This is a genomic window from Carbonatibacter coralli (genome assembly GCF_039592655.1).
In the GTDB taxonomy this organism is placed as follows: Bacteria; Pseudomonadota; Alphaproteobacteria; order Kiloniellales; family Kiloniellaceae; genus Carbonatibacter; species Carbonatibacter coralli.
This window is the reverse complement of the sequence record NZ_JBBUTJ010000003.1, coordinates 285,741-342,281: the sequence shown is the minus strand read 5'-3', so window position 1 is coordinate 342,281 and position 56,541 is coordinate 285,741. Positions and strand designations below refer to the sequence as shown.

Sequence of the window (56,541 nt, the reverse complement as noted above, 5' to 3'; positions counted from 1 at the left end):
GGGGAAGTTGGCAACGGCGGCAATCTGAATGCCCGTTCCGGCCAGTTCCTTTACAGCCAGCGGGACATGAGGGGCATAGACGCAGACGGCAGCAGTGGCTTGCGGCTGTTTGGCGCGATTGCAAAGGGCGATGATGTCGTTTTGTGTTTCATCCCCGTTCAGGCTGGTGAGATCCAGGCAGGAAATGGCCAGACGGGTGAGAGTGTTTTTGTCTTTTTCGCTCATGACAGGCTCTCCAGATACTGGATAAGGATGCGCTGGAAGTTCTGCGCGGCGCGATCTGCGTTATCCATGGTTTGTTCGTGAGACAGCGGTTCGTCATTCATACCCGCTGCATAGTTGGTGACGATTGATACGCCGGCAATTTTCATTCCGAGGAAGCGTCCGTAGATGACTTCCGGAACTGTCGACATCCCCACGGCATCTGCACCGAGAACGCGCGCCATGTTGATTTCGGCCGGTGTTTCGAAACTCGGGCCGGAGAACCACATATAGACCCCTTCTGTCAGGGGAATATCCAGTTCAAAGGCCGAGCGTTTCAGGCCGGAACGGATCGTCTCGTCATAGGCAGTTGTCATGTCGATGAAGCGTTCGGAGCCGCTTTCACCAATCAGGGGATTCAGGCCGCTGTAGTTGATATGGTCCTTGATCAGGATCAGCTCACCGGGGCCTGTCTCTTCCAGGAGGCTGCCGGCAGCATTTGTCAGAAACAGGGTTTTGACACCCAGTTCCCTGAGGGCCAGCAGGGCGGTTTTCATGCCATCGGGACGGCCGCTTTCGTAGTAGTGACTGCGGCCCTGCATCATGAAGACAGCCTGACCGCCGAGTGTTCCGAGATGCAGTGTTCCTGCGTGTCCCTCGACAGAGGGGCGCGGGAAACCGGGCAGATCGCTGTAGGAGATGGCAACGGCATCCCTGAGGGCTTCAACCAGCGGGCCAAGCCCCGAACCCAGAACAATGGCCTTGGTGGCTGTAAAGCCCGGGGCCCGTTCACGGATGATATCAGCAGCTGCGAGTGCTGTTTCCTTGATTTCTTGTGTGTTTTTCAATGACATTGAATTCTCTGATCTGTCGTTGTCTTGCTGTCTGATCACTATGCGGGTTCTGATCCGCCATTTTAACGGGGTACTGTGTCACAGGTGTTTTTGTTCCGTGACAGCTTTGTAAGAAGCGTCTGTGTGGACGCTTATTTGTCCAGATTGTCCGGGCCGAAAGAGTCAGGAAGCAGGGTTTCCAGATCATAACTCTTTCTGATGCTGTCCGGACCACAGACATGAATTCTGACATCCGGCGCGGCAAACTCCCGAATGCGCTGGCGACAGCCTCCACAGGGGGTGACAAGGGCATCGCCGTGTCCCATGACATAGATCTCGCTGATCTGGCGATCTCCGCCCATAATCATGGCAGAAATGGCAGAGGCTTCCGCACAACACCCTTGCGGGTAGGCCGCGTTTTCCACATTGCAGCCCTCATAGACCGTTCCGTTTTCGGAGACGATCACGGCGCCAACCTGAAAGTTGGAGTAGGGGGCATAGGCCTTTTCCATGGCCTGCCTTGCACGTTTCAGCAGTTCAGCTGTTTCCGGTTTGTTGCTGTTCATCTTCAGCGCTCCTTCACATAGGGGACGCCAATTGCCTTTGGCGCAACGGCCTTGCCGATGAAGCCTGCCAGCAGAACGACGGTCAGGACATAAGGCAGGGCCTGAACAAGCTGAACCGGAAGCTGGACGTCAAGTCCCGGAATGATGACGCCCTGCAGGCGAACCGCAAGGGCATCCAGAAAACCGAAAAGCAGACAGGCCAGCAATGCGGTTTTGGGGCGCCATTTCCCGAAGATCATGGCAGCGAGGGCAATGTAGCCCTGACCGGCTGTCATCTCGCGAACGAACTGGGCGTTCTGGGCCGTTGAAAGATAGGCCCCGGCGATGCCGCAGAGAATGCCTGCGCAGATCACCGCGCGATAGCGCAGGAAGGAGACAGAGATACCGGCAGTGTCAACGGCCTGGGGGTTTTCCCCGACAGCGCGCAGACGCAGACCGAACCGCGTGCGGTACAGCACCCACCAGGTCAGGGGGACCATGGCATAGGCGATGTAAACCAGCAGGGAATGCCCACTGACGACTTCCGCGTAGAACTGACCGAGAACCGGGATCTGTCCCAGAAGCTCGGAACCGATGAAATCAATGGGGGCAAAACGGGCATCACCGGAGAGATTTGGCGTTTGTCCGCCCTGTCTGAACCAGGCAATGCCCAGTGTGACAGTCAGGCCGGATGCAAGAATGTTGATCGCCAGACCGCTGACAACCTGGTTGCCACGGTGCGTGATACAGGCAAAGCCGTGGATCAGTGCCATCATGACGGAAATGCCGATTGCTGCAAAGAGCCCGACGAATGCAGAACCTGTCAGTGCCGCGACTGTTGCAGCTGCAAAGGCCCCGGCAAGCATCTTGCCTTCCAGGCCAATGTCAATGATCCCGGAGCGTTCCGAGAAGATCCCGGCCATGGCGCATAGCACCAGGGGCGTTGCAACACGCAGGGTTGAGTCGAGCGTCGAGAAAACGAGGAGCAGTGTATCATCCATGGTTCTTACTCCGCTGCCTGTGCTGTTGTGTTCCCGGGGCGTGTGAGTGCTGCGAACAGCCTTTCAATCCACGGCTTGGTCATGTAGGTGAGGGCGCCACTGAACAGGATGACAAGCCCCTGAATGGCGACAACCAGATCGCGCGTGACAGTCGGAACCTCAAAGGCCAGTTCCGCACCACCCTGATAGAGGGCACCGAACAGCAGGCTGGCCATGACAATCCCGACAGGATGAGCGCGTCCCATCAGGGCAACGGCAATGCCGGTAAAGCCTGCACCGGCGGTGAACTCCAGCAGGATGCGGTTGTGAACGCCCATGACTTCATTGATGCCGACAAAACCGGCGAGACCACCGGAAATGGCCATGGTCATGATGATTGTTTTCTTCGGGTCAATGCCGCTGTAGATCGTTGCGCTTTCATTGAAACCCAGCATGCGGATGGCATAACCCCAGCGGGTATGCCAGATCAGAACCCAGACAAAAATACAGGCAAAAAGCGCCAGAACGATGGAGAGATTCAGCGGGGAATAGGCCGCTTCAATGCCAAACCATCCCAGAACGTAGTGCATGTAGGGAACGCGTGCGGCTTCCTCGAAGCTGCGTGTTTCCGGTGACATGGAACCCGGTGCGATCAGCAGTTCAACCAGCAGGAAGTTCATCAGGACAAAGGCGATGAAGTTGAACATGATGGTAGTGATGACAATGTGGCTGCCGCGATAGGCTTGCAGACGTGCAGGGATATAGGCCCAGCCTGCACCGAAGAGGGCTGCCGCAACAATGGCAAGCGGGATCAGGGCCCAGAAGTTCAGCCACTGATCCAGAGCCAGAACCAGAAGGCCCACACCCAGCCCGCCGATGTAGGCCTGTCCCTCACCGCCGATATTGAAAAGGCTGGCGTGAAAGGCGACAGCGACAGCCAGTCCGGTAAAGATGAAGTTGGTGGTGTAGTAGAGTGTATACCCCAGGGCCTCGTCATAACCGAAGGCACCCTGGATCATGATCTCGACTGCCTGAACCGGATCTTCCCCGATTGCGAGGATGACAAGGGCCGAAGCCAGCAGGGCGAGAACGATGTTGATGGCCGGGATAACGGCAACATCAATCCATACGGGCAGGGCAGGTTTGCTTTGTGCAGAACTCATTTCCTAAGCCTCCTGCAGATCTTTAGCTTGTTCTTCAGGGGTCTCGCTGACTTTGGCATTGCCCATCATCAGCCCCAGTTTCTGGGTTGTGGCATTGCGTCCCTCGATCTCCCCGACAATCTGTCCGTCAAACATGACCAGAATCCTGTCACTCAGGGACATGATTTCTTCCAGCTCGACAGAAACCAGCAGGATGGCGTGGCCTTCATCGCGCATGCGGATCAGGTTCTTGTGAATAAACTCGATTGCACCGATGTCGACCCCGCGGGTTGGCTGTCCGACCAGCAGAACAGAGGGGCGGCGCTCCATTTCGCGGGCAAGGACCAGCTTTTGCTGGTTGCCACCGGAAAAGTTCGCGGATTTCAGGGACGGATCGGCAGGGCGCACATCGTAGGCTTCCATCAGCTCCAGACAATGAGCTTCGACCTTCTTGTTGTCCATCAGGATCGTGCCGTTGTAGGCCTTGTCATCATGGAAGCCCATAATGGCCGCTTCCTGTGCCTTGAACGCCTTGACCATGCCGGACTTCAACCGGTCTTCAGGGACGTGGCCGATGCTTTTGTTTCTGAAATCCTTTGCATCGGGAACGGTGGAGCTGTCAACTTTTGTTCCATCCGGGAGGGTCAGCGCGCCTTCCTGCAAGGGAACCATGCCACTCAGGATTTCCATCAGTTCTGTCTGACCGTTGCCCGAAACGCCGGCAATACCGACGATCTCACCGGAGCGAAGATCAAGATTGATGTCCTTGAGGCGCTGAACACCCTTGTCATCAAAATAATTGATGTTACGGGCCTGCATCAGAGCATCTCCTGCTTGGCGTTCGTCCTTTTCGGTTTTCAGTAGGACCTTGCGCCCGACCATCAACTCTGCCAGCTCTTCCTTGCTGGTGTCAGAGGTGCGGCGCTCAGCAACCATGGTGCCCTGGCGCATGACAGAAACATAGTCCGTGATCGCCATGATTTCCTGAAGCTTGTGCGTGATCAGAATCACACTGACTCCCCGGTTTCTCAGGGTGGCCAAAATTTTAAAGAGCTGATCTGCTTCCTGTGGTGTCAGAACGCCGGTTGGTTCATCCAGAATAAGGATCTCTGCACCGCGGTAGAGGGCCTTGAGGATTTCGACGCGTTGCTGCAATCCGACGGACAGCTCGCTTGTGACGATGTCGGGGTCCACATTCAGACCGAATTCATCAGCGAGGCGCTGGAGTTCCTGACGGGCCCTGTCCCGGCTTTCGTTCAGACGGGCACCGCTTTCGGCACCGAGCATGATGTTCTCAAGAACAGTGAAACGGTCAACCAGCATGAAGTGCTGGTGTACCATTCCGATACCGGATTCAATGGCCTGACGGGAGTTCTGGATTTTCAGAGGCTTGCCACCCAGCTGGATTTTACCGCTGTCTGCTTCGTAAAAACCGTAGAGAATGGACATCAGTGTTGACTTGCCGGCACCATTTTCACCGACGATACCGTGGATTGTTCCCTTGCGGACGGCAAGATTGACATCCCGATTTGCCTGAACAGGTCCAAAGGCCTTGTTGATATTGGTCAGTTCAATGGCGAGAGCAGTCGCCTGGTCTTGAGTATGCTGTGTCGGAGCAGACATAGGCTGTGATCACTGTAAGAATGAAAAAAGAAAAACGAAGGGAATACCTTCGCATGAAATTTTATATCCGGAAACAAAAAGCAGGCTGCGCGACAATCACGCAGCCTGCATCATCTGTTCGGGTCTGTTACTGAACAGGACAGCTGTTGTCAGACATGTAGTCATGCACCTGAATGTCACCGGAAACGATTGCCGCGCGCGCAGCGTCAACTTCCTGTTTCATGGCTTCGGTGATCAGGCCCTGGTTGTTCTCGTCCAGTGCCCAGGCCACGCCGTTTTCCGCGAGTCCCAGCTCGACCAGACCCGGCTTCCATGTGCCGGACAGGGCTTCCTTGAAGGAGTTGTAGGCTGCAACATCCAGTTCCTTGGTCATGGAGGTCAGCATTGTGCCCGGTTGCAGGTGGTTCTGGTTGGAATCAACACCGATTGCCAGCTTTCCGGCATCCTTGGCAGCCTGATAGACGCCCAGACCGGTTCCGCCGGCTGCGGCGAAGACAACTTCGGCACCACGGTCAAACTGGGATTTGGCCAGCTCGCTGCCCTTGCCCGGATCGTTCCAGGCCGCAGGGGTTGTGCCTGTCATGTTCTGGATCACCTCGGCATTGGCATTTGCGTGTTTGGCACCCTGTGCATATCCGCAGGCAAAACGGCGGATGAGGGGAATGTCCATGCCACCGACGAAGCCGACAGCGCCATCTTCAGCAGCCATTGCAGCAAGCACACCGACGAGGAAGGACCCTTCGTGCTCCTTGAAGACGATGGACTGGACGTTTGGCAGATCAACGACAGCATCAATGATTGTGAAGCGCAGGTCGGGGAATTCCTTGGCGACCTTTGTAAGGGCCTGCTCCTGGGCAAAGCCTACACCGATGATCGGGTCGGCACCACGCTGTGCCATTTTACGAAGAGCCTGTTCACGCTGGGATGGGTTGGTGACTTCGAACTCGCGGTATGAAATACCTGTTTCTTCCTTGAAACGTTCAACGCCGTTGTAGACGCCTTCGTTAAAGGACTTGTCGAATTTTCCGCCCATGTCAAAGACAACGGCAGGCTTGATATCGGCTGCATGTGCAAGGCTTGTACCCAGTGCCACCATGGAAACGGCAGCAAGCTTCAGCAGGCTTTTCATTATGATCCCCTTACGGTGATTGAACCATTTTTCTTATATATTCATATGAGTTATCGGAAAAACGGTGCCTTTATCCCTGTTTCGATTAACCGAAACGATGTCGCTATAATCGGTTCCTTAAGAATCCGTGCGAACATTTATACAAAAAAATATTCGGCAAAAAAAGGGAATAAGGCCCAAGCGGCAAAAGAGGCAAAACAGCAGGAAACTGCAATTTGGCCCGCGGGTAGATCCGGCTTTGCCGCCTTTCGGGGCTGAAGGGCCTTGATAAAGTGTCGTGAATGCGGGCAAAAGCTGCAGAAAGATCTGCTTTTAGCAATAATTGATTAAACTTCATGGCTTATCATCGTCGCAAAACAAAACTCTAACCGGAGCCATTGTCGATATGAGTTTAGAGCCAAAAGGTGAATTTTCCGCAGAACGTGTCCAGCGGTTGCGTCGGGGTTTGACTGCGGATGCCAAGGTATCCAATCTGCAGCTGTTTGAAGCGATTAACGAGCTTCGCAGTGAAATGCATGCCATGAAATCCTCCATTGCGAATGTTCGTACGCAGTCAGCCGAACCGTCTTCTGCACCGGCTGTCGAGGGTGAACACAACGGCCCTCCAGAGCATCATGCAGAGGATGTACGCCTTGAGATTGCCCAGATGGTTCGCATGATCGGCAAGACCAAGCGGGAGATTGCCCAGATCAAGCACCCGAGTGTCGAGGAAGAGGACGACCGGGTCACCAAGGCGACGAACGAGCTTGATGCCATTCTGATGGCGACGGAGACGGCAACCCACTCCATTCTGGATGCCAGCGAGAAAATCGAGCAGACTGTCGATGAGCTGTCCAAGATCATGCACGACGATCCGGATGTGCAGGCCGCCTGTGAAAAGATCGCAGGGCATGTGATCACGGTTCTTGAGGCGTCCAACTTCCAGGACATTACCGGTCAGCGGATGACCAAGGTGATCAACACGCTCCGTTTCATCGAAGACCGTATTATGGCGATGATCAACATTTGGGGTGTGGATGCCTTTATCGACATGCCTGTTGATATTGATGATGGGCGCAGCGATGACGAGAAGCTGATGAACGGCCCGGCCGGTATGAACGAGGGCAGCATCACACAGGATGATATTGACGCCCTGTTTGACTGATTTTTTTCGGACTGATGCACTTTATTGTGTAGCTGGTTTTGAAGAACGGCCCCGATGCTTTACCGGGGCCGTTCTTGTGTTTTGCGAGGAAAAGGGCAGGCAAACAGGGTAAAATTATGTGGTAAAAAAATACCGTTAATATAAGTTGTTGTTTTTGTTTATTTATTTTTAATGGTGCTGTGTAAAAGCGTTTGACAAAGCCTTTGGGCTCCACTAGATACCCTCATCAAACGCGATTGTCTGTGCACTCTGTGGTGCTATCTGGCAAGGACGCGTTCCCCAATCGATGAAACAGCTTGCAGTGGTTCATACAATGAAAACCTTTTCTGCCAAGCCCGCAGACATTGAAAAAAAATGGTTCGTAATTGACGCAGAAGGCCTGGTGCTGGGTCGCCTGGCTGCCGAAGTTGCGAAAATCCTGCGCGGCAAACACAAACCAACTTACACACCTCACATGGATTGTGGTGACAATGTCATCATCATCAATGCAGAGAAAGTTGCCATGACCGGCAACAAGCACTCTGACAAGATCTACTACTGGCACACTGGCCACCCTGGTGGTATCAAGCAGCGCACAGCTGGTCAGATCCTGGAAGGCCGCTTCCCTGAGCGTGTTATTCAAAAAGCGATCGAGCGCATGATCCCGAAAGGTCCGCTCGGCTATCAGCAAATGAAAAACCTTCGCGTATACGCTGGCGCAGAGCACGGTCACGATGCTCAGCAGCCGGAAGTTCTGGATCTCAAGTCCAAGAACTCCAAAAACACAAGGAGCCTGTAATCAATGGCTGAAACTCTGAATGATCTTGGTGATCTGGCTGCTGTTTCTGCAGAAGCTGCAGTTGTAGCTGAGCCAAAAATTGATGCTCAGGGCCGTTCCTACGCGACTGGTCGTCGTAAAGACGCTGTTGCTCGCGTCTGGATCAAGCCGGGCTCCGGTAAAGTCACAGTAAACGGCCGCGAGCAGGAAGACTACTTCGGTCGTCCGGTTCTGCGTCTGGTTATTGCCCAGGCTTTTGAAGCTGCAGACCGCGTTGGCCAGTTCGACGTTGTTGCCACTGTTAAAGGTGGTGGTCTGTCCGGTCAGGCTGGTGCGATCCGTCACGGTATCTCCCGCGCTCTGACATCCTACGAACCAGCACTGCGTCCTGCTCTGAAAGCCCGTGGCTTCCTGACACGTGACGCCCGTGTTGTTGAGCGTAAGAAATACGGTAAGGCGAAAGCGCGTCGTAGCTTCCAGTTCTCCAAGCGTTAATTCTTACGCTTTCGGAACACGCCGAATTCAAAAAAGCCGCTTCCTTTGGGGAGCGGCTTTTTGTATGGCTAAAGGAGTGGTCTTATTTCTTGCGGAGGTTTCGGTGCCATGATTGCCTGGGAAACGGTTGTTGCCTTCTTTGCTGCTGCTGTATTGCTTGCCCTGACACCGGGGCCGGACAATATCTTTGTACTGACGCAATCCGCCCTGAAGGGTCGGGCAGCAGGGATCAGGGTGACTCTGGGTCTCAGCACCGGACTGATTGTGCATACCCTGGCTGTCGCTCTGGGCGTTGCGGCGATTTTCCAGACCTCTGCGCTGGCCTTTTCCCTCCTGAAATATCTCGGGGCGGCCTATTTGCTCTATCTGGCCTATGGTGCTTTCAGAGCCTCGTTTGAAAGGATGCAGCAAACCGCGGAGCCGGACGAGACCCTGCCTGAAAGCCGGGGCAATCTCTACCTGCGCGGTATTGTCATGAATGTGACAAACCCCAAGGTTTCCATCTTTTTCCTCGCCTTTTTGCCCCAGTTTGTTGATGTGAACTCGGGGGCCATTCCCTTGCAGATTGCACAGCTGGGAGGTCTTTTCATGCTTGCAACCCTGCTGGTGTTCGGAGGTCTGGCTTTGCTGGCAGGCTCGGTCGGGGAGCGGGTTGTTTCATCGCAAAGAGGACAGCGGGTGATGAACAGAATTGCGGCGTGTGTCTTTGCTGGTCTGGCGCTCAAGCTTGCAACAGCCGAGCGTTAGGGAGGCGGGCTTGGAAATCTCCATTCGCAGCGCAAATGATGATGATCTTCCGGCAATTCAGGCCATAGCGGAGGAAGCCTATGCTGTCTATGTCCCGGCGATTGGCAAGAAGCCTGCCCCGATGGTTGCCGATTATGCCCGGCATTTGCAGCAGGACACCTGCTTCGTTGCTGAAGATCAGGATCGCTCCGTGCTGGGGTATGCGGTTGTCTTCTTTCTGGATGGAGCAGGGGAGGACAAAGGCTATTGGCTGGACAGCATTGCTGTTGCACCCGAAGCGGCAGGGCAGGGACTTGGTTCGCGGTTGATTGACAGAGTGGAAGCGTTCCTTCTCTCTGCTGGAGCCAGATCCTATCAGCTTTACACCAATCGCTTCATGACAGCGAATGTGGGCTGGTATCAGCGTCTGGGGTTTGAAATCACAGACGAGCGTGAAGAGCAGGGGTATCAGCGGATCTATTTCAGAAAAAAGTTGGTCTGAAGCGGGTGCCTTTCCGGAGCCGGACCTTTTCTAGAACTGGAATCCGCCTGAAATGAAAAGGCGCGGACGATCCGGGCGATCATCCAGATCATCCCGAACCAGTGGAGCGTTCAGGGACAGATCGAACCAGGGGCCGGCGTCATGGTTGAAGCGCAGGCCCAGACCGGTTGAAGCCAGACTGTCATCATCCTGGTCGTTGTGGTTCCAGACACGGCCTCCATCCAGATAGGCAAAAGGCTGGAGTGTGATGCTGCTGTCCAGTGTATAGGTCCTGCTGATCTCGAAACTGGCTGCAAGGGCCTGATCACCTGCCAGGGCCGAGCTTTGATAGGCCTGCCCGAACTGTACGCCGCCCAGTGTAAACTCCTCGGTTGAAAGGAGGGAATGTGGAGCGTACTGCACGGCCAGCCTGATTGTGCCAACCAGCTGGTTTATCAGAAGCTGATTGTGGGTAAAGGAAGCATTGACCTTGAAAAAGTCGGGACGCCCGCCCTCACGGGACAGATCAGGATCGTTTCTGTGGGAGGCGTCAAAGAGATTGAGACCCTTGCTGATGCTGCCTGTAAAGCGTGAAAGGCGACCCGGGCCTGCAATTTCATAACGGCCACTGGCGCTGACGGACCAGACACGATCTTCGAGAATGCGTTCATGCAGCAGCTTTGTCGACTGATTGGAATAGTTCAGGCGAACAGAGCCATAGAGGTTTTCTGTCCTGCTTCTGATAAAGGGATAGTCCAGTGAGACAGAGGCGTTTCTCGAGCTTCCGATGACATCAAGCTCATCCAGTTCATCTCCTTCCTCCGATTGCAGTCCCGATGCATGGACTGTGAGAGAGAGGCCGTCGTTGCCAATCAGCTCCCTGTGGGTCAGACCGAGGTGCAATATCTCTCCTTCACTGCGAACGGGTGCTATGGTGGAGAGATTGAAACGGGTTTGTTCCGAGCGACCTGTCAGGGAATTCAGTGTCAGAATACTGTGGAGTCTTCCGCGCCCGAGTGTCTGGCTGCCGCGGTTGTTTGCGGTTATGACGCCTGAAAACTCATCCTGTTCGATCAGAAGATGCAAATTTGCTGCGCCAACCGTTTCCTTTGAGGGCCTGATCACGGATCTGACCCGGATACCGGGCATGTCGTCGATCAGCAGGAGGCCGCGTTCAATGTCATCAATATGCAGGGGACGGCTTTCTGTAATCCTTTGGGCGTAGGCGAGAATACGGTCCTGATCCGGACCGCCCAGAACTGTTTCATCGATCGGTTCGAGGATAATGTCGTCAATAAAGCCTTCAACAATCCGCAGGGAGAGGGAAGCGCCTGTTGCGCTTTCTTGCAAAACCGGAGCAATCGCCGTGAGGAAGTAGCCTCTGTTGCGGTAATCAGCGGTGAGTTCCGAGACGAAGCTGTCGATTTCCCCGAGTGTGAGAGTGCGACCAACAAGTTTGTCGATGCGATTTTTGAGATCGCTTGCAGGGAAAACCGTATTGCCATCAATGGAAATTTCTTTCAGGAAAACCGGCGTTTGATTGTCGGAGGTTCCCTTGTCTTCATCCTGTTTTTTTTCAAACTCCAGCCTGGGTTGCTCATCCAGCGGGATGTCCGGTTTTTCCAGTTCTTTCAAGAGATTGGAAGGGGTTTGCAAGGATTGGGAATAACAGGGAAAGGCTGTCAGGGAGAGAAGGGACAGGGTAAGCGTGCTGCCAAGGGGAACAAGGATTTTTTGAAAAGGGATTTGATACAACATAAACAAACTCCAACCCCTGTTCTCCGGGCAGTGATTTGAGAGAACAGGGGTAAAAACTTTTGAATTAACGGGTGCTTTGAACGTCAACAGTGGCCGAGCAATCCTGTTGGACGTTCGCAGGGGAGGCGCTGTTATCTTCAGCAGAGCTGTCGCTTGATGAGGAGTTCAGACAACTGGCCACATGAGACAGGGAAGCTCTGGCCCGAATGGTCGAGTAGTCGAGATCCTGTTCGTCTGCTTCCTCTGCTTCCATGGCGATGTCCTCGGTTTCCGGGACTGGCTGTTCCATGAGAATGAGAATCATGCTGTCGGTGTCGGTTGGACTGTCCGGCTCTGAGACAGGATCAGGGTCGGGCACAGGATCAGGGTCGGGCACAGGATCGGGGTCGGGCACAGGATCGGGATCAGGCACAGGATCGGCAACAGCCGGGATATCCGCTGCTGTCGGCAGGCCCGTCAGAAAACCGTTTTCAAGGTTTGTCGCTGCTGTTGCAATCTGGGTGTCGGAAGTTTCAACTTCAGCAGTGACAGTCCCGCCCAGTTCAGGGAAGGCAGTGGCGTCCTGAAGATAGGCTGCTGTCGATTCAGAGAGTCCCTGGCCCAGAAGATTTTTTGTGTCTCCACCATGGCGGATGTGAGAGGGTACTTCGATCTGAACGCCACTGACAACGCCTCCTCCATATGGCTCAGGAGAGGTATTAAAAATACCTGATCCGTGTGCATCAACATTGAAGCCACCCTGATAGAAGTGATCAAGATTGGCTTCAGGCGGAACGAAACCTACACTGTCAGGCTTTGGAAGATTGTCCGGAAGAGGTGTATAAAAAACATCGATTCCGTCGTTGTCTCCGTCAAAGTCGACATTATCTGTTGCTGTTTTCAACTGATGGACGAAGGATTTATCACCCATGATCAGATCAAACAGGAGTTGATATTTATCCTGTTCGGTCATCCCGGGGCTAATTTGAGAAGTATATTGGTGGTAAACGGAGGATTCTGAAGCCAGTTGCCAGGCTGATTTGGGGGATGCGACATAATCCGGGTGACCTGGAGCCAAACCCAGTGCCTTGGAATTCAGGATCCGGATGTCTTTGTGGTCCAGCGCTCCGAACCCAAGCAGGATTTCTACCGCGTGATCCGGGTCAAAATTGTCGATATGAACATCCATAGGACTACCCAGGCCTCCGACGACCTGTGGATCGGCTTTTGAGTTAAAACCATGGATGTCAAGCAGATAACCTGCGCCGTGTGTTTGTTCGATACTGTCCGTCGCCTGATCAATCAGGATATGCCAGCTTTTATAGGCATCGGCTCCCAGATTGTAGGTGCCGCCCTCGTAGGATGTCCAACTGGTGAGGTTCATGGCTTCATCCTTTTCGTCGACCTTCAGGTAGGACCTGTTGACGTCGACATGTCCGCGCAGGATATTGAATTTGAACATATAGGGCTTTGCGTTAACCGGCATACCGGTTTGTCCTGCCACGGCGTCGAAGGCGGCCTGTGCGATGATATGGGTGAAGGTATCCCGCGCTTTACTGGGAAAAATCTTTGGTCCCAGTTTTTCGTCGGCATCAAGATCAGATTCCGACATGTAGTGTCCGGGGGCGTAGGCTCCGTCGTGCCCGGACAGGAGAACAAAGGGAACATTGCCTTCGTAGGCTTCGACAAAGGCTGTGATGACAATATTGCTGTCTTCGTCACCGGGGTTGACGACCTGCTGTGACTGGGCGCCCACCAGAACCGATGTTGCCACGGGGGACTGGGTGATTGGCCCTGCGCCGTTTGTGCCGTCAAGAGGCTGTACAGAGCCACTGATCGTTGGGTTGAATTTATCGTTGCTGCCAATGCCCAGTGTGCCGCTGTTTGCGGTGCCGCTTGCGTTCAGTTCCGAGCCGTTTTCCAGATGAATGTACTGACCGGAGATTGCGATTTTGCCGCCATCTGTGGCTGCGTCGGTTCCTTGAACGGACAGGAGGCCACTGATCTTGATCTCGTTTGCAATTTTCTCGTCACCATACTGGAGTCCGTTCAGGGCATCGTCGGCAAAACCGTTTTGTGAACTGCCTGCATGGACAATGATGCGCCCGCCGTTTCCTGCCCGAATGGTGCCATCCAGATCAATTACAGCTTCATTCTCGGTCAGGGGAGAGAGATTGATGGCCGAGTTGATCACCTGTTTGGCAAAGGCTGCGGTAATGAAGACCTGACCACCTTCGGCTTCGACAAGGGAGCTTTTCGAGTTGTAAATTCCAAGTGGAAGCTCTGTGCCGTTCAGGGAGGCCTTGGCACCAGTCAGGTTCATGTCTGCCATTTCTATTGAAATGAGACCATCTCCGTTCAGATCGAGAACGGTTGATTCGCCTGAAAGAAGATTGACGGTCCCCATATTGGCTCTGATGATTCCCATATTTGCCACGCCGGGAGCCACAAGGGCAATCAGTCCTCCGTCTGCTGCGGTAATCTCGCCGGCATTGACAATGGCTGCTGTGTCATTTGCACCTGCATTGAACTGAAGGTTTGAAAGGTCATCGAGGGATGCATCGTCAAGATCAAGTGTGCTGGCAACCAGTCCTCCAACGTCGACCGTTGAGCCGGGGCCGAACAGAATGCCGTTCTGGTTCAGCAGCATGATCCTGCCGTTGGCCTGAAGGGAGCCGAAGATCAGGCTCGGATCACCTCCGGTGACCCTGTTGACGGTCAGTGCGTTTGTGTCCGGTTGAACGAAGGTAACGGTTTCGGTGGCATCAATGTTGAAGCTGTCCCAGTGGATGACCCCCTTGTCATTGTTTTGTGTAATTGTCATCTGCTCTGTGGCAGGTGTGGTGATTGCAATGTCTCCGCTTTGAACAGAACCGCCCTGGGGAAGAGCCCACGCTGCCTGTGAAAGCATCAGGGCCATCAATGAGGTTCCACTCATAAGGCGCAATGAAAGGGGAGCAGAAGGGGTGGCGCGCATGGTTGCTTCTCCGAACACTTGATGGGGCCGGGCAGCCATTTGTCATGGAGGCCGGACAGCCATTCGTCGAAGCGGTTTTTCGAAAGGTTCAGATTTTTTTGAAAAAAATTATTCCGGTGCGTCGAGGTCACTTGTGGAGAGCAGGACTCTCATGTGCTCGACGACATCCTGTGATGTTTTCAGGGATGTTGAAATGTAAAGCACGGGTTCCATGATCTTGTGATGAAAAATCAGATGTTCCGGCTGTCCCTTGTGATGTTGCATTGTATAGTGGGCCAGGGTTTCATCTGTGAGCCAGTAGTCCACCCGCCCTGTTTGCAGGGCTTTCATGCAGCTGAAGGAGCTGGTTGTCATAACGACGTTCTTGTAGGGACGCTTTGAAATCCAGTTGTCCATCGGGGTTTTGGCTTCAACGCAAATGCGATCGTTGAACAGATGGTCTTCGTCGCCTTCAGCGTGCCTGTGCTCATTCATGTAGGAAATGAAGCCAATCCGCGTTTTTCTGGCAGGGGCAACCCAGTGGTAGAGCTTTTCGCGTTCGGGAGAACGAGCCATGGCAACGATAAAGGTGCCGGGATTGTTTTCCAGCTCCTTGAGCACCCTTTGCCAGGGCATGAACTCGACCTCGATGTAGGTGTTGTTTCTCTCCGCGCTTTCCATGATCGGGGAAAGAATAATTCCTTTGGGCTTCTCGTTTTCCGTAAAAGTGTACGGGGGAAGTTCGGTTGCAAGTATCTTTATTGAATAGTTCGTGCCTGAAGCCTGGGCGCTGAGGGCTTGCATGAAAAGAAATGTCAGAAAAATGAGGCGTAAAGCTTTCATTATCTCTCTGTTTTTTGTTTTCTTATGGGAATTATCTTCTCATCAAAGTCAAACTCTTTTCAAGTGTTTTGTTTTTTAATGAAATTGTTCGGAAATATTTTTTCTTCCTGTTTTTTGAACCTTCGGGTTTTACTGAACGACAGCATGTCAGTTCCCGGAAACTTATCCTTTGTAAGGGGTTGGAAATGGATTTTCTTTTTATTGAACTGGGCGGGTTTCTGCTCATCCCCATTGTTTTGATTCTTCTGCCGTCGATGATTGTCATTACAGGACAACAGAATGTGAAGATCATCGAGACTTTCGGCAAGTATACAAGCACGCGCTCCGCAGGCCTCTCCTTCAAGCTGCCCTATCCGATCCAGACTGCGACAGGGAACTTTTCCCTGCAGATTATGGAGATCGCTGAAACGGTCGGGGTCAAGTCTTCAGACAATGCCTTTGTCGATGTACCAATTCGCGTTCAGTTTGCGGTCAATCCCGATCGTGCAAAGGAAGCCTATTACAAGCTCTCTTTGCCTGAGGAGCAGATCCGTTCCTACATCGTCAACCAGGTGCGTTCCACTGCATCCGGATTGTCCTTTGAGGACCTTTTCAAATCCCAGGCTGCGTTTCAGGGGGATGTTCAGGAGACATTGACAGAAAAGATGGATGATTTCGGTTTCTGGATCATCAACGTTCTGGTGGACGATCCGCAACCGTCTCCGGAGTTGCGTCAGGCCTTTGACAGGGTCCTTGCGGCACAGCGTGAAAAGGAAGCGGCTGTTGCAGAGGGTGAGGCTGCACGTTTGCTGTCTGTCGCCAAGGCCCGGGCCGAAGGGGAAGCCTTGCAGATCAAGGCTGATGCCTATGCCAGTTTCCGCAAGATCGTCGCTGAGGGAAATTCCGAGGCCATTGAGGCTTTCCGCGGGAAAACCGGCTTGTCTGCCGAGGCTGCACTGGAATTTTTTGTCAGCATCAACGAAATGGAAGCCATGCGTGATGCCGCAGCAGAGGGAGGAAATGTTGTGTTTGTCTCCTCTTCGGCCAAGACGTCCGGTGACAAGGCCCTGATGGGACTTTTGGCGCAAAACAAAGGGTGATTTGAAATGACGGACCAACTGGAAGGAGCGGGAAAACGCGACAGAACAGGGCTGGTGAAAAGAGATTTTCTGCGTATAGTCTTGATCTCGTTTCCCTTTCAACTCGTTGCCGCCTGGCTTTTCTACGAGACAGGACAAGGGCAGCCCGATGACGGGATTGGAGCGATCAGTTACAGCTTTCTGCTGGAAATTGTACTTCCCCTGGTTTGGGAAATGGTTGTTTCATTCTATTGCCTTGCTGTCCTGGTTGGAAGAGCTTTCAAAGGCGCCATCTGGCATCTTGTTGCTGTGGTGGTTGTTCTCAACTGTTGGGCAACGCTCCTTTTTTTCGAAGCTTTTTTAATGTAGCTTTTTGTACCAGCAGGATGATTTTATCATGTCCAGAGATTTCGTGATTTTGGCTTTTATAACCCTGCCTTTCCTGCTGGTCTCAATCTGGCTTGCTGTTCAGATGAATGACAGCCGCAACGGATTTGAAGGAGCTGCCTGGTTCCTTGTGCTTCTGGCCGTTGCGGGGGGCTGGGGGCTGATTGTCAGTGGTTACAGCGGCTGGGTGTTACTGCGTGACGGTATCGGGTTGAAAACGCTTCCATACGCTGCTTTTCTGTGCGGTTATCTGGTTCTGGCCGGTTATCTCTATTATGACTATTTTAGTGAGGCAGCTCCGGACAGACAGTCTGGTGTCTTTTCAGATGCCTTTGTCGAAGCAGTCAGTTTTGAGGCGCGTCTCAAACTGATTGAGCGCCACCGAAGTGAACTTGAAAATCCGCATGTCGCCCTTGTCGAGCAACTGGCCTATGTCCTGTCTCCGCACGGAGAGCAGGGAGGTGATGTTTCCTTGATGGATGAAAAGGAGCGTCTGGCGTTGTTGCAGGCTCTTGTGGATTACGGGCTTCTGCCATCACCTGTCGTTTTGAACATCATGGCTGTCAGCAATGCTGATCCGGAGGCCGCGAAACTGCTGATTGCAAAGCGACGGGAAATGCAGGGCTGGGAAGGTGAAGATGTCTTTCCGTCTGTTCGAAAGCGGCTGGCACATGCGGATCTTGCGCAGCTGGTGCCCCAGTATTCCTTTGATCTGGCTCTGAACAATACGCCCTATTGTGATGAGGAACCGGATGAGGCCGGACTGCGGAGCCTGACAGTGGCGCAGCATCTGTGGAATGAGGGCAGGAACGAACTGGCACCTCTTTCAGAGGAGCAGCAGGACAGGCTGTTCAGACAGGGATGCAAACCCTGACGCTGCCGCTACCTATGCAAAGAGGTCGTTTTGTTCCGGTTGAGGCAGGCAGCCTTCGATCTGCAGGAGCTTTTCCTTGGTACCCAATCCACCAGCGTATCCGGTCAGAGAGCCGTTCTTTCCAATGACGCGATGACAGGGGACGAGAATGGAAATGGCATTGGCCCCGTTGGCTGTTCCGACAGCCCGTGTTGCATTGGCATCTCCGAGCCTGTTGGCCAGATCCAGATAACTCCAGGTTTCGCCGAACGGGATCAGCAGCAGCTGTTCCCAGACCCTTTTCTGAAAAGCAGTGCCGGCAAAGGCGAGCGGGACCGAAAAGGCAGTTCGCTCACCGGAAAAGTATTCCGAGAGCTGCTGGATGGTTTGTTCGATAACAGGAGAGTTGCCTTCGACCAGCTCCGTGTTGAAATAGCGCTTGAGGCGGCTGTTGACCTGTTCGTGGGTTTTCTTGTGTCGCCAGTTGCACAGACACAGCCTGTCCCCGATCGACCCCATAATCAGTTCACCTGCGGGTGTGTCGTGGTAATGGATCTGAATGGCGGTCATGGGATGTCTCTCTGATCAATGGGAACAGCATTTGAAAAAGATAGGGCCTGTCGGGTTCCGCGCAAGAAAAAAGCTCTCAACTTTTCGGGAGAGAGCTTTTTGGGAACCTGAAAGGGGCAGGAACGGGATCAGGCGGCTTTTTCATCCCCTGATGCAGGCGTGTCTTCAGAGCCGATATCCGTGCGGACACCTTCAATAAAGCGGTTGGTTTCCTGGGACAGCAGATTGCTGTTCTTGGACAGCTCGTCAATGGCCATCTGCATTTCCTCTGTGGCACCGCCTGTCGAGTTGGCGTCTGTGGAGACCGTGTTGATGGCACTGACAACGGAGCGGATTTTTTCGGCGGCATGATTGGCGGCCTTGGAAACCTCGCTTGTTGCTGAAGCCTGTTCCTCAACAGCCCCGGCAATCTGTGTCATGGTTGAGTTGGTGTTTTCGACCGCTGTGTTGATGGTGTTCACAGCTTCTGTGGAACTCTCGATTTCGCTGAGCATTGTGCCCACGTGTGTGCTGATTTCCTCGGTCGCCTTTTGCGTTTGCGAGGCCAGGGATTTCACTTCGTTGGCAACGACAGCAAAGCCCTTGCCTGCTTCACCGGCGCGTGCGGCCTCAATGGTGGCGTTCAGCGCCAGCAGGTTGGTTTGGTTGGCGATGTCTGCAATCAGCTCGACAATGCTTTTGATCTTCGCACTGGCGGCATTCAGAGCTGCAACCTTTTCGCCTGCATCCGTTGCCTTCAGTGCGGCCTCGTTGGTGAGCTGCGAGGTCTCGCGAACCTGTGCGGACATCTCCACAATGGCCCGGTTGATTTCACTCACAGCGGCTGTGACAGACTCAATTTCCTCACCGGCTTCATTGGCGGAGTGCTGCACGTCTGTCGAGTTGGTGGCCGTGCGTGTCGCGATGGAACTGACCTCGCCGGATGTGGCCGAGAGTTCTGTCGCCGAAGAGGAGAGGGCATCAATGACGGACCCCACGGTCGTTTCGAAATTGTCAGCCAGGGAGGACAGGGCTTCTGCCTGTTCCTTCTTGGTCTGAAGGCGGAACTCTTCCTGCTCCTCGCGGTAGGCATTGGCGGCACGGGTTTCCTGTTTGAACTTGTAGACAGCGCGCGCCATATCCGGCAGTTCGCCCTTGCCTTCGATATTGGGAACCCAGGCTTCCAGATTGCCGCTGGCCAGTTCAATCAGTGTGGCGCGAATTTTTTCCAGCGGGTTGACAACCTGCTTGACGACAATCCAGAGACTGCCCGCATAGGCCACGATGGCGACGATGATGATGGCAATGTCAAAGATCATCCAGAGCAGTGCTGTCGAGGCATCTTTTTTGATCATGGCGGCAATATCGCGTTTGGCGATTTCCTGGGCGGCAAAGATACTGCTCATGGCCCTGGTTGCATTTTCGAACCAGGCTGAAGCTGTCACAGGGTAGGCGGGGTTGCTGCCCGTTGAACCTGCCTCGATCACAGAAGCTCGCAGCGTGCTGAAGTCATCAAAGTAGATCTTCTTGGCGACCTGCATGACGTCGTGGAACTCTGGCGTCAGTTCGGATTCCAGATCGACTGCGTGATCCCAGCCGGTTTCAATGTGACCACGGAAATTCCCGAGTGTCACCAGAGTGCTGTTCAAAGGACGGCTCGCCCCGATTGTGCCGGCGAGCAGGCCGCGCTCACGCCCGGAGTATTCCGTGACAATCCAGAGACTGTCGCGAATACCAAAGGCCATGGCAATGTGAGCGGAGATATGCTCGCCCAGCTGTTCTTCCTCATGCACGCGCAGCTTTTGTGATTCGGTGATCAACTGGGTGATCTTCTGGAAGAATTTGACGCGGAGTTCCTGTTCGTCCTGATTGCGCTTTGCACCCAGAGCGGCATCAACGTTCTGTCGCAGTGATCTTACCTGTGCCAGTGTCCCGTTGACCTTGTTGATGTCGCTTTTCACTGCATCCGAGCCGATTTGATCAATAATGGCGACGGCCTCTGCATAGGTGCTGTCAGCTTCCATGCGCTTGGCACGGATTGTTTCAAGCTGTGCGTCACTTGCCTTTGAGGGGTTGCCCAGCGTTCCGGCCGAGGTGCCTCGTTCTACGGCCCATGATCCCGCAGCCTTCAAAAGCAGGTTGGAGGCCTGGTTGATTTTGATGGCCTTCTGGTTTTCCTGATAGATCTGCACAACTTTAATTGTGTCATTGGCGACAAAAAAGAGCAGGATTAAACCGAGTACTGAAATGGAAAGTAAGATCTTGGCACGAATAGACATAACAGAACCCTGAGTTGTTTTACTGGTTGGGTTGCAACGCACTTCGCTTTTGCTGAAAGTATTATTTGAAAGAGCTATCTATCGAAAAGTCTAGATGCCTTTGCTTAAGAGAGTCTTAAGAGGAAAGGGTAAGCAAAGGTGTGATTTTTTCTCTTGCCCCCTGATATGAAAGGAAAATTGTTTAACTTTGGCAATTTGCTGATACTATTGTCGCCCTTGCGGCAGAAACAGGTGCGCGGCACAAGCGCACCGCCAAAACGAACAAAAGATCAGGTTTCTAACCCCCTAGGAGGCACAAAATGAAACGTATTGGTTTGGCTGCGCTTGCAGCGATGGCAATGACAGTCGCTGCACCGGTCACAAAGGCCGAGGAAGCAAACTACATTCTGACAACGGCATCAACAGGCGGTACCTACTATCCTGTCGGTGTGGCGCTTTCCACTCTGGTAAAGGTCAAGCTCCAGCCGAAACAGAAGATCGGTATGTCCGCGATCAGCTCTGCGGGTTCCGGTGAGAACGTTCGTCTTTTGCGTGAAGGCGAAGCGCAGTTCGGGATCATTCAGGGGCTCTATGGCTACTATGCATCCCAGGGAACCGGGCCACTTGCAGAGGCCGGTGTTCAGGAAAAGCTGCGTTCTGTGACCATGCTCTGGCAAAACGTCGAGCAGTTCGTTGTTGCTGCTGATGCTGTACAGTCCGGAACTTTCTCTGACATGGCGACGCTGAAAGGCGAAGCGATGGCGCTTGGCAAGCAGAACTCCGGAACAATCGGTTCCAATGCTGCCCTGTTGTCCGGGATCGGTGTTGATCTGAGCGCGGATTATGATCTGGTCCACGGTGGTTATGGTCCTTCTGCAGAGGCACTGCAAAATGGCCAGGTCAAGGGGATCGGTACTCCGGCAGGTGTTCCAACCGGTGCCATCAGCCAGTTGATGGCTGCAGCAGGTGACAAGGTCCGGATGCTGAACTTCACTGCTGAAGAAGTCGCAAAGGCTGATGCAGGTCGTAACCTCTGGACACCTTACACCATTCCGGCTGGAACCTATCCTGGCCAGGATGCAGACATTCAGACCATTGCACAGCCGAACTTCCTGGCGACCTCTGCGGACCTGCCTGAAGAGAACGTCTACATGATCACAAAGACGATCTATGAAAACCTGCCATTCCTGCAGGCCATTCACCCGGCAACCAAGGCGATGGCTGTTGAAAAGGCAATTGCCGGTCTTCCTGTTCCGCTGCACCCCGGTGCTGCGAAGTACTACAAGGAAGTTGGCATCGATATTCCGGAGCGCCTGATCGCAAAATAAGGCGATCCAGCTCTGTTTATCAGTACGGCAGTCCGGATCTGAAAAGGCTTTTCAGATCCGGACTCTTTTATTTTCCCTCGGGGTTATGTGGTTGTTGAGGTCTGGAAACGATGTCTGAGAACGAAGAAACACCTGTGTCTGACGAGCAGCAGGGCAAAACGCTGTGGGGATGGTTGCTGTCCGGTTTTTGCGTTCTTTTTGCGCTGGGGCATCTCTATGTTGCGCTGTTTCCTGTTCTGTCCGAGTTTCAGCGCAATGCCTTCCACTTCGCAGGTTTTGCCTTTCTGGCCGTCTGTTTTTATTCGGCCTTCGGGATGCATCGGAAACGCGGGGCTGTCGAACTCGGGATCGACCTGTTTTTCGGTGTCGCCATTGCCATATCAGCCGTTTATCTGACCTTCGCTGAAAATGCTATCTATGATCGCGGGGTCAAGCTGAGCAATCTCGACTGGATTGCCACGATTATCTGTGTCGTCGGTGCCATTGAACTGACGCGCCGTCTGACGGGGTGGGTGATCCCCTCCCTGATCGTGCTGGCAATCAGCTACGTCGGTTTCTGGGGTGCTCATATTGACGGGGTTTTCTCCTTTTCCGGCCTGAGTTGGGAGTCCATTGCCTTTCGATCTGTCTATGGCGATGACGCCATGTTCGGGTCCATTGCCCGCATTTCCTCGACCTTTGTTTTTCTTTTTATTGTTTTTGGCGCTTTTCTGATCCGTTCCGGCGCCGGGGATTTTGTTATTGATCTGTCCCGCGCAATTGCAGGCCGTCTTGTCGGGGGGCCGGGCATTGTTGCTGTTCTGGCATCCGGTCTGACCGGAACGATTTCCGGCTCTGCTGTGGCAAACACGGCTTCGACAGGTGTGATCACCATTCCCCTGATGAAAAAAGCCGGTTTTCCGGGACGTTTCGCCGGTGGAGTTGAGGCTGCTGCCTCGACGGGCGGACAGCTGATGCCACCGATTATGGGGGCCGGTGCCTTTGTGATGGCCAGCTTTACGCAAATCCCCTACGAGACAATTGTCGCTGTTGCGGCGTTGCCTGCCTTGCTTTACTTCCTGAGTGTGATCTTCTTTGTGAGGATTGAAGCGCGTCGTTTGCGCCTGCAACCCATGCCATCGGAAGGCCGCACGCTGACAGATGCCCTCAAGAGTGGCGGAGCGTCATTTATTATTCCCATTGCAATTCTGATCGGGATGCTGGTGTCCGGCTTTACACCGACCTATGCGGCTGTTGTGGGAATTGTGGCTGTTGTGGTCTCAAGCTGGCTGACAAGGAACCCCATGGGGATCAGGGCTGTTCTGGAGGCTCTGGAGATGGGCGCGCGGAACATGGTCCTCACTGCAGTCCTGCTTTGTGCTGTGGGACTGATCGTCAATGTGATTGCCACTGCCGGTATCGGGAACACCTTCAGCCTGATGATTGCAGACTGGTCCGGTGGCTCCATCCTCTTTGCGCTGGTGCTGATTGCTCTCGCGAGTCTGGTGTTGGGGATGGGACTTCCGGTGACAGCAGCCTATATCGTCCTGGCAACGCTGTCGGCACCTGCACTGGCCGGTATGATTGCAGACCGTTTTGTGATCGATGCAATGGCAGCAGGAACACTTCCGGAGACGGCCAAGGCCATCATCATGCTGGAGGCACCGGAAGCGCTCTCGCTTTTGAGCGGTCCTGTTGAACGCGCGGAGGCTGCAGCACTTGTTGGCAGCCTGCCTCTTGAGGTTTCTGCACCTCTGAGGGATCTGGTTGTCCCGGCAGAGGTTGCTCTTGCAGCCCTGCTGTCTGCGCACATGATCATCTTCTGGCTGTCCCAGGACAGCAATGTTACGCCGCCCGTTGCCCTTGCGGCCTTTACGGCTGCGGCAATTGCCAAGTCCCCGGCCATGGCGACGGGGGTGTCCAGCTGGAAGCTGGCCAAGGGACTTTATATTGTTCCCGTTCTTTTTGCCTACACGGGTCTGCTGTCCGGTGACTGGGGGCAGATGCTGACGATCTTCGGCTTTGCGGTTGTGGGGATCTATGCCCTTGCCGGAGCCTTGCAGGGTTGTCTGGAAAATCCGCTGAATATCCTGTTCAGAGGAGTAATCGGTCTGGCCGGTGTTGCCTGTCTCTGGCCCTATGATCAACGCATCCAGATTGCCGGTGTTGCCGTGACAATTCTGATCCTTGTGATCAATATTGCCCGCAAGCCGGACCCGGAAGCTGTTCGATCCTGACGGGAACTGGTGGGACGGAAAATGATTTACCTTCACAAGATTTTGCCCTGGCTGGTGTCACCGATTGCGGTTGTTGTCTTTTTTCTGGTCATGGGGCTGCTTTTCAGAAAAAGAAGCTTTGCCTTTCTCGCCTTGCTGGTTCTGCTGATTGCGAGCAACCCGCTGGTGGCAGGTTTTCTGTATGGTCAGCTCGAAAGGGGACAGATCAGGCTTTCTGCGGAAGACGCCCCGGAAGCGGATGCGATTGTTGTGTTGAGCGGAATGCTGAATCCCAGTCCGGGCAGGGACGGGATTGTCCCGGAATGGGGCGGTGCTGTTGATCGTTTCTGGGGTGGTCTTGAACTGATCCGGGCGGAAAAAGCCGGGTACCTGATCTTTACGGGCGGTGCCGTGCCCTGGATAAAGCTGCCTCCCGAAGGAGAATATCTCCGTGAGAAGGCACTGGAGGCCGGCATAGCCGAGGAGATTGTTCTGGTGACCTCCGATGTTCAGAACACCAGTGAGGAAGCCTATGCTGTCCGTGAAATTCTGGACAGGGACAATCCTGAAATCATTCTGGTGACCTCTGCCTTTCACATGCCGCGTGCAAAGGCGCTGTTTGAGCAACAGGGATTTGCCGTGTTTCCCTATCCCGTTGATTTCAAGATCAGTGACGGGAACCGCGTCACCTTCATGTCATTTCTGCCCAGCGAAGCGGCTTTTTCAAAAACACAGCAAAGCATCCGGGAATTTCTGGGGCGTCTCTATTACAGCTTCAGGACATCACAGGAATGAAGAAGATCTGCATCCGGGACGCCAGAGCTGATGATCTTCGGGAGGCATCAGCACTTTGTCTGCGTTCAAAGGCGCACTGGGGTTATGACCAGGTGTTTATTGACGCCTGTGTGGAGGCCCTGACCCTTTCTCCTGAGGTTTTGGAGGAGGCTGTCGTCAGGGTTGCTGTTGACGGGAATGGTCAGATCATTGGTGTGTGTCAGGTGCTTGGAGATGCTGATGAATGCTGGCTCGACAAGCTTTTCATCGCTCCCGAGGCGATGGGGAGCGGTCTGGGACGCAAGCTCTTTGATGAGTGTGTCAGGATCGCAAGAACCCTGCAGGCCAGAGAACTGGTGATAGCCTCTGATCCCTATGCGCAGCCTTTCTATGAAAAAATGGGTGCTGTGGAAGAGGGAAAAATTGCTTCCGAGGCCATCGCCGGACGGTTTTTGCCGAGGCTTGTCTACCGTTTGCAGGATACCCTGTAGGCAGAAGTCGGGCGGAGCGGTGCGTTTATCTATCAGATAATAGATTTATTTTTGAGCGACCCTTCAAAAAATGAAATTCGTTGTTATATCAGCTGAACCGCAAGCTTTATCAGTTCCCTGATCCTGGCTTTTGACTGTTCTACAACGGAGTTCACTGATCCATGAGCAAACTGGATAGTTTTGATATTACAAAGCGTTGGCCGTCAGACAATCCTGACATCATTCAGCTTTATTCTTTTCCGACGCCCAATGGCGTAAAGGTGTCGATTGCACTGGAGGAACTGGGTTTGCCCTATGAAGCCCATCTGGTCACACTGGCCGATGCCGATGTTAAAAGTCCGGAATTCCTGTCCCTGAACCCGAACAACAAGATCCCGGCCATCGTGGACCCGGATGGACCTGAAGGTGAAGCCATCGGATTGTTCGAAAGCGGGGCGATCCTGATTTATCTTGCCGAGAAGACCGGCAGGCTGATGGGAACAAACGAGCGCGAAAAGTACGAAGTTCAGAAATGGCTGATGTTCCAGATGGGTGGTGTTGGCCCCATGTTCGGACAGCTCGGTTTCTTCTTCAAGTTTGCGGGTTCCGAGATTGAAGATCCACGCCCGCGTAACCGTTATATTAATGAAGTCAAACGCTTGCTTGGTGTTCTTGACAAGCAACTCGATGGGCGTGACTGGGTAGCCGGAGATTTCTCCATCGCGGATATTGCGATTGTTCCCTGGCTGCAAACACTTGAAAAATTTTATGGTGCACAGGACGTTGTCGGGCTTTACAGCTTTAAAAACGTTGTGTCCTATATCGAGCGTTTTGCAGCACGCCCTGCTGTTCAGGCGGGATGGGTTCAGCCGCCGCGTCCCGAATAGGGTGGAAAAATGACGGATCAAGAAGCCTCCTGCAAAAAACGCAGGAGGCTTTTTTTATACGTTTTGTTCCTGTCAGAGTGAAGTTAGACTGCGTGCATTGAAAGAATGTTCAGAACTTCATCCAACAGGGACCAGATATGACTCTTCGCAACTCAATGTTCTCTTTGCTGGCAGGGGCGGCAACGTCTGCTTTGCTGACCACTTCTGCTTTTGCTGAAAACTTTACGCTTCATATCCTCCACACCAATGATCTGCACAGCCGTATCGAGGCTGTGAACAAATACGACAGCACCTGTTCCGGGGAAGATGCTGCCGAAGGAAAGTGTTTTGGTGGCGTTGCACGTTTGAAGACAGCCATTGAAGAGCGCAGGAATGCTCTCAAGGGGGAAAATGTTCTGTTGCTGGATGCGGGTGACCAGTTTCAGGGCTCACTGTTCTATTCCACCTACAAGGGCAAGGCTGCTGTCGAGTTCATGAATGCCATGGATTATGACGTCATGGCTCTGGGGAACCACGAGTTTGATGATGGCCCTGAAGGGCTCAAGGATTTTCTGGATCAGGCAGAGTTTCCTGTTATTTCGGGCAATACCGAAGCTGATGAAGCGTCCGGCATCAAAGGCGCTTTCAGGGATCATGTCATCCTTGAAATCGGTGGCGAGAAAATCGCAATTGTCTCTGTTCTGGCTGAAGACACTGTCGAGACGTCATCCCCAGGCGAACATGTCGAAATTCACAATGCCGGGTCCTACCTGCTCAAGACTGTCGAGGAGCTGGAAGGGCAGGGAATCAACAAGATCATTGCCCTGACACATGTCGGGTTGCTGCGTGATATCAGTCTGGCTGGTCAGGTCAGGGGGCTGGATGTCGTTGTTGGTGGACATTCCCACACACTCTTGTCCAACACGGACCCCAAGGCCTCCGGTCCTTATCCTGTTGTTGTGAAAAATGAAGGCGGCTATGACGTGCCTGTTGTACAGGCCTATGCCTATTCAAAGTATCTGGGCGAGATCAAAATTGTCTTTGATGAAAAGGGACAGGTTGTTTCTGCAACGGGGGAACCTCTGTTGCTGGATGCATCCATTGCAGAGGATGAAACTGTCAGGGCCCGTGTCGCCGAGCTGGCGCAGCCACTGGATGAACTGAAAAGACAGGTGGTCGGCAAGGCAACGGAAACCATTGATGGCAGTCGTGAGAACTGTCGTTCAAGGGAGTGCGCCATGGGCAACCTCGTGACCGATGCGATGCTGGAACGGGTCAGGGATCAGGGTGTATCCTTTGCCATTCAGAATGGTGGCGGTTTGCGGGCTTCTATAGAAGATGGCACCGTGACCATGGGGGATGTACTGACTGTCCTTCCCTTCCAGAACACGCTGGCAACCTTCAAAATCAAGGGAGGCGATGTGATCCGTGCACTGGAAAACGGTGTTGGCCAGATTGAAGAGGGAGCGGGGCGCTTCCCGCAGGTTGCCGGTCTTCGCTACAGCGTTTCCCTGACAGCAGAGCCGGGGCAGCGTGTTTCCGGTGTGGAAGTCAATGAAAACGGAACCTGGGAACTGCTGGACAGTGACAAGCTCTATGGAGTGGTGACGAACAACTATCTCAGATCAGGTGGTGACGGGTATGCCGTCTTTGCCGAAGAGGGGCAGGAAGCCTATGACTACGGGCCATCGCTTGAGGATGTGGTCGCAGACTATCTGAAAGGCCGGGACAGCTATCAGCCTTACACGGATGGCCGTATCACAGTGAAGTAAGGCGTCTTAGCCTGAAACCGGAAAGATGAAAGCCCGCCCCCGATGAAGAGGGCGGGCTTTTGCGTTAAAGCGCTGCCTGATCGGGTTAAGAGTTAACCCAGCGCTTTAACAACCTCGCTCGGCTCCTGCCGGTATGTGTAATCAGCATCCACAAAGGCTGATTTGATTGTGCCGTCGCTGTTGACGATGAAGGTTGCAGACAGGGGCAGGTCAAACTGGCCTTCCCCGTTGTGCTGTTCGACTTCAATGCCGAAGCTTTTGTAAATGGGGCGCAGTTCTTCTGCGAGAGTGAAAACCAGGCCCAGTTCGCGGGCGTAGGCAGAGTTCACGTCGGACAGGACTTCAAAGCCCAGTTCGTTCTTTTCCGTTGTGGAGAGAGAGGCATCCGGAAGTTCCGGAGTGATGGCAACCAGTCCGGCGCCTGCGGCCTTGATCGCATCCAGCTCCAGCTGGAATGCACGCAGTTCCATATTGCAGTAAGGGCACCAGCCACCACGGTAGAAGGTGATCACAAGAGGACCGTTTTGCAGCAGGTCCTCAAGCTTGCGCCTGTCACCATTCTGATTGGGGAGTTCAAAGGACAGCAGCTTTTCACCAGCCTTGGGAGCCGCGTCCTCAATGCCTGATTCCTTGAGGAATTTTGTGGCATTCATCATCGCTGCGTGAACATCGGAAGGAAGGTTTTGAGCAGAAGCGGTGCGGCGCTCTGTCAGTTGATCGGCAAGTGACATGATATCTCTCTTGGAAAGAACTTTTTGAATGATCATTCAAAATTATTCCATGCCAAAGGGTTTGTCAAAAGTTTTTGAATGTCCGCTCAAAATATCATAAATCTGTAAGAAGGATTGAAGGGCAGGATCAATGGCAAAGAAACTTTTTGACAGGCGGGCTGTGCTGGAACAGGCCATGAATTTGTTCTGGCAGGCCGGTTACGGCGCCTGCAGCATTCAGCAGCTGTCCAGGGCTACAGGCCTGCAGGCTGGCAGTCTGTATCACGAGTTCGGCAGCAAGGAGATGCTGTTCAGGGAAGCGATTGAATGCTATGCCCTTGTGTCCCAGCAACGAATTGAGGAAACGCTTTCTTCGGCGGACAATGTTGTCGAGGGGATTGCGCGGCTTTTGAACCTTGTGATCAGCCAGACAAAAGCAGGAGAGTATTGCAGCTGTTTTCTGATCAAGACACAGCTTGAGCTTTCTTCGCTGGATCCCGAGCTTTCAGCCCTTGCGACTGAGAAACTGCAGCTCAATGAAGCGGCTTATCGCAAAGGCCTTGAACAGGCCTTCCCGCCAGAGGAAGCCAGTCTGATGGCAAAGCAGGTTATGATGGCTGTTTTTGCGATCAGGGTTTATGGTTATCAATCCAACAGTCAGGACGTTATGTTTGAAACGGTCCGTTCCATGATCCCCTGGCTTCCTGACAATTTCGGCAAGGCCCAATCCTCCTGATGACTGAATACGCTATTCTTTTTGCCGCCGCCTTTGGTGCAGGTGCGCTGAACGCGCTTGCTGGTGGCGGGTCCTTCCTGACCTTTCCTGCGCTGGTTTTTTCAGGGGTTCCTGTGCTGGCGGCAAATGCGACATCGGCAGTTTCTGTTTTTCTGGGATATCTTGGTTCTGCGGTGGCTTTCAGACAGGAGCTTGCGAACTATGACCGCGGCCTGCTGATCAGAATTCTGCTTTTGTCCATTGTCGGCGGAGCCACGGGGGCCTTTTTGCTGCTCAATACACCGCCTGATGTGTTCCGGGGGATTGTCCCCTGGCTGCTTGTCATTGCGACCGCTCTTTTTGCATTCCAGGAACAGATCAAGCGTCTGCTGAAATCGGAAAGCAAGGCGGGCAGGGGACTGGAAGCAGCTGCGACCTATTTTGTGACGACCTATGGCGGCTATTTCAATGGCGGGGTCGGTATTATCATTATCGCGCTCTTTTCGTTCCTCGGATACAGGGATCTGAAAGCGACAATCGGTTTGAAAAGCGCGATGTCCTTTGTTCTGACAACGGCCTCTGTTGTGATCTATGCCTTCGCAGGATTGATCTACTGGGAGTTTGCTGCAGTCATGATCATCGGTACAGTGATCGGCGGCTATTGCGGATCAATGATCGCGCGCTATTTACCGGTCAGTGTACTCCGGGCCTTTATCATTCTGGTTGGTGTCAGCCTCAGCATTATCTTTTTTGTAAAAAGCTAGAGCAGGCCGGACCAGAGAGCGAACAGCAAGGCTCCGGACAAAAGCAGACGATAGACCACGAAGACGCCAAAACCGGAATTGCGCAGCCAGCGCATCATCAGGATGATGGCTCCCCACGCACTGACAAAGGACAGGGCTGCAGCAATCAGGGCATCCAGTTGCAATGTTGCGGATCCCTCTGCCATGAGGTCCATGGAAACGAGAAGGCCTGCTGCAGCTGTGGTCGGGATGGCCAGCAGCAGCGAAAAGCGGGCTGCTTCGGTACGTTGCAGGCCGCAGAACAGTGCCGCTGTCATGGTGATGCCGGAACGGCTGACACCGGGAACAAGGGCGACAGCCTGAAAGAGACCGATGAGAATCACGACACGCCATGTCAGGTTGGTGAAATCGCCTGTGGCTTCGCCGCCCTTGCGGTCCGACCACCACAACAGCAGACCAAAGAGCGCAGAGGTTGCAGCAATGAGAACAGGGCTTCTGAAATCCGAGCTGATCACATCCTTGAAGCAGGCGCCAACAATGACGACAGGGATTGTACCAACAGCAACCTTCAGCAAAAGGTCGGTGTTCTCGTTGCGTATTTTTCCCTGAAGCAGGTTTATGCCGCCTGCGAAGAGCCGTCCCACATCCTTTCGAAAGGCCATCAGGACGGCCAGAAGAGTACCAACATGAGTGGCAACATCGATCATGATACCCTGGTCGGGAACATGGGCTACGAGAGGCAGGAGGATCAGGTGAGCCGAGGAGGAGATCGGAAGAAATTCTGTAATGCCCTGTACCAGTGACAGCAGAATGAGGTACCAGAGAGGGAGATCGGGAGTATCCAAGGTTTTGCTGTCCTGCTCTGCGAGGTTGGTATGATAAGGGCTGTCGCCTTTTGCCTCATCAGACAATGGCTGATTGCTCTTGAAGGATTTCTTATATAGGACTGCATTTTTCTGACAAGGCCCTCTTGAAAAGATTACATTTTTGCAATGAACATGCCCAACGAAAATCATCACAGACCTGTTTTTGCCGAGCGCGCCGATCTGGAGTGGAGAGATGAACGCACTCCTGTTTCCAAGCGTTTTGACGATGTCTACTTTTCCAAAGAGGACGGACTGGCAGAAAGCCGCTTTGTCTTTCTGGAGGGCGTTGGTGGCTTTGAGGGGCTTTTCTCCGTGGCTGGGGATGACGGGCGCCCCTTTTCCATTCTGGAAACGGGCTTCGGGACCGGTCTCAATTTCCTGGTGACCTGGGCGGCCTGGAAGGAATGGCGTCCGGAGAGCAAGGAACATCCAAAGCCGGGTCTGACCTTTGTGTCTGTCGAGGGCTTTCCGCTCTCCAAAAAGGATCTGGAAGCTGCTCTGTCTCACTGGCCGGAGCTTTCAGAGGAGGCAGAGGCTCTTGTGCAGGCCTATCCTCCCCTGAGCAAGGGAACGCATGTTCTGGATTTTGAGGATGGGGCAGTTCGCCTGATCCTTCTGATTGGAGAAATTTCTGAGGTCCTCCCGGGGTGTTCTGCCAGCATCGATGCAATTTATCTGGACGGTTTTGCACCGGCGAAAAATCCGGAAATGTGGTGTGAGGCCGTTTATGAACAGCTTGGTCGACTCAGTCACAAAGGCACGAGGCTGGCCACTTTTACAGCGGCCGGGCATGTGCGCCGGGGCCTGCAGGCCTGCGGTTTTGAAATGCAAAAGGTTGCAGGGTTCGGCCGCAAGAGAGAGAGGTTGGTCGGAACCTTTTCCGGTGAATCGGATGAGAAGGACGCGCCGGTTCTTTCGGGATTGCCCCGTTATTATGCACTGCCGGACACAAGGCTGCCGTATGGTGCTTCTGTGGCTGTTGTAGGTGCCGGAATTGCCGGTAATACGATGGCCTGCCATCTTCACAGGGCCGGTTTCCAGGTGGATCTCTATGATCGCTTCGAAGCCATTGCATCCGGTGCGTCCGGAAATCCGGCTGCCATGTTCGAGCCGACTCTTTTGAAAGCCAGCAGTGAACTGGGGGCCTATCTTCGTGCTTCTTTTTTCTACGCCGCATCCTTCTATGACGATCTGGCGGCATGTGATGAGGAAATCTGGGCTGCAAAATGTGGAAGTCTGCATCTGCCAAAGGATGAGGAAGACTGGCAGCGCTTGCAGGATATTGTAGCAGAACCTTCCCTGCCGGAGGAACTTTTCCGTCTTGTCACCGCCAGTGAAGCATCCGAACTCTGCGGTCTTGAGATTGAAGAAGACGCGCTCTGGTATCAGACAGCCGGATGTCTTGAGACCTCTGCGCTTGCAAGGGCGCTGGTCAGGGGCGTTTCTGTCCATACCGGAAACAGGGTTCATTCCATCTGCAGAGCCGAGGATGAAGCAAAGTGGCTCTTGCTGGACGACAGGGATATATCGCTGGGCGAGTTTGATGCCGTTGTTCTGTGCAACGGATATGACGCTGTCCATTTTGAACAATGCTGCCGCTTGCCATTACATTTGAACAAGGGGCAGGTCACCACGATCCCTGTGTTGTCGTCAAAAGACAGGCAAAAGGCAATTGTCAGCGGGCGCTGTTATATCTCGCCACCTGTGAAAACAGCCCGGGGAGAACGATGTCAGGTTCTGGGGGCGACCTACGAGCAATGGAAGGATGACAATCCGGAAAGCTGGACTGCTGTGACGGACGAAAACAGACAGGACAACCTGAAGCGTTTGGGACAGCACTTTCCTGAATGGGCGGCTGAGCTGGAGCAGGAGGCCGACGGGAATTTCGGGGATCGTGCTTCCTTGAGAGCGACGGTTTCAGATCGCTTCCCGATCGCAGGGCCTCTTCCGCGTCTGTCAGAATATGATGCGCATTATCAGGGGCTGCACATCAAGGGGCATCCGTCCCGGGAGCGGGATCCGCTTTATTATAACGGTTTGTATTGCTCTGTCGGACACGGATCCAGAGGGTTTGTCACAGCCCCGCTTGTTGCGGCCTATGTAACGGCCCTTTTGACGGGGCAGCCTTTGCCTCTGGCAGCAAAGGAGGTTGCAGGGCTTCATCCTGCCCGTTTTGCTGTTCGGAAACTGAAGAAAGGGAAAAAGCCCTAGCCGAAGAACCGGCTGTCCAGCTCATAGAGATCGCCGGGGTGAGTCAGTTTGACAAAGGAGACAGGCTTCCCGGAACTCCATGTACGCCGTGTGATCTGCAGACAGGGGGAACCGCGCTCTATCTGGAGAAGCTCTGCGTCCTGGCTGTCTGCGGCTTTTGCCTTGATGCGATGCTGGGCGTCACTCAAGGGGGCAGCCTTGATCAGATACTCGTAAGGCGGTGTTTGCTCAATGTCGTTGTCAAGGTAATCGGGGGCCAGAGCCGGGCTGACATAGCGGTTTTCAAGCTGGATCGGCTGTTTGTCCTGAAAGTGCAGGATCAGGGAGTGAAACACCACAGTTGCAACCGGAAGCTCCAGCAGTTCGGCGATGGTGTCGTTTGCCATTTCCTTGTGGTGAGCCAGCACGCGATTGCTGTAGCTCAGACCTTTTCCCCTGACCTCCTGGGCGATGCTTCTAATGCCAAAGATTGCTGTTTGCGGGTTGTGCTCGGCGACAAAGGTGCCTGCGCCGCGTTTGCGAACAAGCCATCCCTCGGCTGTCAGCTCCCGCAAGGCCCGGTGTACTGTCATCCGGGCAACGTCGTACTGCTCCAGCAACTCGTGTTCCGAGGGAATGACACTGCCCACAGTCCATTCGCCGGAGGATATCTTGCCTTGAATGTCTTTTTTAATTGTCTTGTAGAGCGGTTGCTGGCGTTTGTTGCCTGACATTTTTTTGCTTTGGTTCGATATAAAATTCTTTTCATGTTTATTTTAGCACAGTCTCACCACTTTGATACGCAAAACAGAAGGATCTTGTTGCTCTGAACGGGGCTTGAAGGCAGATTGACCCGGAAGATCCTGATAAAGAGGAAAAATGTTTGTGGTGACGAGCAGGAAAGAAAACACGATGGGCAATCGGGAAGAGGCAAGACTCGCTTTTGCAAGGAAGTATGACTGGGGGAATGTACAGGTTCACGCTTTGCCAGCCGATGCTTCCGCCCGACGCTATTACCGTCTGGAGAAACCGGACGGCCAGTCCGCCCTTATTATGGATGCCCCCCCTGAAAAGGAAGATGTAAAACCCTTTGTGAAGGTGGCCGATCATCTTTGCGCCCAGGGGTTTTCTGCGCCACGCGTTCTGGCAAGGGATATGGAGCAGGGTTTCCTGCTGCTTGAGGATTTCGGGGAGGGGACCTATACCCGTCTTCTGAAGAACGGACATGACGAGGTTGCGCTCTACAGGCTTGCAACGCTTTGTCTGGCAGAGCTGCACGCAAAGGATAACTCGGCAGAAATCGAGGTGCCGCCCTATGACAGGACTGTGCTGATTCGTGAAGCCCTGTTGCTGGCTGACTGGCATTTTCCTGCTGTACGGGGGGACATCATGCCGGATGCTCTGCGCCAGAGCTATGTGTCAGCCTGGTGTTCTGTTTTTGACAGCCTCAAGCCCCAGCAACCTCAGCTGGTCCTGAGGGACTTCCACGTTGACAATCTCATGCTTTTGTCCGGGCGGGATGGTGTTGAAGCCTGCGGCCTTCTGGATTTTCAGGATGCTCTTATCGGCACAGCGGCCTATGACGTTGTTTCCCTGCTGGAAGATGCCCGCAGGGATATCGAGCCGGCTCTGATAGAGGAAATGCTGGAAAGCTATATCGGTTTCTTTGAAAGACAGGAGCCTTCTTCAGATTCTGTCATACCCTTTGATCCTTCAGCCTTTATGGCGTGGTATCGCTCGTATGGTGTGCAGAGACACTGTAAGGTTGCGGGTATTTTTGTGCGTCTGGCTGTCCGGGATGGACGGGATCACTATCCTGTCCACATCCCCAGAGTTGTTCGCTTGCTGGAACGGGGCCTTGCCGATCCGGTTCTGTTGCCTGTGAAAGCCTGGTTTGATACGCACTACAGTGACTTTCAAAATGATCCGGTCCTGAGTGACAGAGGCAGAATACTGGAACTTGCGCAAAAGTCGGAAGAGCGTGGTGTGATGATTTAATATACACAATTTTATGTGTTTAAATTTGTGACCGGATGTGTCTTTGTGATGCATCCGGTCATTTTTTTGTGAAACTTTCGTTTCCCTTTACTGCTATAAAAGCAGATGTGTGTTTTAATTTTATAAATTATATTATTGAAAAATATAATTTATTTTTTGATTTGGACAGGGTTTTTGTGGATTTGAAGAGTGCTCTTCCATTTTAAACATCATAAAGATGTAAATAAAATATTTTTTCACATTCGCTCTTGTGTTTTTTTTAAAAGATGCCATCTTCTCTGTAATGTCATTGTAGTTTGCACAGAGTGCCGCAGATGTGGTTTGGCTCTGGCTGCTTCTGGAGAGGGATCATGGAACATTTTCCGATCTTTTTTGGTATCAAACAGCGTCACGTCCTGCTTGTTGGCGGTGGTGACAATGCTGTTCGCAAAGTGCGTCTTCTGCGCAAGGCTGACCCGGTGATCACGGTTGTGGCGCCATCTCTCTGTGATGAACTGCAACAGATGGCAATGGACGGGGCGATTGTTCATGTGGCCCGAAAGTTCCAGCCGGAAGATGTGATCGGCAAGGCGCTGGTTTTCGCTGCAACTGATCTGGACGATGTGGATCTTGCTGTCACAGAGGCGGCGCGTGCGCATTCTGTTCCGGTCAATGCTGTGGACAAGCCCGGTATTTCCGACTTTATCACCCCGGCTATTGTGGATCGTTCACCTCTGGTGGTCGCAATCTGCAGTTCGGGTGCTGCACCGATTGTGGTCCGCAACCTGCGTGAAAAGCTGGAAGCCATGTTGCATCCGTCACTGGGGCGTCTGGTCAGCTTTGCAGATTCCTTTCGCGGGGCAGTGCGTGCAACCCGCCAAAGCGGAACAGCACGTCGCAGGTTCTGGGAGCGCTTTTTCTCCGGTTCCATAGCAGACAACTATCTCGCCGGGCGTGAGCAACTTGCGCATGAGCAGATGCTCAAGCTTGTGAACACGGCTGACCGTTCTGAAGACCTGAAAGGTCATGTTGCCATTGTTGGTGCCGGCCCGGGTGATCCCGATTTGCTGACCTTCCGTGCCATGCGCTTCATGCAGCAGGCCGATGTTGTCGTATACGATCGCCTGCTGGATGATTCCATGCTGGAATATGTCCGTCGCGATGCGGATCGCATCTATGTCGGCAAGGCGCCGGGCAAACATGCGATGACACAGGAGCAGATCAACCGCTTGCTGGTTGACGAGGCCCTGTCCGGCCGTCGCGTTGTTCGCCTCAAGGGCGGTGATCCCTTTATCTTTGGTCGTGGCGGTGAAGAGCTCGATCTCCTGCGTGAGCATGGTGTTGATGTCGATATCGTTCCCGGTGTCACAGCCGCCACAGGCTGTGCTGCTTCTGCTGCCATTCCGCTGACGCACCGCGAGCATGCTTCCATGGTGACTTTCGTTGCCGGACATGCCGGAGACGGTATCGAGGACGCAGACTGGGCCAGTCTTGTGAATTCCCGGCAGACGCTGGTGTTTTACATGGGTGTGGGCAAGTCGTCGGAAATCTCGGCCCGTTTGATCAGACACGGTATGGATGCGCAGACGCCTGCAGCCTTTGTCGAGAATGGGACGCGCAAGGATCAGCGCGTCATTCCGGGCAGGCTGGCTGACCTCGAAAAAATGGTTCAGGACTATGACGTCAAGGCACCGGCTTTGATTGTTGTTGGCAAGGTTGCCGATTATGCCCGGCTGCAACTGGCGCAACCGGATGCCGAATTTGAATTTCCGGCGGATGTGCAGTTCGCCGAATAGGAACAGATGCCCAGGGGCATCAATCAGGTAAGGAAAAGGCAGAACCTCGTCAAAAAGAGGACTGCATCAGGAGAAGAAAAGCCATGGTGCTGCAAATTATGACTGCGAACCGATTGCTGGATGGTGAAGTGGTTTATCTGACCGACAGCGGCGACTGGTCCGAACACTATGCGAAAGCCCGCGTGGTTGAAGACAAGGATCAGGCCGAAGAGGTTCAGGCAATCGCCAAACAGGCGGAACTGGATCACAAAACTGTCGGTGCATACCTCGCAAAGGTTGACCGTAACGAGGATGGTTCGATCCGCTTGATCTCCATGAAGGAAAGTATCCGTGCGGCGGGCCCGACGACGCGCCGCGATCTGGGAAAACAGGCAAAGAACGTCTGAACCCGCAAGTCAGGATGAAACAGTAAATCCGGGCCTTGATGAGAAATCGGCTCGCTTCTGTCAGGAAAAAGACCATGTACAGATATGATGAATTTGACCACAGCTTTGTCAGCCAGCGCGTTGCGCAATTCCGGGACCAGGTGGAACGCCGTCTGGCCGGTGAACTCTCTGAAGACGAGTTCAAGCCTCTGCGCCTGATGAACGGCCTTTATCTGCAGCTGCATGCCTACATGCTGCGCGTTGCCATTCCCTATGGCAGCTTCAACGGCAACCAGATGCGCAAGCTGGCTCATATTGCCCGCACCTATGACAAGGGCTATGGCCACTTCACAACCCGTCAGAACATCCAGTACAACTGGCCTGTTCTCCAGGATGTGCCTGCCATTCTGGACGATCTGGCTTCTGTGGAAATGCACGCGATCCAGACATCCGGTAACTGTATCCGGAACACAACATCCGATCAGTACGCTGGTGCTGCTGCGGATGAAATTGAAGATCCGCGTGTTTATTGCGAGATCATTCGTCAGTGGTCTTCCCTGCACCCGGAATTCACCTTCCTGCCGCGCAAGTTCAAGGTGGCCGTGACCGGTGCGACCTATGATCGTGCTGCGATCCAGGTTCACGATATCGGTCTGGCGCTCAAGCAGAACGAAGCCGGCGAGGTAGGCTTTGAGGTCTATGTTGGTGGTGGTCAGGGGCGTACCCCGATGATTGCCAAGCTGATCCGTGACTTCCTGCCGAAAGAGCATCTTCTGAGTTATCTGGAAGCAATCCTGCGCGTGTACAACCAGTACGGTCGCCGCGATAACAAGTACAAGGCGCGTATCAAGATCCTCGTTCACGAAACAGGTATTGATGAAATCCGTGAACGCGTCGAGGAAGAGTGGAACCGCATCAAGGATTCTGCACTGAAACTCCCGCAGGACGAGATTGATCGCATCAACACCTATTTCGCGCCGCCAAGCTATGAAGAGCTCGAGGATCACTCGGTGAAACTCGAGGCGATGAAATTCGAACACAAGGCCTTTAACTACTGGGTGAAGGCCAATGTCGCGGATCACAAGCAACCGGGTTATGCGATTGCGAACATTTCCCTGAAGCCTGTTGGTGAGGCCCCTGGTGACATCACGGCAGAGCAGATGGACATCGTTGCGGATCTGGCTGAAAAGTACAGCCTGGGTGAAATCCGTGCGACCCACGAACAGAACCTGACGCTTGTCCATGTCAAAAAGGATGATCTTTTTGATCTGTGGCAGGAACTGGAAGCTGCCGGTCTGGGTACTGCCAATCTTGGCATGATCTCTGACATGATCGCCTGCCCGGGGCTGGATTACTGTGCCCTTGCAAATGCCCGTGCGATCCCGGTTGCACAGAACATCAGCAACCGTTTTGCGGATCTGGAACGCCAGCACAACATCGGTGAGCTGAAGCTCAAGATTTCCGGTTGTATCAACGCCTGTGGCCACCACCACGTTGGGCACATCGGTATTCTCGGCGTGGACCGCAAGGGTCTTGAGAACTACCAGATCACACTGGGTGGTTCGGCAGACAACAATGCTGCTGTCGGCAAGATTATCGGTCCGGGTTTCGGCTATGACGATGTGGTTGATGCTGTGGAAAACATCGTGAACACCTACGTTGATATCCGTGAATCGGAAGAGGAAACCTTCCTGCAAACTTACAATCGCGTTGGTCTGGAGCCATTCAAGGAACGCCTCTATGCCGCTTGATTCGAATTGCATCAGGCAGGCTGATACTGCGGGTGCCCGGTTGTCTGCGACAGCCGAGCGCGCGCAGAGTCTGCTGGATCGGGTGCGTGATCTGCCTACAGAGGAAGCACTGGGCCTTCTGATCCGGGAAGAGTTCAAGGGAGAAATCGCTCTGGTTTCATCCTTTGGCGCAGAGTCTGCCGTTCTGTTGCACATGGTTGCGCAGATTGATCCTGCAACGCCTGTTGTGTTTCTGGATACAGGCAAGCTTTTTGGGGAGACCCGCCGTTACAAGAAGAAGCTTGTCGAGTTGCTGGGGCTGACTGAAGTCAGGACAATTCTGCCGGACGAGGAACGCCTGAAGCAAGAGGACCCGAAGGGGATTCTCTGGAACGGAAACGCGAATATGTGTTGCTGGGTGCGCAAGGTCGAGCCCATGCAGCGTGCTCTGGATGGACTGACGGCGTGGATATCCGGTCGCAAGAGATTTCAGGCGGACACCCGTTCCGCTCTGGAAATCGTTGAGGCCGAAGGATCGCAGATCAAGATCAATCCTCTGGCCTACTGGACCGCAGAGGATATCGAGGACTACTTCACGCGATATGATCTGCCGAGACATCCTCTGGTGGCAGACGGCTATCTGTCTATTGGCTGTATGCCCTGTACTGCTCCTGTGGAAGACGGACAGGATGCACGCAGCGGCCGCTGGAAAGGTCAGGGCAAGGTTGAGTGTGGAATCCATTTCTCGAACACGGGAACGCCGGAGCGTTCCAGCCTGACAGAACAAACGAATTGACGGGCCGGACAGGGCTGTAAAAGCACTGCTTGCTCATCTTGTGATAAGATAAAGATGAATATCCCCTTTGAGGATGGTTCCTGTGAACCATTCACAAAAGCAGGAGAGAACGATGCCATTGATTATGAACGGACGCGTGGTCGAAGACAGCTGGACCCGCATTGACGACGAAGCGGCTCTGCCGACAGAAGGGGCTGTGATTGTAAGCTATGATCGCTGGGAAAAGGACAAGGCGAGCCTGCTGGCTGCTGATCTTGATCTTGGCGTCTGGCTGAACTCCGATCAGTCTCCGGAGCTTCTGGATGGAGACATCGACAGTTTGAAACTGGTTGCCCTGAACTTTCCAAGCTTTGCAGATGGTCGTGCCTTTACCTATGGCCGCATGCTGCGTGAGCGCTATGAATTTGAAGGACAGGTTCGTGCAATGGGCGGTTTCATTCTGGATCAGATTGAAATGCTGCGTCGTTGCGGATTCGATGCCTTTGAAACAGAGAAGCCGGAAGTTGTCCGTGGTGTGAATCGCAATGCCTCTGCGAATGTGACTGTCTATTATCAGCCGGGACAGGATGAGCAGGATGAAACAGCGTCTTCCCTGCGTCGCCGCCTGCTGGATAGCCACAAGGAACTGGGCTACAGGAACGCCTGAAGGAGCTTTGTCTGAAAGAAAGAGTAAATCTCTTGTGATCTTCTCTTTCCTTATGCGTCAAGTCGCGCTATTGCAGAGCCGTCAGGAATGAAAAACAATATTTTTGACCTGTGTCCGAAACGGGTACGGGTTAAAAGGCCGGTCAGGAACAAAGTTCCGATTGGCAAATGAGATAGAGTAATTGGAGCATCCAGCCCATGACCTACGTCGTAGTTGATAACTGCATCAAGTGCAAATACACCGACTGTGTGGAAGTCTGCCCTGTTGATTGTTTCTACGAAGGTGAAAACACTCTCGTAATCCACCCGGACGAATGCATCGACTGCGGTGTCTGTGAGCCCGAGTGCCCGGCTGAAGCAATTCTGGCTGATACGGACCCGGCTGCTGATGACTGGTTGGAGTTGAACGCCAAGTTCGCTGAAATCTGGCCGAACATCACCCAGAAGAAAGATGCAATGCCTGATGCAGATGCCATGAACGGTGTCGAAAACAAGAAAGAGCAGTTCTGGAGCGATGCCCCCGGTGAAGGGGACTGATGTCCTTGAGTGTTCTTTGAAGTCCTTCGGGATTTTTGAAAACCGCCAATTGTGCGCTTGACCAAAGCTGCCATTTGGCGGTTTTCTTTTGTCTGCTTCCTTTGTTGTCCTTGAAAAACGATGATTTCTTTTGACACCGATAAACCTGTTTCCGGACCCTTGCCCATTGATGACTGTCTGGAGGATTTGAAAAGGGCCTTGCGGCAATCGCCCTTTGCGGTTTTACAGGCGCCTCCCGGCGCAGGGAAAACAACGCGGGTTCCCCTGGCTCTACTGGATGAGACCTGGCTTGGTGAAGAACAGAGGATCATTATGCTGGAGCCACGCAGGCTTGCGGCACGGGCCGCTGCGGAGCGGATGGCGCAGTCTCTGGGTGAGGCTGTGGGGCAAACGGTTGGGTATCGCGTGCGACTGGACAGCAAGCTTGGGCCGAAAACACGGATCGAGGTTGTCACGGAAGGAATACTGACACGCCGGATTCAATCTGATCCTGAACTTTCAAAGGTTGGCCTGATCATCTTTGACGAGTTTCACGAACGTTCCCTCCAGGCGGATTTGGGATTGGCTCTGGGGCTGGAGATCTGTTCGGCTCTGAGGGATGATCTGAAGATACTGGTGATGTCTGCCACGCTTGATGGTGACCGTGTTGCCGGGAAACTTTCTGAAGCAGCAGGAGGCCCGCACATTCCCGTTGTCACCAGTGAGGGACGGGCCTATCCGGTCGAGCTGCGCTATGGACGAGAGACAGGCCGTCGGGAAATGGTTGGAGAGACCGTTGCTGTCATTGAGCAGGCTCTTCAGGAGGAAAGCGGGTCTTTGCTGGCATTTTTGCCGGGTACCGGGGAAATCCGTCAGGTTCTGTCCGGACTACAGGCTGGGAAACTTCCGGATCATACGAGCCTTCATGCTCTTTATGGAGATCTGTCGCTTGCGGAACAGCGCAAGGCGATTGAACCCGCTCCGCCCGGGTATCGCAAGGTTGTTCTGGCAACAACCATAGCCCAGACCAGCCTGACGATTGAAGGGGTCAGACTGGTTGTCGATTCCGGTTATCACCGAACAGTCCGCTTTGATCCGAACAGAGGCATGGACCGGCTGGTGACAGAGCGTGTGTCAAAGGCAACTGCAGAGCAGCGTTCAGGCCGCGCAGGGCGAACTGAAGAAGGGGTTAGCTACAGGCTGTGGCCCAAGGCTCTGACAGGCGGACTTGCACGCTATGATCGTCCGGAGATTCTGGACGTTGATCTGGCGCCTCTGGTTCTTGAACTTGCGCAATGGGGCAGTGCGCGGGGGGAGGGGCTTGTCTGGATGGACGAACCTCCAAAAGGCAATCTGGAGCAGGCTGTCACACTTTTGAAGATGTTGCTGGCGCTCGACAAACAGGATCGTCTGACAGATCACGGAGGCAGGATGGTGCGTTTGCCGCTCCATCCACGTCTGGCCCATATGATTGTCAGGGCCGGCGAGCATGACTGCACCCGGCTGGCCTGTCTGATTGCGGCCTTGCTGAGTGAGCGGGATATTCTGAATGCAGGTGGTCCGGGCGTGCGCAATGCCGATCTGAATGTGCGTCTGCAGGCTTTTGCCGAAGAAAAGAGCGACAGGCGTTTTGATCGCGGGCGTATGAAGCAGGTGCTGCAAAGCGCAAGACAGTTCTACCGTATTGTTGCCGGAAACGGGAGCTTTGAACCGGCCGTTTTTATGGGCAGGGACAGAAGCTGGCGGGAGAGCGCAGCAGCTTTGCTGTCTCTGGCCTATCCTGATCGTATCGCCCGGCGCAGGACGCCTGACAGCCTCAACTATTTGCTGTCAGGCGGGCGGGGGGCGGCACTGGAGGCTGAGAACCTTCCCGAAGGACTGCGTGGGGCAGAGTTTCTGGCTGTTGCAGAACTGGGTGAGGGACTTTCGGGTAAGGGTGGAAAAGCCAATGCCCGTATTTTTCTGGCCGCACCCCTGTCTGCTGTCCTGCTGAGGGAGTGGCATGCAGATGCGCTTGAGGAGCGTGATCAGGTCTTTTGGGATGAGCAGCGGGAACGCATGCTGGCCGAGCGGCAGCAAACATTGGGGGCACTGGTGCTGGAGCGGCAGCGACTGAAGGATTTTGATCCTGCCCTGATGGCGCAGGGCTTGCTCGAACTGGTTGCAAACCGGGGATTTTCTCTTCTGGGAAGCTACGAAAAGGCTCTGAGCCTGCGTCAGCGCGTTGACTTTGTGCGGCTTCATCAGGGGGGTGATTGCTGGCCTGACTGGTCTGATGAGAGTTTGCTGGAGACATCTGATGAATGGTTGCTTCCCTATCTGGCCGGAGCAACAGGATTGAATGATCTGAAGAAGCTCTCCCTTGAGGAGATTCTCAAGTCCGGCCTTGAGTGGGATCAGCAGCAAAACCTTGAAACACTGGCGCCTGAGAAAATTACGGTTCCGAGTGGTTCAAGCCATCGTGTGGATTACTCCAGTCCTGAAAGTCCTGTTCTGGCTGTCAGGTTACAGGAGGTGTTTGGTTTGGCTCAGACACCGAGGCTGCTCAATGGTGCGTTACCCGTGACACTGCATTTGCTGTCACCGGCGAGAAGACCTGTTCAGGTGACACAGGATATCGCTTCTTTCTGGGTGAACACCTACAGTGAGGTCAAAAAGGATATGAAGGGCCAGTATCCCAAACACTACTGGCCTGATGATCCAATGCAGGCAGAGGCAACGACACGAACCAAAAAGGCAATGGACCGACAGCGGAAATAGAGGACTAGTGCTGTTTCAGGTAATCGTCGATTGTTCCGGCCAGATAGTGTCCCATGGAGATACATCCCTGAAGCAGATAGCCTCCTGTCGGAGCATCCCAGTTCAGCATTTCTCCGGCGACGAAAACGCCCGGCAATTTTTTCAGCATCAAGCCTTCTGTACACTCTTCAAAATCTACACCGCCAGCTGTCGAGATTGCCTCTTCCATGGGGCGCGGCTCACTCAGGCTGAAGGGCAGGCGTTTGATCAGGCTTGCCAGTCGCCTTGAAGACGTGAAATCTTCCTGGTTGGTCAGGACCTTTAACAGGGAAATGGAAGATTCTGTCAGCTTGAGTTCCCGTTTGAGATGACGTGTCATGGAGTGTTTGGCAGGTCGTTTGTTCAGGCGCTCGATAATCTTTTCAAGGGAGAGGGCCGGTTTCAGATCTATAAAGATGGTGACCATGCCTTCTTGTGCGATCTTTTCCCTGACAGAGCGTCCCAGAGCATAAAGTGCATTACCTTCAAGGCCATAGCTGGTGAGTATCACTTCACCGTTTACGCTCTCATCATCCAGATGCAGGGCGATGTTCTTGAGCGGTTGACCGCAGAGCTCTTTCGGGAAAAGGCTGGCGTGATGACTGTGATAACCGCAATTTGAAGGACTGAGCGGCGTAATGGAAATCCCCTGTTCGCGCAGCAGGGGGATCCATTTCGCATCTGACCCCATTCTGGGCCAGGATCCTCCACCGAGGGCGAGAACAGTGGCTTTGGCCCTGATGGTGCAAAGACTGTGATCCGCTCTCTGGATAACAGGGTTGTTGCTGGTGTCGAAATCAATCCATCTGTGCTTTGTGTGCAGTGTTACTCCTGCTGCTGAAAGCGCCCTGATCCAGTTTCGCAGAAGGGTCGTGGCCTTGAATCCTTCAGGGAAAACCCGGCCGCTGCTTCCCACAAAGGTTTCCTCGCCCATTTGTCCGCAGAAATCACGGAGGTTATCCGGGCTGAAGCTTGCCAGATAGTTGGCAAAAAGAGCAGCTTCGGAGCCATAACGTGTCAAAAATCTGTCGACATTTTCGCTGTGGGTGATGTTCAGCCCGCCGCGTCCGGCCAGCTGGAACTTTCTGGCCAGTGAAGGTCGGGCTTCAAAAAGTTCCACTTTGTATCCACGCTCAGCCAGACGGAGAGCTGCCATCATACCGGAAGGTCCACCACCGATAATGGCAATATCTGTATCAATGGTTGTATGCGAAGATGCAGAATTCTGGCTTTTTTTCTTTTTGTCTTCAGATGGCATTGTCTAGTGCGAGTACATTGTTATGGTTGATTTTAAACGCTTTTGTTTCCGGGTTGACCGAGGCTTTAACTATGCACCAATTCAGGTGTGAATGTTACTGAAATCTCTCTAAGCATAATACAATTGTATTTGGCTATATCTTTTTTACAGCTTGAAGTCTTGTCTTGTGCCGGAATGATCTTGCGCGAGCTTTTGGAAAGGAGTAGGAAAAATCATTCATTTTTCGCAAGAACTTCTTCCTTATCACCTTCTTGCCATCATGCAGGGTCAGCATGGGGTGCGTTTCGGATGAGCCAGCCTGAAAGCTATGGGGAATCCGGCGAATTCTGACCCCAAAAACATACGGGAATACGTGACTATGTCTCTAGGTCTGCGTGAAGCACGCAAACGTCGATCTCAAAAGTTCCGCCGCACACTGTTCAAGTGGCTCATGGCGCTGGCTTTCATCGGTGCTGCCGGTACCTTTGCCTATCTGTCCGGAGAGGATCTGGCAAAACGTCAGGTTCAACGGCTGGAAGAAACGGTTGATCAGCAGAAGCAGGACATTGCTGCACTGCATGAGGAACGCAGTGGTCTGAACGCAAAGCTTGCTGAAATGGACAGCAAGGCCCAGGAGTGGGAAGAGCGTTATGACCGGGATGTTCCCAAAGGCGAACTCAAGACCATCATGGACACAGTCATTGCCCGTCTTGACGAAGGCGTTGCTGCGGACCGTGTGACCTTTCTGGTGAGCTCGGCATCAAAGGAGAGGGCCTGTGACAACAATCCCGAAGACAAGCGCTTCTTTGTCAATACTCCCTTCTTCAGCGGTGCTAACGATTCTGTCAGCTTTGCCAGCGGAGGTGTTCTGATCACAGCCAGTGGGCAGTCTGCAACCAATGCGGAAGGCAAGGTAGAGGCCTGGTTTGATCCGGCACAGCCTGTGAAGATTGTCTTCACACTGCTGGGCGGGAAAACGGAAGTCATTGAAGGCAAGCTCCCGTTACACAAGTCGGTTGTTGTGTCCGGAAACGAGTATCGCTTCTCGCTGGTGCAGGGAAGCCGGGGCTTCGCCAACATAACTGGTGATCGCTGCGATTATCCTTAAGGTTTGAAGATCAGGGAGCAGGTTTCGATCTGCTCCCTTTTTTGATGGGAGACAGTAACGATCATGATTCTGGAATGGTTTCGCTCCCTCTTTTCCCCGGCATCTGCTGTGGCGAGAAAAGAGGGTTTCTTGTCTGAGGCCATTGCGATTGATGCACGTTACAAACGTTGCAGGGAAGGCTGGTCCGGGCATTTGCAAAACTGCAGGTCCCGAATTCTTGAAGCTGTCGGGCATTGCTCTGGCAGAAACTCCGTCGTCGTTCTTGGGGCGGGGGCAGGGCACGACCTTCCGCTGGAGCAGCTTTCAGCAGAATTCCGGCAGGTTGTTCTGGTCGACCTTGTGTTTCTTCGTCCCATGCGAAAAAAGGCAGAGAAGCTCGGAAATGTCCGACTTGTGGAAGCGGATGTGACAGGATTTTTTGACCTTTCTCCCGACAGGCGCAAGAGCTTTCTGCACTCTGCTCTTTCCGGAAGTCCGCAAAGGGAGATGCTGAGCCCGCCGGAGATCGGAAGCGGTTTCGATCTGGTTGTTTCGCTGAACCTCATGTCGCAACTGCCGGTTATGCCCTTGTCTGTTGCCCGGGAGCTTCTGAAAGAGGGGCAGGAGTTGACATCCGGGGAAGAAAGGGCCATTGCCCGACATCTGCTGGATGATCACGCAATCTGGCTGCGTGATCTGGGGACGGGTCAGCTTCTGGTGATTTGTGATCGCTGGCATAAAACCCTGCTGGAAGGTGAGCAAACCGCAAAAGCCCATGCCTTGTGGGACTACCGTCTGTCAGGGCAGGGTGGTGTTTTTTCCGAATGGGACTGGGATATTGCTCCCCGCCCTGAGCTTGATGACAGGCACGATGTGCAGAATGTCGTGCAGTGCTGGTTGGGCCGGGCGGGGGATCTTGCTCTGCGAGAAGACGATTAACCCCGGAATTTGCTCTTGATGCGTTCTGCCCAGTAATCCTGCAGACGGAGCCACAGATAAACCGTTTCTGCTGCAATCGGTCCGACAAAACCCCCGTTCCAGTCCAGTCCGAAAGGCGAGAAGAGGCGGTAGCGGTCGCTGTCCCCCCAAAGAGCTTCGACTGTCACGCGGGCTCCTGCAGCCGTTGTGTTCACACCATGACCACCATAGGACATGCAGGTCCACAGACCGGGTTCCAGTTCCAGAATGTGCGGCATCTTGTGTTTGGCGTAACCCATAAGACCGGACCAGGCTGTGGCGATGGGCAGCGGATCAAGCTGGGGATAGACCTGCAGGACGTCACTGTTGAGCAGGGCGCTCAGGCGTTTGACGTTTTCAATATTGCGCGTGGAAATCCGTCCTCCCCAGAGCAGACGATCCCCATCGACAATCCGGTAGTAGTCAGAAGAGCGCCTGTTGTCGACCACAGCAGCATCTGTTTTGATCACGGATTTGAGGCGATCCCCCAGTGGCTCGGTCAGGATGATATAGGTTGCAATCGACAGGAAGGCACGACCAATGCGCCTGTCCATCTTTTTGCCATAGCCGCCTCCGCAGAGCATGACCTTCTGGGCCCGGACTTCGCCCTTTTCCGTTTTGACAGACCACTCGTCCGTTGTCAGGCGTTCCAGACCGGTCATTTCACTCTGCTCGAACAGCCGGGCGCCCTGTGCTGTCAGGGCTTTCCCCAGTTCCAGACAATAGTTCAGCGGATGAAAATGAAAGGCCTGCGGGTCATGGAGACCACCGTGGTAGATGTCTGTGGCCAGATGTTCCTGCAACGCAGGGCGATCCATGAACTCCAGAGCGTAACCGTATTCCCTTTCGGACTGCTCTGCCTTGCGCTTCAGGCCTTCGCATCCGGGATGACGCTGGACGCCAAACTTGCCGGAGACGGCATTGACGGAGGTCATGCTGTGTCGCTGAATTCTCTCGCGAACGATTTCCACGCCTTCGGAAGAAATGTCAAAGAGGGTTTTTGCGTTGTCCCGGCCAACCTTTGCAATCAGGCCATCCTGTCCCTCTGACCAGAAGGAGGAGACAAGACCGCCATTGCGTCCGGAAGCACCCCAGCCGATGTGATTTTGTTCGAGAAGAACAACCGTCTTGCCGCGATCAAGCGCTTCCTGGGCCGCGTTCAGGCCAGCCATGCCGCCGCCAACAATGCAAAGATCAGCATGAAGGGGAGTGCTGGTCCGGAGCTGTTCCCAGGGGGACTGGTCCAGACAGGCCGTACGGCTGTAATAGCTGTCAGGATAACCCCGGAGATGACCGGTGCTCTTTTCTGCTGTGCTCATGTGAAGAATCCTTGCCCTGTTGCGGGGCTACCCCCTAGTTTCTTTTCGGGTGAGCCTAATGGCTCTGCTATCTTCAGAAAAGTCCTATTTATCAAAGAGGCTTGATTCCAATGGATGAAACCACATCAGAGACAGTGCCTTACGAGCGCAGCTTTCCTGCAATCATGTTTCAGGGAACGGGATCTGATGTCGGCAAGTCCCTGCTGGTTGCCGGATTTGCCCGTGCCTACAGCAGAAAGGGTTTGAAGGTGCGCCCTTTCAAGCCCCAGAACATGTCCAACAATGCTGCTGTGACGGAAGACGGGGGCGAGATTGGGCGGGCACAGGCCTTGCAGGCGAGAGCCTGTGGGGTGAGACCCAACACCGATATGAATCCCGTTCTGCTCAAACCGCAGAGCGATTATGGTTCACAGGTGATTGTCCAGGGAAAAATCTGGGGGAATACGGGCGGAGGAGCCTACTGGAAAACCCGCAAGAACCTGATGCCCAGGGTGCTGGAAAGCTTTGAGCGTCTGGGACAGGAGGCTGATCTTGTGCTGGTCGAGGGGGCGGGAAGCCCGGCTGAAGCCAATCTCAGGTCCGGGGACATTGCCAACATGGGATTTGCAGAAGCAGCGGATGTTCCCGTGGTTCTGGTTGGAGATATCGACCGTGGTGGCGTGATTGCCTCGCTCATCGGAACGCGTGAGGTGCTTTCGGAGAGTGAACGGGAGCGTGTTGCAGGCTATCTGATCAACAAGTTTCGCGGTGATGTTGCCCTGTTTGAATCCGGCCTTGATATTATCACGGACCGGACGGCCTTCCCGTCACTGGGGGTGATCCCCTTCTTCAAAAGGGCACGTCTGTTGCCGGATGAGGACGCGGTTTCTGTGCAGGATCGCAAGACACAGAAGCTGAACGAGGGTGCCAAAATCAGAATTGCAGTCCCGTTGATTTCCCGTATCTCCAACTTTGATGATTTCGATCCCCTGATTGCCGAACCGGAAGTGGAGCTGCGCTTTATCCATCCCGGGGAGGTCATTCCGGCTGAAACAGACATGGTTATTCTGCCCGGATCCAAGGCAACACTTGCTGATCTCGCCTTTTTCCGTGCCCAGGGATGGGATGTCGATCTGATGGCCCATATCAGAAGAGGCGGCCATGTTTTCGGCATTTGCGGGGGATACCAGATGATGGGAGAGCTGCTTTCTGATCCGATCGGCATTGAGGGCGAGCCCTCGACAGTTACGGGGTTGGGACTTCTGCCGGTTGAAACCGAACTGACGGCGACAAAAACCCTGATCGAGGTTTGTGGAACGGATCGGATCAGCGGGATCGGGTTGCACGGATACGAAATGCATGTCGGGGAAACGCGCCTTCTGAGGGAAGGCGAAAGCAGGGCCTCTGCGCTTTTGCAACTGGGTGATCGTGCGGAGGGCGTTTATATCGAAGAGGGCAGGATTGCAGGGTGCTATCTGCACGGTCTTTTTTCGGATGACAGTTTCAGAGCGGTTTTTCTTTCAAGGATCAGGAGTGAAGAGGTCGTGTCGGTTAACTTTGAGGCCCTGATTGATCAGGTCCTGGATGAACTGGCTGACCATCTGGAAGAACACTGTGATCTGGATGGCATGCTTGAGGCTGCAACGCGAGGCGTAAAAACATAGAAAATTGATGTTTATCAATGTCCGATAGCAAAATTCATACTTTCTTGCTAGTCTGAGTAGGTTTTGGGCGGCGGAATGGTGTGAGTGTGAGTCGGGGCATTGCAGAATAAAAGCGTTGTGTTTTTGGCACTTTTTGTTGTTTTCAGCTTTTTGAACAAGGCTGCGCTGGCTGTTGATGACAATCAGGCTCTGATTGTTGTGCGTGACAGTGGCAACTATCCACCCTATGAATTTCGCAACTCCAGAGGGCAACTGGTTGGTGTGCATGGCGAGATTCTGGCAGAACTGGCGCGACAGACGAAAACGCGACTGCTGATCAGGGATGTTCCCTGGAAGCGTGCTCTGGCCATGATGCAGGATGGTCGGGCTGATATTCTTCTCTATGCAAGACGAACGGCTGAAAGACTGGCCTACATGGATTTTATTGAGGGCACAGATCTGCTTTCGGTCAACAACAGCTTTTTCATCCAGAAAGACCGGCAGAGCGATGTATTGTACGATGGCGCCATTGAAAGCCTCAGACCCTATACAATCGGAGTCATGCGCGGGTTTGATTACGGTGGGCCGATCAACAGCACTTATGGCCTGAAGAAGGACCTGACAGACAATGGTGTGATCAATCTTGTCCGAAAACTTGAAACAGGGCGGATTGATGTCGCGATTATTGACAGGAACATTGTCGGATATTTCCAGAAGGAAAAACTCGCCAGTCCTGATCTGCTGCCAATCGGGGATGTTTACAGGCCCATTAAAATTTACATGGCTGTTTCAAAAAAATCAGACAGAGCCAGAGAAGCCTATGCGTTTGTTCGATCCATTGCAGATTTCAAGAAGACTGAAAAGTACAAAGAGATTATGAAGAAGTATCAGTCCTATCTGAAAAATTGAATTAATTTTTATATTTGTTTTGTAAATTGAAAACAGGGAATTCAGGAAAGATAAGGATTTGCTTCATAACAAGTGAATATATAAATATGCTTGCGAGCTGAATTGAGTTTTTTTATCTTTTGTAGATGCTTTTGTTTTGTGGAGCCTGGCCGTGAAATTTTTTGCTTTTGCCGCATCTGTTGTTCTGGCGACCGTTCTGACGGGTCAGCCTGCGGCTGCAGAGGATCAGGAACCCCTGATTATCCTGAGGGATTCCGGGAGCTACCCTCCCTATGATTTCCGCAATGAAGCGGGGCAATATGACGGCATTCACGGCAATCTTCTGGAGAAGCTGGCAGAGCTCACCGGAACGGACTATGTTGTCAAGGATCTGCCCTGGAAGCGTGCCATGGCCATGGTCAGGACAGGGCAGGCAGACATTCTGATGTTTGTTCGTAAAAATCCTGAACGTGAAGCCTACCTCGACTTTGTTGAAGGCTCACCGATGTCCTATGTTCAGCACTCCTATTATGTGCGGCGGGACAGACAGGAAGAAATCCTTTTTGATGGGACGGTTGAAAGTCTCAGGCCCTATGTTGTCGGTGTGATGCGTGGCTTCAGCTATGGCGAACCCTTTGATTCAGAAGAAAGCCTGAAGAAGGACCCGACAGATGGCAGTTTGACCAATCTGGTCAAAAAGCTCGAGAACGGTCGTGTGGATATCTCCGTGCTGGATCTGAATATTATCAATTACATGAAAAGGACAGGTGAGATCGTCTCTGATCTGCAACCTGTTGGCCTGGTCTCCGTTCCGGCCGGGGCCTACATGGCCATTTCAAAGGAATCCCCGAACAGGGAGAGAGCTCTTGAATTTGTCCGCTATATTCCCTGGTTCAAGCAGACGCATCATTACCGGGAAATTCTCGGGCGATATCAATTGCCAAAAGACGAGAACGAGTAGTTGCAGACAATAACGAAAAAGCCCCGAAGTTCTCTCGGGGCTTTTTCGTTACAGGAGGCTTGTCATCCGATTTTGAAATCAAGGGGATGCAGGCCGTCAATTTCTGCCTGAACCCTGTCTCCGATGTCCAGTGGTCCGACGCCGGCAGGTGTGCCTGTAAAGATAAGGTCGCCGGGCATCAGTGCAAACAGGCGGGAGAGGTGGGAAATCACTTCCCTGATTGACCAGGTCATGTGGCTGATTTCGGCTTTTTGCCTTCTTTCGTCATTCACGGAAAGCCTGATGGTGCTGTTACCATCCCATTCCTGTCCGGGAAGAGGTGTAAGGGTGGAGACAGGTGCCGAGCAGTCAAAGGCCTTGGCTGAAGCCCAGGGATGGCGTTTGTCCTTCGCAACTTCCTGAAGATCGCGCCTGGTCAGGTCAACACCTGTCCCATAGCCGTAAACACAGGACAGAGCTTCCTTTTTCTTGAGGTTTTCCCCACCCTTGTGGAGGGCAACAACCAGTTCGACCTCGTGGTGCAGCTTTTGCGTGGCCGATGGAAAGGGAACGGTCTGCGGATTGATCATCAGCGCAGAGTCGGGTTTCATGAAAAAGAAAGGTGGTTCCCTGTCCGGGTCGCTGCCCATTTCCTCTGCATGTTTGGCGTAGTTTCGGCCAACACAGAAAATGCGGTGAACAGGAAAGAGTGTGTCTTCGCCTGCAATGGGCAGGGCTTTCGGGTCTTCTGGTTTGAAAAGATAAGTCATCACTTTGGAATGAGTAGCCTAAAAACAGGGTTACGCTACTCCTTAATTCAGTGAATAGGAAGTCAAAAACACAGCTTTATTGTGAGAAGGCAAGAAAGGGTCTTATGAGGACTTCAGTTTTTGCAGGGCATAACGGGCTGTGATCAGGTCCATGTGGGCTCCGCCAGCATTTTTGTAGAGGGTAATATCGCTTTCGAGACGTGGTGTGGACAGGCCGTTCTGACAGATTTCATAGAGATTGGCCTCTATGGAACTGGCGGAGATCACGCCTTCTGCGATGGGGATGGCGAGATCTCCGGACTGTTCGACTGTGAAGCGACGCAGATTAACGAAGAGCCGTGATTTTTTGACAAGGGCACTGTCTGTTTCCCGCATTTGTGGCTGGTAACTGCCCGTCAGGGAGAGATGACAGCCCGGCCTGACCCATTCTCCGAGCACCAGAGGTTCTTCACTGCCGGTGATACAGCATATGATGTCAGCGTTGCGAGCTGCCTGCTCAAGGTTACTGGTTGCCTGCAGCTCCAGGTCCTGAACGTTCTCGCAAAGCGGATCGGAAAAGACCTTTTCGGCCTTGCTGGCTGTTCTGTTCCAGACAGTGATCCTTTTCAGATCGGGAAAGGCGTCCGAAAAGGCTCTGATGTGGTAGGGAGCAAGCAGCCCTGCGCCAACAATCAGCAGGTTTTCAGAGTTCGGACGGGCCAGTTTTTTTGCACCGAGGACAGAGTCTGCTGCTGTTTTCCAGTAGGTCAGCTCCGTTGCATCCAGCAGGGCCAGGGGAACGCCTGTCTTTCCGCAGAACACTGTTGTAACAGCATGGATGGAAGGAAGAGGAGGTCGGGCTGAATTATTTTCGGGGAAAATGGCGCTGAGTTTGACAGCAATCATTTCTTCCGGAGCCCAGGCGTGCCAGCAGAGGTAGGTTTGGTGATCGGCCGGATTGCTACGCTTGGGCTGATCCGGTTTCATGAAGGTGCGTTCCATGACCGGAGGAGCTTTCAGATGCTCCTGTTCCATAAAGGAGAGCAGTCCGGGAAAATCCAGTCCGGCCTTCATCATCTCTGCTGTGTAGTATTGGATCTGCACGGTCCGGCTCCCTGTTTTCTAACTGGGGATCAGACTAGCAAGAATCTCAATTCTCACAAGAGCTTGTTAGAGGAAATCCTGTGTTTCCATCGGGCCAACGTGGAAGCTTTCTCCACAGCCGCAACGCCCTGTTTCGTTCGGGTTATTAAAGACGAACGAACTCTGGAACTGATCTTCAACAAAATCCATTTCGCTGCCAATCAGATACATGATAGCCGTGGGCTCGATAAAGATCTTCACGCCCTTGTCTTCAACGGCGTCCTCGAACTTCTTTTGTTCCTTGGCGTATTCCACGACATAGCTCAGACCCGTACAGCCGCGGCTGCTGACACCAACGCGCAGGCCCAGAACGGGTTCTTCGCTTTGATCGATCAGAAACTTCACGCGGTCTGCTGCTGCATCTGTGAGAGTCAGCATTTTGGGTGCTTGCATTGTCATATCGCTCTTGGAACTCAGTGGGACTTCCTAAATGTAGTGATAATGATTATCCCTAACAAGTCTTAATCATTTGTCACCGACAGGAAGATATTTGTCTTGTGGCCGGATCAGTACATCATACCGATGAGCAGACGGGCATCCTCGCTCATCATGTTCTGGTTCCAGGGCGGTGTCCAGGTCAGGGTGACCTTGGCCACGCCGATCCCTTCCACACCGGCAACTGCAGCAGCCACCTGACGGGGCAGTTCTCCTGCAACAGGACAGGTCGGGGCGGTGAGGGTCATGGTGATATCCGCATTGCCCCTGTCATCAATCTCGATACCGTAGATCAGGCCGAGATCGTAGATGTTGATCGGGATTTCCGGATCGTGAACCTCCTGCATGGCCTCAATGGCAGCAGTTTTCGAAGCGATTGCTGCGCCTTCAGGAAGGGGTTCTCCAACAATCGCAGTGGCGCCTTCTTCGGCAGCTGGCATGAAATCTTTCAAATCGGGACCGTTTTCCGGGAAATGTGATGTCATGGGAATTATCCAAAAAGATCCTGCACCTTTTCAAGTGCTTCTACAAAAGCATCTACTTCAGTCCGGGTGTTGTAAATGCCAAAAGATGCGCGTGCCGTGGCTGAAACGTTGAAACGTTGCATCAGGGGCTGTGCGCAGTGATGCCCGACGCGAACGGCAATGCCACGGCGGTCCAGAATGGTTCCGATGTCATGCGGGTGGGCTTCGTCCATGACGAAGGACAGGATGGAAGCCTTTTCCCTGGCCTGTCCGATAATGCGGAGGCTTTTGATGGAGCTGACGGCATCCTGTGCATAGGCGAGCAGGCCTGCTTCGTGGGCGGCGATGTGTTCCTTGCCAATGGCATTGATGTAGTCAATGGCCGCACCAAAGCCGATGGCTTCGACAATCGCAGGAGTGCCTGCTTCGAAACGATGGGGGATGTCCTTGTAGGTGCTGCCCTCGAAGGTGACAATATCGATCATCTCGCCACCGCCCTGGTGGGGAGGCATGTCACGGAGAATATCGGCCTTGCCGTAGAGGACACCGATACCGGTCGGACCGTAAACCTTGTGACTGGAGAAGACGTAGAAGTCTGCATCGAGTTCCTGTACGTCGATCGGGGCGTGAGGCGCTGCCTGACAGCCATCAACAAGAACCAGTGCTCCGGCATCATGAGCCTTCCTGATGATGTCCCGGACAGGATTGATGGTTCCCAGAGCGTTGGAAATATGTGTCACGCCAACCAGCTTTGTGCGCTCGGTCAGAAGGCTGTCAAAGGCCTCCATGTCCAGATCGCCATTGTCATCAATCGGGATGATCTTGAGTGTGATGCCAATCTGTTCCTTCAGGAAGTGCCAGGGAACAATATTGGCATGGTGCTCCATGGCAGAGATCAGGATTTCATCTCCCTCGCGCAGGAACTTGCGACCCCAGGAACTGGCTACAACGTTGATCGATTCTGTTGCCCCGCGGGTGAAAATACACTGGTCAGAGGATGGGGCGTTGATGAAGCGGGCAACCTTTTCGCGCGCCGCCTCAAAGTGGTCTGTAGCAGTCTGGCTCAGGGAGTGAATGCCACGATGCACGTTGGAATAGTAACATTCATGTGCTTCGTTCATGGCATCGAGAACCTGGCGCGGCTTCTGGGCAGAGGCCGCAGAGTCCAGATAAACCAGAGGCTTGCCATGGATCTGCTGTGTCAGAATGGGAAAGTCCCTGCGGACAGCCTCGACATCAAAGGCAAGGATGGAATTGCTGCCGCTCTGGGCAGGTGTGTCGTGTGCTGAAAGAACCACAGACATGGTGTTGTCCTCTTTCCCGGTTATGCGTTCAGGGTCTTTATGCCAGCCCCGGAGGCCTGTAGGGAAGGGTATTGATGTCGCGCACAACACCCTTCCGTTTCAGAGGCCCTGATCAGGCCTGCTGTGCGAGCCACTCTTCGATCAGTGCAAAGAAGAAATCCTGCAGCTCCTCATTTTGCATTTCCTCAACGGCTTCAGACAGGAAAGCCTGCACCAGAAGGCGCTGAGCGGTTTCCTTGCTGAGACCGCGTGCCTGCATGTAGAAGAGCTGGGTGTCATCCATCTGACCGGATGTGCAGCCGTGGCTGCAGATGACATCGTCTGCAAAGATTTCCAGTTCGGGTTTTGCATCCACTTCGGCTGTTTCCGAGAGGAGCAGAACACGGTTGGACTGATTGCCAACAGTTTTCTGGGCGTCCTGGTGGACAACGATCTTGCCCTGGAACACACCGCGGGACTTGCCGGCA

Annotated in this window: 53 protein-coding genes (2 of these 53 running past the window's edge); 30 read left to right on the top strand and 23 right to left on the bottom strand. The window is 53.5% G+C overall.

The features are described from left to right. The 7 genes from deoC to AAAH10_RS09980 all read right to left on the bottom strand — a co-directional run. Positions 1-225: the start of a deoxyribose-phosphate aldolase gene (gene deoC, locus AAAH10_RS10010; protein WP_343563073.1), read on the bottom strand. Its footprint begins 549 nt before the window's first position; 225 of the gene's 774 nt are visible here — the first part of the coding sequence; the start codon lies at positions 223-225; its stop codon lies beyond the left edge, outside the window. Next, positions 222-1,049 carry a purine-nucleoside phosphorylase gene (locus AAAH10_RS10005; protein WP_343563071.1) on the bottom strand — a complete coding sequence of 276 codons (828 nt, stop codon included), beginning with the start codon at positions 1,047-1,049 and terminating at the stop codon, positions 222-224. Before AAAH10_RS10005 ends, deoC begins: the two co-directional genes overlap by 4 nt. 137 nt (positions 1,050-1,186) lie before the next feature. Then, on the bottom strand, positions 1,187-1,600 hold the full coding sequence (cdd, locus tag AAAH10_RS10000; protein WP_343563069.1) for a cytidine deaminase: 414 nt from the start codon (positions 1,598-1,600) through the stop codon (positions 1,187-1,189). A 2-nt stretch (positions 1,601-1,602) separates the two neighbouring features. Further along, on the bottom strand, positions 1,603-2,580 hold the full coding sequence (locus AAAH10_RS09995; RefSeq protein WP_343563067.1) for an ABC transporter permease: 978 nt from the start codon (positions 2,578-2,580) through the stop codon (positions 1,603-1,605). A gap of 5 nt (positions 2,581-2,585) precedes the next feature. Beyond that, positions 2,586-3,722, bottom strand: coding sequence for an ABC transporter permease (locus AAAH10_RS09990; protein ID WP_343563065.1), 1,137 nt, complete (start codon positions 3,720-3,722; stop codon positions 2,586-2,588). A 3-nt stretch (positions 3,723-3,725) separates the two neighbouring features. After that, positions 3,726-5,324 (bottom strand): ABC transporter ATP-binding protein, encoded by a 1,599-nt coding sequence (locus tag AAAH10_RS09985; RefSeq protein WP_343563063.1) that lies wholly within the window; start codon positions 5,322-5,324, stop codon positions 3,726-3,728. A gap of 127 nt (positions 5,325-5,451) precedes the next feature. Then, positions 5,452-6,453, bottom strand: coding sequence for a BMP family lipoprotein (locus tag AAAH10_RS09980; RefSeq protein WP_343563061.1), 1,002 nt, complete (start codon positions 6,451-6,453; stop codon positions 5,452-5,454). A gap of 385 nt (positions 6,454-6,838) precedes the next feature. Here AAAH10_RS09980 and AAAH10_RS09975 point away from each other — a divergent pair, with 385 nt between their 5' ends. From AAAH10_RS09975 to AAAH10_RS09955, 5 genes are all read left to right on the top strand, one after another. Further along, complete coding sequence (locus tag AAAH10_RS09975) at positions 6,839-7,597, top strand: protein phosphatase CheZ (RefSeq protein ID WP_343563059.1); 759 nt, start codon at positions 6,839-6,841, stop codon at positions 7,595-7,597. Positions 7,598-7,910: 313 nt separating this feature from the next. Next, complete coding sequence (rplM, locus tag AAAH10_RS09970; protein WP_343563304.1) at positions 7,911-8,375, top strand: 50S ribosomal protein L13; 465 nt, start codon at positions 7,911-7,913, stop codon at positions 8,373-8,375. Between the two features lie 3 nt (positions 8,376-8,378). After that, positions 8,379-8,849, top strand: a complete 471-nt coding sequence (gene rpsI, locus AAAH10_RS09965; RefSeq protein WP_343563057.1) for a 30S ribosomal protein S9 — start codon at positions 8,379-8,381, stop codon at positions 8,847-8,849. 108 nt (positions 8,850-8,957) lie between these two features. Beyond that, positions 8,958-9,596 carry a LysE family translocator gene (locus AAAH10_RS09960; RefSeq protein WP_343563055.1) on the top strand — a complete coding sequence of 213 codons (639 nt, stop codon included), beginning with the start codon at positions 8,958-8,960 and terminating at the stop codon, positions 9,594-9,596. A gap of 10 nt (positions 9,597-9,606) precedes the next feature. Further along, positions 9,607-10,077, top strand: a complete 471-nt coding sequence (locus tag AAAH10_RS09955; RefSeq protein WP_343563053.1) for a GNAT family N-acetyltransferase — start codon at positions 9,607-9,609, stop codon at positions 10,075-10,077. 30 nt (positions 10,078-10,107) lie between these two features. On the opposite strand, the gene AAAH10_RS09950 is transcribed toward AAAH10_RS09955, so the two are convergent. From AAAH10_RS09950 to AAAH10_RS09940, 3 genes are all read right to left on the bottom strand, one after another. Then, a complete protein-coding gene (locus tag AAAH10_RS09950) occupies positions 10,108-11,814 on the bottom strand; it encodes a ShlB/FhaC/HecB family hemolysin secretion/activation protein (RefSeq protein ID WP_343563051.1) in 1,707 nt (568 codons plus the stop codon). Positions 11,815-11,878: 64 nt separating this feature from the next. Then, positions 11,879-14,770, bottom strand: coding sequence for a two-partner secretion domain-containing protein (locus AAAH10_RS09945; protein WP_343563049.1), 2,892 nt, complete (start codon positions 14,768-14,770; stop codon positions 11,879-11,881). Positions 14,771-14,878: 108 nt separating this feature from the next. Further along, positions 14,879-15,553, bottom strand: coding sequence for a substrate-binding periplasmic protein (locus AAAH10_RS09940; protein ID WP_343563047.1), 675 nt, complete (start codon positions 15,551-15,553; stop codon positions 14,879-14,881). Between the two features lie 224 nt (positions 15,554-15,777). Here AAAH10_RS09940 and AAAH10_RS09935 point away from each other — a divergent pair, with 224 nt between their 5' ends. The 3 genes from AAAH10_RS09935 to AAAH10_RS09925 are packed head-to-tail and all read left to right on the top strand — an operon-like array spanning position 15,778 to position 17,911. Beyond that, entirely contained in the window at positions 15,778-16,671 is an 894-nt protein-coding gene (locus AAAH10_RS09935; protein ID WP_343563045.1) for an SPFH domain-containing protein, read from the top strand. Between the two features lie 6 nt (positions 16,672-16,677). Next, a complete protein-coding gene (locus AAAH10_RS09930; RefSeq protein ID WP_343563043.1) occupies positions 16,678-17,019 on the top strand; it encodes a hypothetical protein in 342 nt (113 codons plus the stop codon). 28 nt (positions 17,020-17,047) lie between these two features. Next, the gene (locus tag AAAH10_RS09925; RefSeq protein ID WP_343563041.1) at positions 17,048-17,911 is read left to right on the top strand and encodes a hypothetical protein; all 864 of its coding nucleotides are present in this window, start codon (positions 17,048-17,050) and stop codon (positions 17,909-17,911) included. A gap of 12 nt (positions 17,912-17,923) precedes the next feature. Here the strand turns inward: AAAH10_RS09925 and AAAH10_RS09920 are convergent, their stop codons facing one another. Continuing rightward, entirely contained in the window at positions 17,924-18,460 is a 537-nt protein-coding gene (locus AAAH10_RS09920) for a methylated-DNA--[protein]-cysteine S-methyltransferase (RefSeq protein WP_343563039.1), read from the bottom strand. A 128-nt stretch (positions 18,461-18,588) separates the two neighbouring features. Continuing rightward, positions 18,589-20,718, bottom strand: a complete 2,130-nt coding sequence (locus tag AAAH10_RS09915; protein ID WP_343563037.1) for a methyl-accepting chemotaxis protein — start codon at positions 20,716-20,718, stop codon at positions 18,589-18,591. A gap of 299 nt (positions 20,719-21,017) precedes the next feature. Here AAAH10_RS09915 and AAAH10_RS09910 point away from each other — a divergent pair, with 299 nt between their 5' ends. The 6 genes from AAAH10_RS09910 (at position 21,018) to AAAH10_RS09885 (ending at position 28,102) form a co-directional block, all read left to right on the top strand. Beyond that, positions 21,018-22,025 (top strand): TAXI family TRAP transporter solute-binding subunit, encoded by a 1,008-nt coding sequence (locus tag AAAH10_RS09910; RefSeq protein ID WP_343563035.1) that lies wholly within the window; start codon positions 21,018-21,020, stop codon positions 22,023-22,025. A 110-nt stretch (positions 22,026-22,135) separates the two neighbouring features. Further along, a complete protein-coding gene (locus AAAH10_RS09905) occupies positions 22,136-24,241 on the top strand; it encodes a TRAP transporter permease (protein WP_343563033.1) in 2,106 nt (701 codons plus the stop codon). Positions 24,242-24,262: 21 nt separating this feature from the next. After that, positions 24,263-25,015 (top strand): YdcF family protein, encoded by a 753-nt coding sequence (locus AAAH10_RS09900; protein ID WP_343563031.1) that lies wholly within the window; start codon positions 24,263-24,265, stop codon positions 25,013-25,015. Further along, on the top strand, positions 25,012-25,485 hold the full coding sequence (locus tag AAAH10_RS09895) for a GNAT family N-acetyltransferase (protein ID WP_343563029.1): 474 nt from the start codon (positions 25,012-25,014) through the stop codon (positions 25,483-25,485). The genes AAAH10_RS09900 and AAAH10_RS09895 overlap by 4 nt, the downstream gene beginning before the upstream one ends. A gap of 161 nt (positions 25,486-25,646) precedes the next feature. Continuing rightward, positions 25,647-26,351: a glutathione S-transferase family protein gene (locus tag AAAH10_RS09890; protein WP_343563026.1), complete on the top strand. Its 705-nt coding sequence runs from the start codon at positions 25,647-25,649 to the stop codon at positions 26,349-26,351. Between the two features lie 137 nt (positions 26,352-26,488). Then, entirely contained in the window at positions 26,489-28,102 is a 1,614-nt protein-coding gene (locus AAAH10_RS09885; protein WP_343563024.1) for a bifunctional metallophosphatase/5'-nucleotidase, read from the top strand. Between the two features lie 92 nt (positions 28,103-28,194). Here the strand turns inward: AAAH10_RS09885 and AAAH10_RS09880 are convergent, their stop codons facing one another. Continuing rightward, a complete protein-coding gene (locus AAAH10_RS09880) occupies positions 28,195-28,833 on the bottom strand; it encodes a peroxiredoxin-like family protein (RefSeq protein WP_343563022.1) in 639 nt (212 codons plus the stop codon). 130 nt (positions 28,834-28,963) lie between these two features. Here AAAH10_RS09880 and AAAH10_RS09875 point away from each other — a divergent pair, with 130 nt between their 5' ends. After that, the gene (locus tag AAAH10_RS09875; protein ID WP_343563020.1) at positions 28,964-29,548 is read left to right on the top strand and encodes a TetR/AcrR family transcriptional regulator; all 585 of its coding nucleotides are present in this window, start codon (positions 28,964-28,966) and stop codon (positions 29,546-29,548) included. Continuing rightward, positions 29,548-30,291, top strand: a complete 744-nt coding sequence (locus AAAH10_RS09870) for a sulfite exporter TauE/SafE family protein (protein ID WP_343563017.1) — start codon at positions 29,548-29,550, stop codon at positions 30,289-30,291. Before AAAH10_RS09875 ends, AAAH10_RS09870 begins: the two co-directional genes overlap by 1 nt. On the opposite strand, the gene AAAH10_RS09865 is transcribed toward AAAH10_RS09870, so the two are convergent. After that, entirely contained in the window at positions 30,288-31,181 is an 894-nt protein-coding gene (locus AAAH10_RS09865) for an undecaprenyl-diphosphate phosphatase (RefSeq protein ID WP_343563015.1), read from the bottom strand. The two genes, AAAH10_RS09870 and AAAH10_RS09865, sit on opposite strands and share 4 nt — an antisense overlap. Before the next feature lie 81 nt (positions 31,182-31,262). On the opposite strand from AAAH10_RS09865, the gene mnmC reads away from it, so the two are divergent. Continuing rightward, entirely contained in the window at positions 31,263-33,347 is a 2,085-nt protein-coding gene (mnmC, locus tag AAAH10_RS09860) for a bifunctional tRNA (5-methylaminomethyl-2-thiouridine)(34)-methyltransferase MnmC2/FAD-dependent 5-carboxymethylaminomethyl-2-thiouridine(34) oxidoreductase MnmC1 (RefSeq protein ID WP_343563013.1), read from the top strand. Here mnmC and hutC read toward each other — a convergent pair. After that, entirely contained in the window at positions 33,344-34,060 is a 717-nt protein-coding gene (gene hutC, locus AAAH10_RS09855; protein WP_343563010.1) for a histidine utilization transcriptional repressor HutC, read from the bottom strand. The genes mnmC and hutC overlap by 4 nt on opposite strands. A gap of 154 nt (positions 34,061-34,214) precedes the next feature. Here hutC and AAAH10_RS09850 point away from each other — a divergent pair, with 154 nt between their 5' ends. From AAAH10_RS09850 to hrpB, 8 genes are all read left to right on the top strand, one after another. Then, on the top strand, positions 34,215-35,324 hold the full coding sequence (locus tag AAAH10_RS09850; protein WP_343563008.1) for an aminoglycoside phosphotransferase family protein: 1,110 nt from the start codon (positions 34,215-34,217) through the stop codon (positions 35,322-35,324). Between the two features lie 350 nt (positions 35,325-35,674). Next, positions 35,675-37,099: a siroheme synthase CysG gene (gene cysG, locus AAAH10_RS09845; protein WP_343563006.1), complete on the top strand. Its 1,425-nt coding sequence runs from the start codon at positions 35,675-35,677 to the stop codon at positions 37,097-37,099. Between the two features lie 83 nt (positions 37,100-37,182). Beyond that, positions 37,183-37,485 (top strand): DUF2849 domain-containing protein, encoded by a 303-nt coding sequence (locus tag AAAH10_RS09840; RefSeq protein ID WP_343563004.1) that lies wholly within the window; start codon positions 37,183-37,185, stop codon positions 37,483-37,485. Between the two features lie 74 nt (positions 37,486-37,559). Next, entirely contained in the window at positions 37,560-39,215 is a 1,656-nt protein-coding gene (locus AAAH10_RS09835) for a nitrite/sulfite reductase (RefSeq protein ID WP_343563002.1), read from the top strand. Then, positions 39,205-39,990 carry a phosphoadenylyl-sulfate reductase gene (locus tag AAAH10_RS09830; protein WP_343563000.1) on the top strand — a complete coding sequence of 262 codons (786 nt, stop codon included), beginning with the start codon at positions 39,205-39,207 and terminating at the stop codon, positions 39,988-39,990. The genes AAAH10_RS09835 and AAAH10_RS09830 overlap by 11 nt, the downstream gene beginning before the upstream one ends. Before the next feature lie 112 nt (positions 39,991-40,102). Then, a complete protein-coding gene (locus AAAH10_RS09825) occupies positions 40,103-40,636 on the top strand; it encodes a DUF934 domain-containing protein (RefSeq protein ID WP_343562998.1) in 534 nt (177 codons plus the stop codon). A gap of 197 nt (positions 40,637-40,833) precedes the next feature. Next, positions 40,834-41,172 carry a ferredoxin FdxA gene (fdxA, locus tag AAAH10_RS09820; protein WP_343562996.1) on the top strand — a complete coding sequence of 113 codons (339 nt, stop codon included), beginning with the start codon at positions 40,834-40,836 and terminating at the stop codon, positions 41,170-41,172. Between the two features lie 120 nt (positions 41,173-41,292). Beyond that, a complete protein-coding gene (gene hrpB, locus AAAH10_RS09815; RefSeq protein ID WP_343562994.1) occupies positions 41,293-43,911 on the top strand; it encodes an ATP-dependent helicase HrpB in 2,619 nt (872 codons plus the stop codon). Positions 43,912-43,915: 4 nt separating this feature from the next. On the opposite strand, the gene AAAH10_RS09810 is transcribed toward hrpB, so the two are convergent. Further along, the gene (locus AAAH10_RS09810; protein ID WP_343562992.1) at positions 43,916-45,187 is read right to left on the bottom strand and encodes a BaiN/RdsA family NAD(P)/FAD-dependent oxidoreductase; all 1,272 of its coding nucleotides are present in this window, start codon (positions 45,185-45,187) and stop codon (positions 43,916-43,918) included. Positions 45,188-45,545: 358 nt separating this feature from the next. Between AAAH10_RS09810 and AAAH10_RS09805 the strand changes: the two genes are divergently transcribed. Together AAAH10_RS09805 and AAAH10_RS09800 are read left to right on the top strand one after the other, a co-directional pair. Continuing rightward, positions 45,546-46,274, top strand: a complete 729-nt coding sequence (locus AAAH10_RS09805; RefSeq protein ID WP_343562989.1) for a hypothetical protein — start codon at positions 45,546-45,548, stop codon at positions 46,272-46,274. A 129-nt stretch (positions 46,275-46,403) separates the two neighbouring features. Continuing rightward, positions 46,404-47,192 carry a hypothetical protein gene (locus AAAH10_RS09800; RefSeq protein ID WP_343562987.1) on the top strand — a complete coding sequence of 263 codons (789 nt, stop codon included), beginning with the start codon at positions 46,404-46,406 and terminating at the stop codon, positions 47,190-47,192. Here the strand turns inward: AAAH10_RS09800 and AAAH10_RS09795 are convergent. After that, positions 47,189-48,529, bottom strand: a complete 1,341-nt coding sequence (locus AAAH10_RS09795; protein WP_343562985.1) for an NAD(P)/FAD-dependent oxidoreductase — start codon at positions 48,527-48,529, stop codon at positions 47,189-47,191. The two genes, AAAH10_RS09800 and AAAH10_RS09795, sit on opposite strands and share 4 nt — an antisense overlap. Before the next feature lie 110 nt (positions 48,530-48,639). Between AAAH10_RS09795 and AAAH10_RS09790 the strand changes: the two genes are divergently transcribed. The 3 genes from AAAH10_RS09790 (at position 48,640) to AAAH10_RS09780 (ending at position 52,000) form a co-directional block, all read left to right on the top strand. Next, positions 48,640-50,172, top strand: a complete 1,533-nt coding sequence (locus AAAH10_RS09790; protein WP_343562983.1) for a cobyric acid synthase — start codon at positions 48,640-48,642, stop codon at positions 50,170-50,172. Between the two features lie 117 nt (positions 50,173-50,289). Continuing rightward, a complete protein-coding gene (locus AAAH10_RS09785) occupies positions 50,290-51,060 on the top strand; it encodes a substrate-binding periplasmic protein (protein ID WP_343562981.1) in 771 nt (256 codons plus the stop codon). A 151-nt stretch (positions 51,061-51,211) separates the two neighbouring features. Further along, entirely contained in the window at positions 51,212-52,000 is a 789-nt protein-coding gene (locus AAAH10_RS09780) for a substrate-binding periplasmic protein (RefSeq protein ID WP_343562979.1), read from the top strand. 62 nt (positions 52,001-52,062) lie between these two features. Here AAAH10_RS09780 and AAAH10_RS09775 read toward each other — a convergent pair whose 3' ends face one another. The 6 genes from AAAH10_RS09775 to sufD all read right to left on the bottom strand — a co-directional run. After that, positions 52,063-52,749 (bottom strand): fumarylacetoacetate hydrolase family protein, encoded by a 687-nt coding sequence (locus tag AAAH10_RS09775; RefSeq protein WP_343562977.1) that lies wholly within the window; start codon positions 52,747-52,749, stop codon positions 52,063-52,065. A gap of 102 nt (positions 52,750-52,851) precedes the next feature. Continuing rightward, the gene (locus AAAH10_RS09770) at positions 52,852-53,832 is read right to left on the bottom strand and encodes an ornithine cyclodeaminase family protein (RefSeq protein WP_343562975.1); all 981 of its coding nucleotides are present in this window, start codon (positions 53,830-53,832) and stop codon (positions 52,852-52,854) included. Positions 53,833-53,898: 66 nt separating this feature from the next. Then, entirely contained in the window at positions 53,899-54,270 is a 372-nt protein-coding gene (locus tag AAAH10_RS09765) for a HesB/IscA family protein (RefSeq protein ID WP_442490269.1), read from the bottom strand. A 107-nt stretch (positions 54,271-54,377) separates the two neighbouring features. Further along, a complete protein-coding gene (locus AAAH10_RS09760; protein WP_343562971.1) occupies positions 54,378-54,791 on the bottom strand; it encodes an iron-sulfur cluster assembly protein in 414 nt (137 codons plus the stop codon). Between the two features lie 5 nt (positions 54,792-54,796). Next, the gene (locus AAAH10_RS09755) at positions 54,797-56,074 is read right to left on the bottom strand and encodes a cysteine desulfurase (protein ID WP_343562969.1); all 1,278 of its coding nucleotides are present in this window, start codon (positions 56,072-56,074) and stop codon (positions 54,797-54,799) included. Positions 56,075-56,186: 112 nt separating this feature from the next. After that, a protein-coding gene (sufD, locus tag AAAH10_RS09750; protein WP_343562967.1) for a Fe-S cluster assembly protein SufD crosses the window boundary here: on the bottom strand, positions 56,187-56,541 show its end. The gene runs 959 nt beyond the window's last position; the window shows 355 of its 1,314 coding nt (coding positions 960-1,314); the start codon falls outside the window, past its right edge; it ends in the stop codon at positions 56,187-56,189.

What these genes read in the sequence shown, in the direction of transcription:
- AAAH10_RS09810 (WP_343562992.1), bottom strand. Translation starts at nt 45,187, where the DNA reads ATGCCATCTGAAGACAAAAAGAAAAAAAGCCAGAATTCTGCATCTTCG.
- AAAH10_RS09765 (WP_442490269.1), bottom strand. Translation starts at nt 54,270, where the DNA reads ATGACAATGCAAGCACCCAAAATGCTGACTCTCACAGATGCAGCAGCA.
- AAAH10_RS09825 (WP_343562998.1), top strand. Translation starts at nt 40,103, where the DNA reads ATGCCATTGATTATGAACGGACGCGTGGTCGAAGACAGCTGGACCCGC.
- AAAH10_RS09790 (WP_343562983.1), top strand. Translation starts at nt 48,640, where the DNA reads ATGGATGAAACCACATCAGAGACAGTGCCTTACGAGCGCAGCTTTCCT.
- AAAH10_RS09795 (WP_343562985.1), bottom strand. Translation starts at nt 48,529, where the DNA reads ATGAGCACAGCAGAAAAGAGCACCGGTCATCTCCGGGGTTATCCTGAC.
- AAAH10_RS09990 (WP_343563065.1), bottom strand. Translation starts at nt 3,722, where the DNA reads ATGAGTTCTGCACAAAGCAAACCTGCCCTGCCCGTATGGATTGATGTT.
- hrpB (WP_343562994.1), top strand. Translation starts at nt 41,293, where the DNA reads ATGATTTCTTTTGACACCGATAAACCTGTTTCCGGACCCTTGCCCATT.
- AAAH10_RS09830 (WP_343563000.1), top strand. Translation starts at nt 39,205, where the DNA reads ATGCCGCTTGATTCGAATTGCATCAGGCAGGCTGATACTGCGGGTGCC.
- AAAH10_RS09900 (WP_343563031.1), top strand. Translation starts at nt 24,263, where the DNA reads ATGATTTACCTTCACAAGATTTTGCCCTGGCTGGTGTCACCGATTGCG.
- AAAH10_RS09875 (WP_343563020.1), top strand. Translation starts at nt 28,964, where the DNA reads ATGGCAAAGAAACTTTTTGACAGGCGGGCTGTGCTGGAACAGGCCATG.
- AAAH10_RS09980 (WP_343563061.1), bottom strand. Translation starts at nt 6,453, where the DNA reads ATGAAAAGCCTGCTGAAGCTTGCTGCCGTTTCCATGGTGGCACTGGGT.
- mnmC (WP_343563013.1), top strand. Translation starts at nt 31,263, where the DNA reads ATGAACATGCCCAACGAAAATCATCACAGACCTGTTTTTGCCGAGCGC.
- rpsI (WP_343563057.1), top strand. Translation starts at nt 8,379, where the DNA reads ATGGCTGAAACTCTGAATGATCTTGGTGATCTGGCTGCTGTTTCTGCA.
- AAAH10_RS09870 (WP_343563017.1), top strand. Translation starts at nt 29,548, where the DNA reads ATGACTGAATACGCTATTCTTTTTGCCGCCGCCTTTGGTGCAGGTGCG.
- hutC (WP_343563010.1), bottom strand. Translation starts at nt 34,060, where the DNA reads ATGTCAGGCAACAAACGCCAGCAACCGCTCTACAAGACAATTAAAAAA.
- AAAH10_RS09760 (WP_343562971.1), bottom strand. Translation starts at nt 54,791, where the DNA reads ATGACATCACATTTCCCGGAAAACGGTCCCGATTTGAAAGATTTCATG.
- AAAH10_RS09885 (WP_343563024.1), top strand. Translation starts at nt 26,489, where the DNA reads ATGACTCTTCGCAACTCAATGTTCTCTTTGCTGGCAGGGGCGGCAACG.
- cysG (WP_343563006.1), top strand. Translation starts at nt 35,675, where the DNA reads ATGGAACATTTTCCGATCTTTTTTGGTATCAAACAGCGTCACGTCCTG.
- AAAH10_RS09755 (WP_343562969.1), bottom strand. Translation starts at nt 56,074, where the DNA reads ATGTCTGTGGTTCTTTCAGCACACGACACACCTGCCCAGAGCGGCAGC.
- AAAH10_RS09975 (WP_343563059.1), top strand. Translation starts at nt 6,839, where the DNA reads ATGAGTTTAGAGCCAAAAGGTGAATTTTCCGCAGAACGTGTCCAGCGG.
- AAAH10_RS09805 (WP_343562989.1), top strand. Translation starts at nt 45,546, where the DNA reads ATGTCTCTAGGTCTGCGTGAAGCACGCAAACGTCGATCTCAAAAGTTC.
- rplM (WP_343563304.1), top strand. Translation starts at nt 7,911, where the DNA reads ATGAAAACCTTTTCTGCCAAGCCCGCAGACATTGAAAAAAAATGGTTC.
- AAAH10_RS09935 (WP_343563045.1), top strand. Translation starts at nt 15,778, where the DNA reads ATGGATTTTCTTTTTATTGAACTGGGCGGGTTTCTGCTCATCCCCATT.
- AAAH10_RS09945 (WP_343563049.1), bottom strand. Translation starts at nt 14,770, where the DNA reads ATGCGCGCCACCCCTTCTGCTCCCCTTTCATTGCGCCTTATGAGTGGA.
- AAAH10_RS09925 (WP_343563041.1), top strand. Translation starts at nt 17,048, where the DNA reads ATGTCCAGAGATTTCGTGATTTTGGCTTTTATAACCCTGCCTTTCCTG.
- AAAH10_RS09775 (WP_343562977.1), bottom strand. Translation starts at nt 52,749, where the DNA reads ATGACTTATCTTTTCAAACCAGAAGACCCGAAAGCCCTGCCCATTGCA.
- AAAH10_RS09920 (WP_343563039.1), bottom strand. Translation starts at nt 18,460, where the DNA reads ATGACCGCCATTCAGATCCATTACCACGACACACCCGCAGGTGAACTG.
- AAAH10_RS09950 (WP_343563051.1), bottom strand. Translation starts at nt 11,814, where the DNA reads ATGTTGTATCAAATCCCTTTTCAAAAAATCCTTGTTCCCCTTGGCAGC.
- AAAH10_RS09895 (WP_343563029.1), top strand. Translation starts at nt 25,012, where the DNA reads ATGAAGAAGATCTGCATCCGGGACGCCAGAGCTGATGATCTTCGGGAG.
- AAAH10_RS09915 (WP_343563037.1), bottom strand. Translation starts at nt 20,718, where the DNA reads ATGTCTATTCGTGCCAAGATCTTACTTTCCATTTCAGTACTCGGTTTA.
- AAAH10_RS09985 (WP_343563063.1), bottom strand. Translation starts at nt 5,324, where the DNA reads ATGTCTGCTCCGACACAGCATACTCAAGACCAGGCGACTGCTCTCGCC.
- AAAH10_RS09880 (WP_343563022.1), bottom strand. Translation starts at nt 28,833, where the DNA reads ATGTCACTTGCCGATCAACTGACAGAGCGCCGCACCGCTTCTGCTCAA.
- AAAH10_RS09890 (WP_343563026.1), top strand. Translation starts at nt 25,647, where the DNA reads ATGAGCAAACTGGATAGTTTTGATATTACAAAGCGTTGGCCGTCAGAC.
- AAAH10_RS09910 (WP_343563035.1), top strand. Translation starts at nt 21,018, where the DNA reads ATGAAACGTATTGGTTTGGCTGCGCTTGCAGCGATGGCAATGACAGTC.
- AAAH10_RS09960 (WP_343563055.1), top strand. Translation starts at nt 8,958, where the DNA reads ATGATTGCCTGGGAAACGGTTGTTGCCTTCTTTGCTGCTGCTGTATTG.
- AAAH10_RS09840 (WP_343563004.1), top strand. Translation starts at nt 37,183, where the DNA reads ATGGTGCTGCAAATTATGACTGCGAACCGATTGCTGGATGGTGAAGTG.
- AAAH10_RS09940 (WP_343563047.1), bottom strand. Translation starts at nt 15,553, where the DNA reads ATGCAAGCCCTCAGCGCCCAGGCTTCAGGCACGAACTATTCAATAAAG.
- AAAH10_RS09905 (WP_343563033.1), top strand. Translation starts at nt 22,136, where the DNA reads ATGTCTGAGAACGAAGAAACACCTGTGTCTGACGAGCAGCAGGGCAAA.
- AAAH10_RS09930 (WP_343563043.1), top strand. Translation starts at nt 16,678, where the DNA reads ATGACGGACCAACTGGAAGGAGCGGGAAAACGCGACAGAACAGGGCTG.
- AAAH10_RS09835 (WP_343563002.1), top strand. Translation starts at nt 37,560, where the DNA reads ATGTACAGATATGATGAATTTGACCACAGCTTTGTCAGCCAGCGCGTT.
- cdd (WP_343563069.1), bottom strand. Translation starts at nt 1,600, where the DNA reads ATGAACAGCAACAAACCGGAAACAGCTGAACTGCTGAAACGTGCAAGG.
- AAAH10_RS09995 (WP_343563067.1), bottom strand. Translation starts at nt 2,580, where the DNA reads ATGGATGATACACTGCTCCTCGTTTTCTCGACGCTCGACTCAACCCTG.
- fdxA (WP_343562996.1), top strand. Translation starts at nt 40,834, where the DNA reads ATGACCTACGTCGTAGTTGATAACTGCATCAAGTGCAAATACACCGAC.